A 56,840-nucleotide genomic window follows, 5' to 3' on the forward strand; every position below is an offset into this window, starting at 1 on the left:
GAGCAGATAGGCGATGACAGTAGCGTCATGCACCGGGCCACCCGGAATGCCGTAGTGCTCCATGTCGCCTTTGACGTATTCATTGAGAATATCGCCCACCAGCTTGCTGGCATTGTTGTTGATCGCTGCGATCTGCTTCAGGCGCGCTTCACTGGTGAGGATCTTGTGGGTCACGTCCAGCGGCAGGTAGGTCAGCTTCACGCCGCTTTTCAATACCACTTCCGCAGCCTGCGGGTCGGCGAACAGGTTGAACTCGGCCACCGGGGTGATGTTGCCGCCATTGAAATGCGCCCCGCCCATGATCACCACCTCCTTGATGCCCTGAACGATTTCAGGTTCCTGGATCAGCGCCAGTGCCAGGTTGGTCTGTGGACCGAGCATTGCGATGGTGATGCTGTGAGGCTTGGCGGCTTTCAAGGTGTCGATCAGATAGTTGACCGCATTGCCCTGGGCCAGACCTTTCTTCGGCTCATGTACGGTGACGCCCGACAGGCCTTCCTTGCCATGGATGTTCTCGGCATAGATCGGCGTGCGCATCAGCGGCTTCGGAGCGCCCGCGTAGACCGGCACCTCTTCGCGCCCTGCCCACTCGCGGGCCAGCCGCGCATTACGCGACGTCTTGTCCAGACGCACATTGCCGGCGACGGTGGTCAGCGCACGAATGTTCAGCTCTTGCGGCGATGCCAAGGCAAACAGCAAGGCAACCACGTCATCGGCACCCGGGTCGGTGTCGATGATCAGGTCGATCTTTTCCGCCGCTTGGGCGCTTGTTGCGGTAATCAGGGACAAAAGCAGCAGACTCCGGAGCAGGTGGTGCAATTTCTGAGCATAGCGGTGCATAGCGCACTCCTTGTGCGTGGGACAGCAGAAAAACAACAGCGAGTTAGAACGTAACCCCTGCCACCAGCACGATGTTGCAGTACGGCTGACATTCGCCTGTACGAACAATCGCCCGCGCCTGTCGGCTGAGGACTTTGAATTGGTCATGACTGAGCAGCTCACGCCGACCCAGCGCACCGTCGGCATTCAGCTCATCGAGTGTCGCCAATGCTGAAGGCTTTTTATCCAGGATCTCCTGGGCCAATACATGGCTCTCGACCTGCATTTCGCTGAGCACAACCTTCAATGTGCTGACGAAATCCGGGATACCGTGAGTCAGGGCCAGGTCGATCAGTTCAACGCCAGGTGGCACCGGCAGACCTGCATCGCCTATCACCACGATATCGCCATGGCCCAGGGACGCGATCAGCCGCGACAGCGCGACGTTGAGCAAAGGTGTCTTTTTCATGGTGCTTTAAAGGCCTGTACGTCGGACAAAGTGGGAATCGAGGGTTGCGCGCCAGCACGGGTCACCGACAGCGCCGCGGCGACCTGGCCGAAACGGATCGCTTCCGCTTCGCTTTTGCCGGCCGCCAGTGCGGCGGCAAAACCACCGACGAAGGTGTCGCCAGCCGCCGTGGTATCGACAGCTTTCACCTTCGGCGCAGGGAAATGTTCGAAGCCTTTGCCGTTGGCAAACAGCGAACCTTGAGCACCGAGGGTGATGATGACCTTGCCGGCCCCCATGGCGATCAACCGGGATGCAGCGGTTTCGGCAGATGCCAGAGAATCCACTGGCAACCCACTCAGCGCCGTGGCCTCACTTTCGTTGGGTATCAGGTAATCGATGGACGCGTACCAGTCCGCCGGCAGAGGGCGGCTGGCCGGCGCCGGGTTGAGGATCACGGTCTTGCCCAACTCACGGCCGCGCTTGAGCGCATGACCGACAGTGGCATCCGGGACTTCCAGCTGACAGATGATCACGTCTGCAGCCTGTAAGACTGCATCAAAACGGTCGATCACCGCTGGCGTCAGCGCACCGTTGGCACCGGCAACGATCACGATGGCGTTCTGGCTGTTGTCATCGACCACGATCAACGCTACGCCGCTGGAATCGTCAACGGTGCTGACTGCCTGGCAATCGATCTGCTCGGCCAGCAGCGCCCCGCGCAGTTCTTCGCCGTAGGCATCGCTGCCCACGCAACCGACCATCGACACCTGCGCCCCCAGCCTCGCCGCTGCGACCGCCTGATTCGCGCCCTTGCCACCGGAAACCGTGGCAAACGACTCGCCGATCAGCGTTTCACCACCACGGGGCAGCCGTGGCGCCCGGGTGACCAGGTCCATGTTCAGGCTGCCTATAACCACTACTTTTGCTGGCATACGTCACTACTCATCAATTCTGCTTCAGCGGTATTGGGCGAACACGCCGGCCAGCGGCGCAGTCGACTCCCGCAGGACAATACTGGGCGTCACGATCCGTTGATCGGTGGCCATATCCGGCGTGGCAATTCTTCTTAACAGCACCTCGGCCGCCATCTCGCCGAGTTGCAGGATCGACTGCCCCACGGTGGTCAGCGCCGGGTACACATAGCGGCTCATCTGAATATCGTCGAAGCCGATCACCGAGAGCTCTGTCGGTACACGAATGTTGCGCTCGGCCGCCGCTCGCAGCACACCGATGCCAATCATGTCGTTGCCGGCGAAGATCGCGCTCGGCGGGTTCTTTTCCAGCAGTATCGCGGCAGCGTTGTAACCGCCGGTGCTGGTGAAGTCGCTTTCCAGCATGCGCTCACGGGATACTTCGACACCCGCCTCTTTCAGGGCACGGCAATAACCGGCCAGACGCATCTGCGCCACGCTGGTACTCGCCGGGCCGCCAATGGTGGCGATGTCCCGATGCCCCAATTCCAGAAGGTGGCGGGTCGCCAGATAGGCGCCGTATTCGTGATCGATCCGCACCAAGTCGGCATTCACACCTTCCAGTCCACGGTCGACGATCACCATCGGCGTACGCACGCCTGCAAGGCCCTCCGCCAGCCCCGCGTCACCGCCAGCCGAAGCGACAATTAGCCCGTCGATGCGCTTTTCCAGCAGTACGCGCAGGTAGCTGCGCTGCTTGTCCGGGTTGTCATCGGAGTTACAGAGAATCACGCAGTAGCCATTACGCTCGCAGTAATCCTCGATGCCGCGCGCCAGTTCGGCGAAGTACGGGTTGAGACTGTTGGGCACCAGCAACCCGATGGTCGCCGTGGTTTTGGCCTTGAGGGACCGGGCCACGGCACTGGGCACGTAGTCGAGGGTTTTGATTGCTGCCTCGACTTTGACTCGCACTTCTTCGCTGACCGGCCGGGTCTTGTTCACTACGTGGGAAACCGTGGTGTAGGAAATTCCCGCGAGCGCTGCCACATCCTTGATTGTTGCCATGACTCAGGTCCGCCGGCTTGCGCGCTGACTGCGATAAGTATCAAGCACCACCGCCACTACGATCACTGCGCCGGTGATGATGCGTTTGGTGGGTTCGGTCGCGCCGATCTGCGCGAGACCGGCCGCCAATACGGAAATGATCAGAACCCCGAAGAACGTACTGATGACCGAACCGCGACCGCCCATCAGGCTGGTACCGCCAATCACGACCGCGGCGATCACTTGCAGCTCCAGCCCGGAGCCGGCATTCGGATCCGCCGCTTCCAGACGGGAAATCTGGAACAGCGCTGCGATACCGGCCAGCAGCCCCATCAGACTGAATACCAGGATTTTGTAGGGCTTCGGATTGATCCCTGCCAGACGCACCGCCTCTTCGTTGGTGCCGATGCCGATCAGGTAACGACCGAACACCGTACGCGTCAACACGGCCTGGGCAATGAAGATGATCAGCAAGGCAATGATGAACGACGGCGAGATGCCGAAGGCGATCGGGTTGGATAACCAGGCGAAGGCATCACCGATGTAGGCCGTGCGCGACCCGGTCATCTGATAGGCCACACCGCGGGCCATTTCCAGCACGCCGAGGGACACGATGAACGACGGAATCCGCCACGCCACAGTAATCGAACCCGTGATGGTCCCGGCCAGTGCTGCCGCCGCCATTCCGAGCAGCGCCGCAGGCAGTACGCTCCAGCCCCAACCAAGAATGGCCACGCTGACCGTTGACGCCGCGAGCGCGAGCACCGAGCCCACCGACAGGTCGATGCCGCCGATGATCAACACGAACGTCATGCCGACCGCCAGTACCATCAAGTCCGGAATCTGGTTGGCCAAGGTGCTGAAGGTGTCATAGGACAGGAAATGGCTGCTCAGAACCGAGAACAGCGCGACCATTGCCAGCAAGGCACCGGCCAGTCCCAGATAGGTGCCGAGGCCGTAAAAGTTGCCACTACGTTTGCCGGCAGTCACTGCAGTATTCATGCGAGATCCCTAGGCGCTGCTTCATTGAGCAACGCATCACGTTTTTGGTAGCCGGCGAACGCGGCGGCAAGCAAATCATCCTGGGTCCAGCTGTCACGCTCAAAGGTGTCGATCAGACGTCCCGCCGAGAGCACGCCAATGCGGTCGCAGATCAACATCAGCTCACGCAGGTCGCTGGACACCACCACCAGCGCTTTGCCTTGACGGGTCAGCTCACCAAGCAAGGCATAAATGTCAAACTTGGCGCCGACGTCGATCCCACGCGTTGGCTCGTCGAACAGCATCACCGAGCAATCACGCTCAAGCCACCGGCCGATCACGACTTTCTGCTGGTTCCCGCCGGACAGTTCCGACACAAGTTGCGTCGGGCTGGAACTGCGGATGCGCATGGCGTCGATCTGACGCTGGGCCAGCGCCATCTCGTCACCATTGTTGACGAAGCCACCGCTGGAAATCACCGGCATATTGCCCAAGGCAATATTCGCGCTGATCGATTGGGTCAGCAGCAAGCCTTCGCCCTTGCGGTCTTCCGTGATCAGGGCGATGCCATGACCGACCGCGTCAGCCGGTGAGCGGATACTGACAACCTGTGCTGGCGAACCGAGTGCAACAGTGCCGCTGTCCGCTGTATCAGCACCGAAGATCAAGCGCAGCAACTCGGTGCGCCCTGCCCCGATCAATCCGGAAATCCCGTAGATCTCGCCGGCACGCACTTCGAAGGACACGTCGCGAACCTTGTCGGAGCGGGTCAGCCCTTTGACCGTCAAGGCTGGAGCGCCGATCTTGCGCGGGCCCATGTCGATGTGTTCGCCGAGTTCACGACCGACCATCAGCGTCACCAGTTGCTCACTGTTGTAATTGGCCATCGGCTCGACGCAAACCAGGTTGCCATCGCGCAGTACCGCAATACGCTGGGCGACCCGCGCCAGTTCTTCGAGACGGTGCGAGATATAGATGATCGACACGCCGCGAGCTTGCAGACGAGTAATCTGCTCGAACAGCATCTCGACTTCACGGTTCGTCAACATCGCGGTCGGTTCGTCGAGGATCAGCACGTGGCAATCGCCGATCAGGTTGCGGGCGATCTCCACCATTTGCTGGTGACCGATGCCCAATTCGCCCACCAGGGTGTCCGGATCAATCGCGTCGAGGCCGACCTGGGCCATGGCTTCGATGGCAGCCTTGCGCAATTGCCTGCGACTGATCCAGCCGCCCTTGCTGGGCAGGTTGTCGAGAAACAGGTTTTCCGCCACCGACAGGGTCGGCAACAGATTGAGCTCTTGCATCACCATGCGGATGCCGAGGTCTTCGGCCTGGGTGCGGCTTGCGGGGCGGTAATCCTGCCCCTGGAATTGCATGTGGCCGGTGGTCGGTGTGACCAGCCCGCCGATGATCTTCGACAGCGTGCTTTTTCCCGCGCCGTTTTCGCCGGTCAGCGCCAGCACTTCACCGCGCATCAGCGTCAGGTCGATGCCGGTCAGGACCGGTTGGGCGTAGGTCTTACCGATACCGCTGACAGAGAGGACAGCGTTCGGGGCGGAAACTGACATAAAAACTCTCCATGCGCTCGCCCCGACGGGCGAGCACCGTTGTGTCGCCAGAAGGACTACTTGGTGACCAGCTCTACCGGAGTTTCGATCACGCCATTGGTGCCGCTGTCGACTTTCTCACCTTTGATGATCTTCAGCGCTGTTTCGATGCCGAACACAGCTTGCTTGGCTGCAAACTGGTCAGCGGTGGCCAGAACGCGGCCATCCTTGAGCATCGGCTTGATGGCGTTGATGTTGTCGTAACCGACCACTTGCACTTTGCCGGCCTTGCCCGCTGCACGCACGGCGGATACTGCGCCGACGGCCATGCTGTCGTTGCCGGCCAGCAGGGCTTTGACTTGCGGATATTCGCTGAGGATCGAGGCGGCAACCTTGTTGCCTTTGTCGATTTCCCAGTCACCGGACTGCAAAGAGACGACCTTGATCTGCGCCGCTTCCATTGCATCCTTGAAGCCTGCGGTTCTCTGCTGCGCGTTGGTGGTGGTTGAAACGCCTTCGATGATGCCGACTTCATCTCCGGCCTTCAGTTGCTTGGCCAGGTACTCGCCCACCAGACGCGCGCCTTTGCGGTTATCCGGGCCTACGAACGGTACGGTGATGTTTTTGCTTTTGACCACAGCCGGGTCCAGCTGGTTGTCGATGTTGATCACGGTGATACCGGCATCGATGGCTTTCTTGATCACAGGAACCATGGCCTTGGAGTCAGCCGGCGCGATGACCAGCGCATTGACCTTGGCCAGAATCATTTGCTCGACGATGCGTGTCTGGCCAGCCGTGTCGGTTTCGTCTTTGATGCCGTTGGAGATCAGCTCGAAATCGCCGGAGTGGTCTTTCTGATAGGCCTTGGCGCCGTCTTCCATGGTCAGGAAGAATTCATTGGCCAGGGATTTCATGACCAGCGCGACTTTGGGTTTTTCAGTCTCGGCGAAGGCCGAAGAGACAGGTAACGCGACGGATGCGGCAGCCAGCATAGCGACAGCGAGAAGACGTCCAGCGAATGGCAGCTTCATGGGTTCACTCCGATCTTATGATTATTGTGAGCAACGCTTGCGCTGGCGTAGGCTTCATTGCGCTCACCGATGGATAACCACCGGGAGCACCGCGCAAACGTTTGCGTAGACCGAACTATGCGAACCCTGCCGACATTTGTCAACGACCAGAAAAACCGTTTTGCGGGGGAAACCGCAAATGCCGGCATTCATGTCATACCGTCGTATTGACCACCGATCCTGTGCTGGAGCCCTTGGCCATTTCCTTGTAAAGGCTGTTGGCCGTTTCCAGTATTGCAGCAGTGGTATCGGCCATTTGCCCCTGAATCGCCATCACCACGGTGGCCTTCGCTTCAGGTGTTGGGTAAGACGCCGATTGGGCCGCCGCCAATTGTTGCTGTTGCTGACGCAACTGCTCTTGCAGTTCTTGCAGACGCTTGAGCAAAACCTTTTGCGCCACCGAGGCGTTATCGGCGCCACCCGCTTCAGTCGACGCCTGCGCACTTTTATCCAGGCCCACAGCGCCGGTTCTGACTTGCTTGCTGTCGCTTTCCTTCGTACCCAACGCTTGATTCGCGGCATCGGCCGTCTGATCGCTCAACGCTTGAATCGTAGCGGCGGATTTGTTGCCGCCGATGGTGACGCCTGCGGCGTTTGGGATACCAATGGATAACGACATGTGAACTCCTGAGTAGAAAGATCCTTTAAAGGAACATCGACCGAAGCGCGGGTTTCTTTAGCAGTGATTCGCAATCTTGCAAGGCGATTTGCTCTACAGAGGTCGTAGTACTTTTCGGAGAGCCGAACAGAAACGCTCAACGCGTTCGGAAACCCGGACAACAGACTGTGCAACCATTCTGGCCAATCAAATAAATACCGATACAAATCATCAAGTTAAAAGTTTTTCTCATTCAAAGTACGACTGGTACAGATCCTGCTCATCTCATTCACCCCAAGCGTTCAGATCCGCTTGGGGCGCATCTAGATGAACCTGCATCAGCACCGTCTCACTACTAGAGAGAAAAATAATGACATCTGCTTTCAAGACCTTCGTTCCGGGCGCTTTGGCCCTCTTGCTGCTCCTGCCTACTGCCCTTCAGGCAAAAGAAGTCGAAACCCAACAGAAACTGGCGAACGTGGTGATCCTGGCCACCGGCGGCACCATTGCCGGCGCGGGCGCCAGCGCCGCTAACAGCGCTACCTATCAAGCGGCAAAAGTCGGCATCGAACAATTGATCGCCGGGGTTCCGGAACTCAGCCAGCTGGCAAACGTTCGTGGCGAACAGGTCATGCAGATCGCGTCCGAAAGCATCACCAACGACAACCTGCTGCAACTGGGTCGTCGCGTGGCTGAACTGGCCGACAGCAAAGACGTCGACGGCATCGTTATCACCCACGGCACCGACACCCTGGAAGAAACCGCCTACTTCCTGAACCTGGTGGAAAAAACCGACAAGCCAATTATCGTTGTCGGCTCCATGCGCCCAGGCACCGCGATGTCGGCCGATGGCATGCTGAACCTGTACAACGCAGTGGCCGTGGCCAGCAGCAAAGAGGCACGCGGCAAAGGCGTACTGGTGACCATGAACGATGAAATCCAGTCGGGTCGCGATGTCAGCAAAATGATCAACATCAAGACCGAGGCGTTTAAAAGTGCCTGGGGCCCACTCGGCATGGTGGTCGAAGGTAAATCCTACTGGTTCCGCCTGCCGGCCAAGCGTCACACCATGGACTCGGAATTCGACATCAAAACCATCAAGAGCCTGCCTGACGTCGAAATCGCATATTCCTACGGCAATGTCAGCGATACCGCTTACAAAGCGTTGGCTCAGTCTGGCGCCAAAGCCATCATTCACGCCGGTACCGGCAATGGCTCTGTCTCGTCCCGTGTAGTCCCGTCGCTGCAAGCCCTGCGCAAGGACGGCGTGCAAATCATTCGTTCGTCCCACGTCAACGCCGGCGGTTTCGTACTGCGTAACGCCGAACAACCAGACGACAAGTACGACTGGGTTGTGGCGCATGACCTGAACCCGCAAAAGGCCCGCATCCTGGCCATGGTCGCACTGACCAAGACCAACGACAGCAAAGAGCTGCAACGGATGTTCTGGGAATACTGATTCGCCCTCGCCCGACCGGTTCCGGTCGGGCACTGCTTTCACCACTCGCCAACCAGGCGAGTGGCTCACGCCCCCTTCCGATATTTCGATAAAAAGTTTCCCTTCGTCCTACACCAAACGGAAAAAATTGCTGTCAGAGGATTTTCTTGAATTTTAAGCAGTTGCGAAAATGCTTACAGTTAAATACTGTATGCACGTACAGCTTAATAAGGATAATTCCGTGGCCAATACCTCTGCCTCTCCTGACTCCTATCAACGCATGGGCATGCGCGTTCAGAAAATCATCAATTCCCCCACCGCCCAAAAGGCCAAAGCAGCCTTGATCTTCCGTCTACCGGACGAACCCGTGGATGAGTGGGAACAATTGCTCGAAGAAATCGACGAGAACGACAACGTCACCCTCGCCTATCGCGACGATGGCGGCGTGCAGATTTTTTGGGTTGTGCCGAAGGAAGATTGAGTCAATGAGTGTCCGCTGGTTTGCTTTGCTGTTTTTGTTCATCACCCTCGGCGCCCAGGCTGGCGCCCCACGCACTTTCAACGAAGCCAAGAAAGTTGCCTGGAAGCTCTACGCACCGCAATCCACAGAGTTCTATTGCGGGTGCAAATACACTGGCAACAAGGTCAACCTCGCAGCCTGCGGTTATGTACCGCGTAAAAACGCCAAGCGCGCTTCCCGGATCGAGTGGGAGCACATTGTTCCGGCCTGGCAGATCGGCCATCAGCGTCAGTGCTGGCAAGAAGGTGGACGCAAGAACTGCACGCGTTACGATCCGACCTACCAGAAGGCCGAAGCCGACCTGCACAACCTGGTGCCGAGCATTGGTGAAGTGAATGGCGATCGCAGCAACTTCAGTTTCGGCTGGTTGCCGGTGCAGTCGGGCCAATATGGCTCGTGCCTGACCCAGGTCGACTTCAAGGCGAAGAAGGTCATGCCCCGTCCGTCCATACGCGGCATGATCGCCCGAACATACTTCTACATGAGCAAGCAGTACGGCCTGCGCCTGTCGAAACAGGATCGACAACTGTACGAAGCCTGGAACAAAACCTATCCGGTAGAGACCTGGGAACGTCAGCGCAACCAGAGCGTGGCGTGTGTCATGGGACGCGGCAACGAGTTTGTCGGCCCGGTCGACATGAAAGCCTGCGGTTAAGCGCTCACTGAAAACACAAAGGCCTCGGGTTTGATACCCGAGGCCTTTGTTCGTTTCTACCCGCCCACTTTGTTGTAGCGCCAGTAGCCCATCAGGTTGAGTGACTCCTTGGCAATGCCGCATTCCTTGATCAAGTATTTGCGCAGACTCATCACCGCAACCGTTTCCCCGGCGATCCAGCCGTAGAAGCCATCACGGGCAGACTCGGACGTTTCCCAAAGCATGTCTTCGTCGACATCGACTTCCGCCAGTTCCACCGCTTCGAATGCTTTAGCAGGTGACGGCAGAATGGCCCGACAGACCGCGTCGACCATCAGCGAACCCGCTCCAGTCGCGGTAGCGTGATCTCGAATCAGCCATTCAACTGAAAGCCCGGGCCAGTCAGGAACCGGCAAAGCATCGTCCACACTGTCTACTTCAAAAAACGCCTGGGTTATCGGTGGCACGGCAAGCGCTGCCAGCTCATCCAGAATTCCAAGCGCCGCGGGTAAAGCCGTGGCATCGGCGACCAGTAACAGATGCTTGAGCTGTTGAGGCGGCTTCCATTCGAAACCGCCCGCGTCTTGCGCCGAAAACTGGCGATCAGGTGCGACGATCTGGATCGGCTCCCCCGCTGCTGCATGGATTGCCCAACGGGATGCAGGACCGGTTTCGCCGTGCAACACGAAGTCGATATCCACTTCACCCTGCTCGGCACGCAAATGCCGGATGGTGTAAGTGCGCATCGCCGGGCGCTGGGCAACCGGCATCGCGCGGTAACGTGCGTACCAGCCATCTCCATGAGAGAGCCTGGCAGACGAACCGCCCACAGCCGGAAAGAACAGCTTCACGCGCTGATCCGGTGCCCAGGTCGCCATTTCGGTAACCATCGGACCGGCCAGAGTGACGCGCATCAAATGAGGACTCAGCGCCTTTTTGCGCCGCAGGACTGCGTCGAATATTTTGTAAGGGGTGGCGGAGGCCATGGGGCGGAACTCCTACTGGGAATCAACAGTGACTACGTCTAGAAACGAGTCAACGTGGATCCCCTTTAAGGCGTTCCGTCGAAAGCAGCCTGGAAAAGGACTGCTACTGGGCCACGGGATGTTCGACAACCAGCAATTCGATGTTCTGTTTCTTCGCCCGGGTGAGCGACGCGCGCACTTCTGTCTGTTTGGCCTCGGCCTCGGCTTTCGAACTGAATGGCCCGAGCAGAATCCGGGTCTTTCCATTTTCCTTGACGATATTGGAAACGAAACTGTGCTCAATCAGCCAGCCGCTCAAATCGCTGACCGCCTGAGGTGTTTCGCCTCGAACTTCGAGATCCCATTGTGGCGCGGACACCACCGAAGGTGCAGCCGCTGCTGCCGATTGCGGCTTTTGCGCGTCAACACTCTTGCCCTCACCGCATCCCGCCAGCGCCAGTACCGCAATTACCAAGACCATTTTGCGCACAACGCTTCCCTCAGAATGCTTAAAGCGGCAATTTTAGCATCCATGAATACTTCCCGAGTGCCGCAAAATGGGCTCAAAACAACGAGAATGATGGTTGCGGCCTCTGTATAGTTACGCCTTGGGAATTAATGCAGCATCTGCGCGTCAGAAAGAGGCACCCAAACCGTGAGACTTCGCACTAATCTATACATACCACCGACCTCTGCACTGTCCGAATCAGGTGCCCTACAAAGCAATCAAGGAGAAGACCATGCTGATACTCACCCGCAAAGTCGGTGAAAGCATAAATATTGGTGATGACATTACGATCACCATTCTGGGCGTTAGCGGCCAGCAAGTCAGAATTGGCATCAATGCCCCGAAAGACGTTGCGGTTCATCGCGAAGAAATCTATCAGCGCATTCAGGCTGGCCTCACCGCTCCAGACAAACCGCAGACCCCCTGAATCCTGCTGCAGTCAGTAGCCAGCCCGTTCGTTACAGCGCAATGGCTGGCTAAAGATTCATGCTCGGCATTTTGCTGAGCCCTCGCCTCCTCCCCCCATTACGTGAAGCCGATGCTACCGGCTTCGGCCAGGCCGTGGCTGTCAGACTATTCGCTTTAACCCCGACGAATCACGCCGTTATTGGCCGAAGGTCACACCGCGCGCCATGCCGGTGGCCGCAATCACCATCAACATCAACAACAGCGCTTCGATATGGCTGATGCGTGCAAACAGCCTGGCTCGGCCTTGGTCAATCGAAGCGCCCCTGCCCAAGGCGATCCGCCACTTGATCAAGGTGATCATTGGTGCCACTTCAAGCAGCAGAATGATCACGAACAGCGTCATCTTCAGATGGAACAACGGCTGATGAAGGTAATAGTCGGTGCCTTTTTCGTACCCACCGAAGGCCCGCATCAAACCTGTGATCAACAAAATACCCGCACAGATGCCCCATACGTTATCGGCAACCAGCACGCTGCGAACCTGCGCCGTTCCGGCGGCCAGGCGGCTTAACGCCGTCCCTCGGGTGAGCACCGCCCAGAGGCCCAAGGCAACAGCCAAGAGGTGAATCGCCGCAAGAAACCAGTGAAACAGCATAGGGATGCTCCTGACAGGGGTAAGGAAATTGGCTTGTCAGTAGTAGTCCAAAATCTGGAAATCTGCCTGCCAGACACCCACAGGCTGAGGGCGATTTTTCAAAGCATGCCTGCTCAAGGCGACATGACTGGCGAACAGCCAGCTATCCCCCTATCATGCCGCCCACTGGCCCTTGCGTAAGGAGTCAGAGGATAAACATTCAAAAGGGAATAGACGTGAAAGAGTTCGTAATTGGTGTAAACAACGTAGTTCTGTACGTCGCACTGGCCGTTATCTGGATCGCAGCAGTGGTCATGATCTTCGTTCAGGGCTTCTGGTCCGGGGCAGGCGTTTTCATTACCGGCACCCTGACGTGGTGCATCATCTCCGGCTTCTGGTTTGTACAGTCGGCGACTTATGAAGAACTGAAGAAGTTGAACGCCAGGTAAGATTGGTTTTAGTTGATTGGACCTACCACGCAGGTCCGACGTTGTTGAGATGAACCACGCCAGTAGTGATTCATGCTCTTCATGCAACATTTGTAACGAGGGGGCAATCCCCTCGTTACAGTGCCTGGCGACTACCCAGGCTTGTGGTTATCCAGTACGCGATTGACCGCTAACTCACCCAACATGATCACCTGCTGCGGCACCAGCATCGTCTTGCGCTGCGGGCCTTCCATTAGGCCGGCGATATCACTGGCCATAACGCTGGCGGACGCCAACGATTCGCAGGCAAGGACGGAACACATGAATCGATCAACTCCCACGCTGGTCCTGCTACCTGGAATGGACGGAACAGGTGAATTGTTCGCAGCGTTTGCATCCATCATGGAGCGCGAATTCGATACGCTAATCATCACCTATCCCCCCAATATTCCGCTGAACTACACAGCGCTGGAGTCGCTGGTGCGAGAGTCGCTGCCAACCGACCACCCATTCGTGCTGCTGGGTGAATCCTTCTCGGGGCCGATCGCTATTTCCTTGAGCGCCAGGCAACTGCCCCAGCAAGTGGGACTCGTGCTGTGCAGCACATTCGCACGCAATCCAAGACCGATATTCAGTCACTTGAGTTTTTTGCTAGGCGCACTGCCGTTCAGCCTTGCACCTGTCGGATGGATCAGCAAAGTATTGCTCGGCCGGTTTTCCTCGAGCGCCTTGCGCGAAGCTCTACGCCAGGCCATCACTCAAGTGAGCCCTTCGGTAATGCGCTCACGACTACGATCGGTTCTTACCGTTGACGTATCCGCCAAGCTCGCCCAAGTCAGCGTACCGACTATCTACCTTCGCGCTAAGCATGATTCGGTGGTTCCAGGGACAGCGTCTGCGCTGGTCTCTTCAATGAACCGTGATACACGAATCATTGAAATCGAAGCACCGCACTGTCTGCTTCAGGTTGCGCCTGAAGAGGCGGCCGGATACATCCGAACGTTTTTGAAAACGCTGGAAGGTATTTAAGGCTCTCGGTGCTATAGGCGATCAAACCCATGCCTCTGCCCTGCCTGACAGCAAGCGCTGCATCGATGCCGAGATCCAGATGTGAAGAGCCCAGCGCGATGGCTGGGCTCTGGTTATTTTCTGTTTTCCATCATCTTGTCGGCGAGAGCTTTGGCCCTTTCAATCAACAGGTTCTGCCTGTCTTCATGAGTAGCCCCTCCTACGACCGGCGCCGTCAAATTGCTTTCCGCAATCAACGCAGCGCAGAAGTATTGATCCCAAACAGCTCTGTCCACAGATACCTGCTTGTTCACTTGGTCGGCGATCATATGCGGCTCCTTTTGATGAGGTAGCACCGCTATCTTACGCCTGAATCACTGGCAATCCGTGCCACTGAAGCTAATCGGCAAACCGGGTGATCATTGACCGGCCCGAGGAGAGCCTGTCACCGCCGTCTCTCGCTAGCCGATGGCCAGCGCCTTCAGTCGTCTCTATCGTCACGATCACGATCACGATCACGATCACGACCGTGATTGCGTTCATACCCCTGATCATTGTCACGACGATCATATCTGCGGTCATACCCGCGATCATCGTCATACCCGCGGTCGTATCCACGACGGTAATCATGACCTCGATCACGATCTCGACCGTACCTTTCTCCGTCGTCCCAGTGAGGCCCACAGCCTCCCAACAGGAGAGAGCCCGAAATGGCCATGAACATTATTACTGCACGCTTCATTTGAACGTCCTGAATGCAAAGGTCAGCGATATGACCGTGAGGCTGCTCAATGATTCACAGGTCAGATACAGCAAGCCAAATCCAAAGCCTGAATTAACAACGCGCCCATTCCCCTACGACACCACCCGCATCCCCCCGCCCACCGGCAACCAGCAAGAGGCCCGAGTACTCACGAATACACGCACCTCCACACCGAGGGATCAGCCATGCAAATGCACCGACTGATGCAAGCGCAAGTCGCTGGCAACATAGCCCTGCCCCTCCACGCAATGGCGGCCACTGCCGATTTCTGCGCAATGATCGGCAAGGAGGTTCCAGTAAGAGCACTTCGCTTCAAGGTCGAACGTGTAGTGAGAAGAAAATCATCACTGAAGCACCTTCTTGAGAGGGAGCTTTGGGATGCGATCCGCATGTAAGATCAGATCATGGAAGACACAATGATCAGCGGTAAGTGGCAGGGACACTTTGGACGAGGCTTATCTCCTCGCGAACTGGAGTTCGTTCTTTATATTGCTCAAGGCCTGACGGCAAAAGAAATAGCCCGATTGGCCGGATTGTCACCTGGCACCGTAGCTAAACGACTCACCAATGCAATGTTCAAATTGAAAGTAACCCGGCGCACGGCAATGGTCGCTGAGGCAATCAAGCTCCAAATCATTACGCCAATTAAATCCGCCCAACCTCACTGAGCAGCGTTTCTTACGCTGCTCAGTGCATCGCTGCGGCTCTACGCTGATACACCAAGAGCAGCGCTCACATTGCCCAGTGTGAACGAACCCTTTAATTTGTGAACGCTCTGCAAGAAATCGAAAGCACAAAAAAGGGCCCACCTTTCGGTGAGCCCTTCTAGACCGCCCAGCAGAGCGGATTTTGTTTGGTAGGCGCGATTGGACTCGAACCAACGACCCCCACCATGTCAAGGTGGTGCTCTAACCAACTGAGCTACGTGCCTGCTGTGAGGCGGCATTCTACGGAATTCCGGATGGGTGTCAACACCTTTTTTCGAGCTAACCCTATGAATATGCAAAATATTTAATTTCGCCGCTGCAAAGAAGATTTTGCGGTGGCTGGCGATCGATTTTTATCTCGGGTAGGATCGATGCACTCGTAAAATATATTAAACAGAGGCTGCAGGATGGCGAACACCCCCTACCCGGAATCCTATTACGCCGCGTCGGCCAATGCGGTTCCGCCGCGCCCGGCCTTGCAGGATGACGTAGAGACTGATGTCTGTGTGATCGGTGCCGGTTACACCGGTCTGTCCTCTGCCCTGTTTCTGCTGGAAAACGGTTTCCGGGTAACGGTGCTTGAAGCGGCGAAGGTAGGTTTTGGTGCGTCGGGGCGTAACGGTGGCCAGATCGTTAACAGTTATAGCCGCGACATCGATGTGATCGAGCGCAGTGTCGGTCCCAAGCAGGCTCAGTTGTTGGGGCAGATGGCGTTCGAAGGTGGGCGGATCATTCGTGAGCGGGTTGCCAAATATAATATCCAGTGCGACTTGAAGGACGGTGGCGTATTCGCCGCCATTACCGCCAAGCAGATGGGCCATCTGGAATCCCAGAAGCGTCTATGGGAGCGGTTCGGTCACACGCAGCTTGAATTGATGGATCAGCGTCGCATCCGTGAAGTGGTCGCTTGCGATCAGTACATCGGCGGCATGCTCGACATGAGCGGCGGGCACATTCATCCGCTGAACCTGGTGTTGGGCGAAGCGGCAGCTGTCGAGTCGTTGGGCGGTACCATTTATGAGCAGTCGCCAGCGGTGCGCATCGAGCGCGGCGCGAATCCGGTGGTGCATACGCCTCAGGGCAAGGTCAGGGCCAAGTTCATCATCGTTGCGGGCAATGCGTATCTCGGCAATCTGGTGCCGGAACTGGCCGCCAAATCGATGCCCTGCGGGACTCAGGTGATCACCACTGAACCCTTGGGCGACGCGTTGGCCAAGAGTCTGTTGCCGCAGGATTACTGCGTCGAGGACTGCAATTACCTGCTCGACTACTACCGTTTGACTGGCGACAAGCGCCTGGTTTTCGGCGGTGGTGTGGTGTACGGCGCACGGGATCCGGCGAACATCGAGGCGATTATTCGGCCGAAGATGCTCAAGGCCTTCCCGCAGCTCAAGGACGTGAAGATCGATTACGCCTGGACCGGCAATTTCCTGCTGACCTTGTCGCGACTTCCTCAAGTCGGACGCCTGGGCGACAACATCTACTATTCCCAGGGTTGCAGCGGCCATGGCGTGACGTACACGCACCTGGCAGGCAAGGTGTTGGCCGAAGCGTTGCGTGGCCAGGCTGAGCGTTTCGACGCGTTCGCCGATTTGCCTCACTACCCGTTCCCCGGCGGACAACTGCTACGTACACCGTTTGCTGCACTGGGTGCCTGGTATTACGGATTGCGCGACAAATTCGGCTTCTGACCGAAAGATGCAAAAAAGGGGCAACTGCACAGTTGCCCCTTTTCATTTCAGCTCGGGAAGTCAGCTCTTTCGCTGATTGAGCCTCTGCAAGAATTCGGCCCTGCGCTGCTGGTCCATTTCCTCTTTGGCCAAGAGTTCGGGAAGCAGCTCGGCCGCACGCACGGCATCGAGGATGAAGACGCCGTCATCATCACCAATGGCCAGGTCCCCCGCCTGCACCCGAACCCCGCCCACATTGATCGACTGATTGACTTCCCCATGGGCGCCAATGCCGCGAGTCGTGTACGCACTGACGTCCCGACAAAAGATCGGCAACCCATGGCGACGCAATGCGCTGACATCGGTGACCGCACCCGACACCACCACCCCGGCCAACCCTTTGATCAGCCCGGCCAGGGTGCGCAGTTCACCCCAGCAGCCACACTCCTCGTCACCCACACATTCGATCACCAGCACGTCGCCCGGCTCACTCAGCAACAGCGCTTCACGCAAAATGCTGCCATCAGGTGGAAAGACTTTGACGGTGACGACATTGCCAACCATGCGGATATCGTTGAACAGCGGCTTGATCCCCCGCAGAAAGCCCCGATCGGAAAAATGGCCGATAGTTGACGAAGGGATCGACCGGTAGGCGTTGAGCAACTCCGAGTCGACGAACTGCTGGCGCGGGTTGATCTGATAACTCATCGGCATTTCCCCGGACGCAGCAGTGGGCAGGTCGAACAATATTCAGCGGGCTCAGTAGCCAGGTAGTAGAAGCAGCACGTTCGCCGAAAGCGAATGCTGCGCTGCCCCTCGTCGAGCAGTGTCGGCGGACGACGGAAGTGACTCAGCGGGTTGTAATCGAGGCCGAACAGCGCAGGCTCTGCCTGTGTCAGCAACCACCTGAAGTCCTCTTCATAGCGCTCGCGCACCGACGGTTCGTCGATTTTTGCCATGCGCTTTTCATACAACGAATACACGCGCACGGCGGTGTTCTCCCACAAGATGCGCCGTGAAACGCCACTCACACGGTTGAAGGTTTGCCACAGCGGCTTCAACAGCCCGGCAAACAGTGACTGCACCAGGGTTTCCCGCCAGGCCTCGCGCTCACCTGCCTCGTACGTCAGCGGCGGGGAATGAGCCAGCGGCATCGAAGACGTCCACAGCCCGTCATCGTGGCCGTATTCGATCACCGTGTTGTCCAGCGACAGCAGCAGTCCTTTGTCGTACACCGACATGGCGTACAAACAGGCCCCGGTGGCCAGGAACGACAGGCGCTTACCCAGCAGCGAGGCGGTGATCGCCCGTGACGGTGAGCCAATGACCGGGCTCAATGCGTCCAGCAAACGCTCGCACACATCTTCCTGCAACAGGTCACGCGCCATCAGCGAGCGTAATGGATCACGCTCGGCGCAGTCCTTCAACCGCAACCCACCGCCCAGCACGTTCCACTCTTGCGCGGTGAAGTGACGAGCCAGACTCATTGCGGCAATTCCCGACCAAACGGGATGCACATCGGCGTACCAAAAAACGGGTCAGGAATAATCCTGCAGTTGAGGTCGAACACGGTTTTGACCAGCGCCTGAGTCAAGACGTCCTCAGGCCGGCCCTGGGCAAATGCCGTACGCTCATGCACCGCAACCATATGATCCGCATAACGGCAGGCCAGGTTGAGGTCGTGAAGCACCATGATGATGGTTTTGTTCTCGAGCCGGTTGAGGTCGCGCAGCAGGTCCAGCACTTCAATCTGGTGAGCCAGGTCGAGGAAGGTCGTCGGCTCGTCCAGCAGCACGATGCCAGTGTCCTGGGCCAGGGTCATGGCGATCCACGCACGCTGGCGCTGCCCACCGGACAAAGCATCCACCGGCCGATCCGCCAGCGCTTGCAGACTGGTCTGCGTCAGCGCGCGATTGACCATGGTTTCATCCTCGGCCGACCACTGCTGCATCCAGCTCTGATAAGGGTATCGGCCCAGCGCCACGAGTTGGCGAACGGTAATGCCCTCGGGCGCCGTCGGTGTCTGGGGCAGGATGGCTAACTCACGCGCTACCGCCGCTGTGGATTTTTGCTGGATATCCACACCGTTGAGAATCACCGAGCCTTGCTGCGGTTTCAGCAGTCGGGCAAAGGATTTGAGCAAGGTACTTTTGCCGCAACCGTTACTGCCAATCAGTACCGAGATCTTGCCCTTGGGCAGTTGCATGTCCAGCGCGTCAATAATCACCTGGCGCTGATAACTCAGGGTCAGGCCGCGACTTGCAATCGACGTCATACGTTGAATTCCTTAATGACGCTGTTTAATCAATAAATAGAGAAAAAAGGGCGTGCCCAGCACCGCGACAAAGATCCCGGCCGGTAGATCCAGGGGCAAGAACAGCGTGCGCCCGACCAGGTCCGCCAGCATCACCAGATTTGCGCCAATCAGGGCTGCCATCACGGCCTGCCCAGCGAAACCGGGGGCCACCAGGCGTTTGGCAATATGCGGAGCAATCAGCCCGACAAACGCGATCGCCCCACCCCAGGCAATGGCCGCGCCGGCCAACGCCACACTCACCAGCAACAAACCGGCCCGCAGCCATTGCACGCGTACGCCGATGCCCTGGGCCAGGTTGTCATCCAACTGTTGCACCATCACCTGACGGGCCAGCAGCACCAGCAGCGGACAAATGCCCAACAACCAGCTCGCAAGCGCCAGCGGTTCGGGCCAACTGGCGCCGTATACGCTGCCAGTCAGCCAGACGTAGGCAGACAGGGTGGTGGTCAGCGGACTGAACACCAGAATGAAGGTGGTCGCGGCCGTCAACATCGCTGAGACGCCCACGCCGATCAGCACCAGTCGCAGCGGTGAGGTCCCTTGCTTCCAGGCCAGCAGATAAATGGCCAATGTTGCCAAAGCCGCACCGAGCATCGCCGCCAAGGGCAGAAACTGTTGCCCCAGCGTCGCGGACAAGAACGACAGGTAAAGCACGGCGGCGGCGCTGGCACCGCTGGTGATGCCGAGCAGGTCCGGCGATGCCAGCGGGTTGCGGATGATGCTTTGCAGGATCAGCCCGGACACCGACAACGCAGCGCCCACCAGCGCCGCCAGCACAATGCGTGGAAAACGCAGTTGCTCGACGATCAACGTCAGGCTGGCGTCCTGACTGGAAAACAGGATTCGCATCACCTCGAGTGGCGAGAGGATGACTTTCCCCAGCGACAACGAGCCGAGCATCACCAGCACCGTCAGCACCAGCGCCGCCGCCAACCGCCACCACGTGGAGAAGTTGACCCGCCGGGAATACCCGCCCCAACGCCAAGTCACCACCCTATCCATAACGACCTCCACGCCGGGCCAACATAATGAAAAACGGCGCGCCAAACAGCGCCGTCATCACCCCCACCGGCACCTCCTGAGGCAGGATCACAACCCGCGACAGCGTATCCGCCAACAGCAGGAGAATCGCACCGAGCAGCGCACAACCGGGTAGCAACCAGCGATGATCGATGGACAACCCCTTGCGCACCATGTGCGGCACTAGAAGACCGATGAAACCAATGCTGCCGGCCAACGCCACCGCGCTGCCCGCGAGACAGATCACCAGCACGCTCATCAGCAGCCGGATCAGGCCGGTTCGCTGCCCCAGCCCCGTGGCAATCTCTTCCCCGGCGTTCAGCACATTGACCTGCCCAGCCAGCAACAGAGCCCCCGACAACCCGAGCACTCCGCACAGCAACAATGGCGCAGCGGTCGACAGACTGCGTTCGGTCAGTGAACCGGCCATCCAGAACAGCACCGTGTCCAGTCCATCCTGATTCACTACCAGCAGCGCCTGACTGAAGGCGGAGAACAACGCAGCGATCGCCGCGCCCGCCAGCACGATGCGCAGCGGACTGAGACTGCCTTGTCCCATGTTGCCGATCAGCCACACCAGACAACCCGCCACGGCAGCGCCAATGAACGCCGACCATAACCAGGCATCCGGGGATGACAGCGAGAAGATCGAGGAAAACAGGATGATAAAAAAGGTCGCACCGGCGTTGATCCCGAACAGTCCGGGTGATGCCAATGGATTACGCGTCAGTGCCTGCATCAGGGCGCCCGCGACCGCCAGACTGGCGCCTACGGAAATCGCCATCAGGGTTCGCGACAGGCGCGTGGTGGTCACCAGCACATGACTGATACTCAGCGGGTCGGGATCGACAAACGCCGCGGCAATCTGTGGCAGTGGAATCCAGGCGGCACCGACCGCCAGGCTCAATACGCAGCACAGCAGCAACACAACACCCGCGCTGCACAGCTTGACTCCCGGACTCATGAGGCCACCTGCGCGGCGGCCACGCGGGCTACGTCGTCGAGCATCAGATTCGCCCCCATCATCCCGCCCGACAAACTCCAGGCGATGCCATCGACCTGCCACACCTGACCTTGCTGCGGGGCACGCATCTGCTTCCACAGCGGGTGTTGCACCAGGCTCTCGTAGTTGCGCTGCACCGCCGCGTTCTGCGCGCGCAGGAAGACAAAAAAGATGTCGGCATTCACCACGGCAAGACTTTCCTTGCTAGTGAGTTTGATCGACACCCCGCTCGCCTCCCGGCTGCTGTCACTCCAGTTGAATCCCAGTTCGGTGAGCACGGAGCCCGGAAAACTCGCCGGCAAGTAACTGCGGATGTGGTCTTCGCGGATGTCCAGAATCGACACCGTGGGCGGCCAGCGTCCGGCAAATGTCTGCTGCAGTTGCTGACACAGTTGTGCCACGCGCTGCTGCCATCGGTTCAGAATCTCGTCGGCCCGCTGTTGCTGGTGTAATGCGGCGCCCATCAGCGCCAGGGTCTTCTTGAATTCAAACACTTCCTCCAGCATCAGCACCGGGGCGATCTGCTTGAGTAACGGTGCAATGCGTTCATGGCGAAAGCGCGAGGCAACGATCAAGTCCGGCTTGAGCAGCGCGATGTCCTCAAGACTGGGTTGGGTTTCCAGCCCGACATGGGGTACAGCGCCCAGTGCCGTGCGCAAATAGCGATAGGTCGGTTTTTCGCTCCAGGAATCGACGACGCCACACGGGGTCACGCCCAACACCACGGCGCAGTCGGTGGCGCCCTGAAACAGAGTGATCACCCGCAACGGCGCGGCGCCAGCCTCGGCCCACGCCGGCGCGGAAAACCTGAGGGCGAGCGCCCCCAGGGACAGGCGCAACAGCGTGCGCCTGGAGGGTTCACGTAGCGGTTCAGGCATTACGATCGAGCCTGTGAAACGGGTTGACCACCTGCCCTTTGCCAAACGGCATGCTGCCAGGGCCGCCCGCGCGTTCGATCATCGGGGTGAGCAGCAATTTCTGCGGCCAATGTGGCGCTTCGAACAACTGGTGCTTGATCATGATCCGCGCCTCGGCGTCAAACTCGATGGTATCGATCAGCTCGTTGAGCACTTCGCCCATCGCCTTCCACAATTGGGTGGCCGGCAATGCGTAGACCTCAGCCAGCGTATCGATGATGGCGCGGAGGTTGACCTGAATACCCAGGGTCTGCAACCAGAACAGCAAGTCTTCAGGGCGATCGTGGTACAGCGTGTTGGCATGCCCCTTCTTCAACCGGTAAGCCGGGTCGGCCAGGCCGTTGCGTTCCAGCCACGGCACGAAGATGCGCAACGAATCGTGATCGCGCAACAGCAGGCCCTGGGCGTAACCGGCCTTCCACACCAGCACCGCATTCTGCCCGTGAATTTCACCGAGCATGCCGATGCGGAACATCCGCAGGTTGATATCGAAGAAGCTGTGGCACAGCTCACGGAACAGCGTCATCACCGACGCGGCATTGGCCGGCAGTTGGCGGTAGACCATCCAGTCATCGAAGAAGTGCTGATTGCTGCCCGGCAGCGGTGTGCCCAACGCAGCCATGGGCACCAGTCGGGTGTCCGGGTCTTCGAGCAGCGCGGGCGGATAGCCGCGAACCATGGCCGACAAGTGACGCGGTGCTTCGTCGAACAGCGTGGCGTCCGGCGGCATGAACGCCCACCATTTGGTTTCGTCGCACAGGTGCAGGGACTGCTGCAGCGTTTGATCTTTGCTCAGTGCCTGGCGCAGCAGCGCCTCGCTCAAGCCGCCATTGATCATTTTTACTGCGGGCAGGTAACGCGACGCGCCCAGCGAATAGATCGCCATCGGCAACTTGAGGTAATCGGCACTGTTGAAGCACGGGGTCATCGAGCGCAACGACGAGGTGGCGAAGAAATCACCGTCGGTGAAATCCAGTCGATGGCAATCACCCTTGGCGAACGCGTCGCCGAGTTGCGCCTCCAGCACGTGTTCGAACTGCCACGGGTGCACCGGCAGCGCGATGTGGCTCTGGGCAATGCCCCGCTGCTGCAGCTCTTGTTGCAAGTTGGCCTGCAACAGTGGCGGCAACAGATATTGGGCGGGATAACTCTGCGCCAGGTCCGTCACGCCGTCGCCGCATTGCAGCAACGTGCGATCGACCGCGACCCAATTGAGCGCCACCGGACGGGCGAATTCCGCCTGATACTGCTGATATTCCGCGTCGTCCAAACCCTGCTTGGCTTTGGCCAACGGGTGGTAGGGACGATCACGCAGCGAAGCCCACTGTTCCATGGTCAGGAAAAAGTCTGCGTTGCTCTTTTCCAGCAAGCGTTCGCTGTCAACCCGATGAGCCAGGGACAACTCGGTTTGCCGGACGCTGGTACGCAGCACATCCATAAACAGGGCGAAGCCTTTTTCATTGTCCGGGTAGCGTTCGGTCATCCCTGCCAACACCTGAGTCGTGAAGGCCTCGGGTGACAGCGCGGTCAGCCGGTCATTCTGCCGTGCCCAAACCGGCGTGCCCGGTACTTTTTCCCATTGCTGGGTTATACCGGGACGCAGGGCAATAACGATGCAACCTAGGGGATCGCTGGGCCATTCCCAGATCCGTTGTTCGGCGCTCAACCCGGTAAACGGCTGATCGGCCGATGACGATGGCGCCACCAGATTCAGCGGCTCGGTCCCGAAAAAATGTTCGGCCAGCAAACAATCGACCAGATCCTGCATCACCTTGTCGGCGGCCATTGTGGTGAAGTTCATCCGATTATTTTCCTTCTGCTGAAGTGGCGGCCAATTTGGCCTGGAGGGCACGAAAAGCGATGCCACGCTCGTCACCCAAAACAAAACTTTTAACGCCCCGACTCAACCACCGTTCGTGGTCGCCCGGTTGACGTGGAATCGCGCAATACGGCACGCCCGCGGCACTGGCTGCCTGCCAACTGGCGAGCAGCGCTTGCTGCACCTCGGGCCGGTCGATCTGCCAAGGCATGCCCATCGATTGCGACAAGTCGGCGGCCCCTTCGAGGATCATGTCGAGGCCGGGCACGGCAGCAATTTCCGCCGCGCGTCGCACACCTTCGGCACTCTCGATCATCGCCACGACCATGATTTGCTCGTTGGCCAGCGCGACGTACTCCGCCAGGCTGTGTTTGCCAAAGGCACCGGGGCGACCGGCATTCAGGCTGCGGGTGCCCTGCGGGTGGTATTTGCAGGCCCGAATGCTTTCGGCCAGGGGTTCAGGGCCTTCGATCATCGGCAAGACAATGCCCTGCGCTCCGCCATCAAGCAGGCGCAGCAGGGTTTTCGGGTTGAGGTCGGCCACCCGCACCAGCGGGGTCAGCGCGTAACTCTCGGCGGTGCGGATCATGTTCTCCACGGTTTCGGGGTTGATCAGCACGTGTTCCATATCGATGATCACAAAATCAAAACCCGCCTCGGCAATCAGTTCGATGGCCGCAGGCGACGGAATCGAGCTGATCAGGCCGTAGACCGGCTCACCTGTTCTGAGCTTCTGCTTGAGCAGATTGGTCCTCAGCATGATTGCGGCCGGAACGCGTGCAGCGGATTCGGCACCGATTTGAAACGACGTTCGCCGTCACCCAGCAAGCGACGCTTGGTCAGCTCTTCCACTTCATAGAACGGCGCGAAAACATCGAACGCTGCATAACGCGGACGGTGTTGCGGATGCTCGGACTGGTAAGCGGTGACCACCTCGGCGGTCATCTGCCAGAACAGGGCCTCTTCGAGCTGATAGTGCTGATGCAGGAAGATCGCCATCTCGGCCAGGGCGATGAAAAAGAACGAATCACAGGAAAAATCCCGGACCGCATTCAGGTCGTCGGTGAGGATGAACGAGTTGCGGTTGAGCTTGGCGTGGCTGGCGGGCAGCGGCACCAGGGTCGGGCACAAATCGGGGCGCCCCAGGTGCTGCGGCGAATAACGCACGCCGTCATGGAAGTCTTTCAGGGCAATGCGTTGTGGCCAGCCCTGCTTCACGATCAGGACGATGTTCTGCCCATGGGATTCCATGCCGATGCCTTCGGCGTACAGCATGTGAATGATCGGCGACACCGCAACCTGCAACAGTTGGCGCGTCCAGGCGTGCAGGCCGTATTGAGCGATCCAGGCATCGATGAACGGGGTTTGTGCACCGCTACCGTAGCGGTTATCCACGGAGCTCAAACCATTGAACGGCACCGCTTGCTCATCGTCTTGCAGGTACTGGTGAATGCTCTCGCGCCACAGGGTGCCCATCGTGCCGTAGGCTTGGGACATCCGCGTGGCGGGCAGGTGATCGTAGTCAAAACTGACGCCAACCACTTCGCCGAGAATCACAAAGCCAAGGTCGCGGGCGGTGCTGTCGCTGCCGATCAACTGCTGCAACCAGTCGGTGATGATCGGGCCGTTCATCACTGTATGCCGGGCCAGAATTCGGGTGCTGGAGGTGTTGGTCATGCTCAGCGCGAGCTTGACGTAAGGCCGCTGTTTCTCAGTGACGTTGGCCAGGGTGCGGATCGACTGCTGCGCCTGATAACGGTCATCCGTAGTGCCCAGATAGATCACCTCACCGCTGACCAGTTCTGGGTAGAACACGGGAACGATGACGTTTTCCCACTGCCACGGGTGCACCGGCATCAGCCAGTAATCGCCCATCGACTTGCCTTGATCGGTGAGGCTCTCAGCCAGTTGCTGCCAGCGCTGAAGTCCGAATTCCTCCTGGATAAATCCGTTGTAATCCAGGTGCTGCGAGATGTTCATCGCCCCGCAGGATTTGGCCACGGCCAGCCAGACAATCGCGATGGGCGCGGCAAATTCCGGCCCGTAATTGGCGTTGTCCTTGAGCGAGAAACCGATGCGCGATTTGTAGCAAGGGTGATAGCTGTGGGCGTCCATGAAGTGCTGTTCCAGCGCATCCACATCCAGTTGATACGCTGGCTTGGCCGCTTGATAACCCTGACTGCGCGATTGCAGATCCTTGAGCAGGGTCTGCTCCAGTTCATGGGTGAAGCGTGGCAGGTGCGGGCTGTCCTGTAGTTCGCTCAGCAGCTCCGCCAATGCTTGATGAAGGTGCGGCCGGCTGCGTACGCCCAACGCATTTACACGTTCGAGACTGGCATAGTCGAGGCGGATCAGCTCGAAGCTTTCGCTGAGCAATCCGCTGCAGTGGTACTCCACCGGTTGTTGCTGCGCATCGAAGCCGCTGACGACAAAACGGTACTGGCCGCCATCGAGCGGCGAATGGCGATACGGCAGGACGTTTTCATACAGCAGCGTTTGCAGCAGCTGGCCCACCACGCGCTGTTCCACTTGCTGATAGTGGCGGGGATCGGCCGTCGCCAGCCAGACGCCTGGCGCAGAGTCCGCAGCCTGATGTGTTGCCTGTGAAGAAGTCGCCATAGTCATAACCTTGTCCGTGAAAGAATTAACGGTGTTCGAGGGCTGAGGGCAACGCCTCGGCCGGCTCGTCGGATGCGTGAACGGGAAAACGCCAGGCACAGGGCAATGCCAGCAGGATGAGGATGCCGGTGGCCAAGAAGACCTCGCTGATCGCCCCTGGGGTCGCCACCGAAACAATGCCGCCCGCCGAATCGGCAGTCAGGCGGAATTCCAGCCACAGGGAGGCAATCACGATGGCCAGCGACGACACGAGACGACGGGAAATGTTGTTCATCGCCGCGCCTTGAGTGACCATCGGTTCAGGCAGCGCATCGAGCCCGGCGGTGGTGATGGGGATATAGGACAGGCCCAGCCCTGCGCCGCGGACCATCATCAGAAAAAACACCACACCGATTGAAGCGCCAGCCCCCAGCATGCCCAATCCCAATGTGGCGCCCCCGGTCAGCAGCAGCCCCCAAAGCACTACGCCGCGCGGGCCGTGACGGTCCAGCCACTTGCCGCCGAGATGCCCGAACAGGCTGGCGAACATCGCCGTGCACAGCAGAGACAAACCGGTCCAGATAGCGCTGTAGCCCATCACCACTTGCACCAGCAGCGGCAGCAGTACCAGGCATTCGAACATGCCGACCGACTGCACCACGGCGATGATCACGCTCAAGCGATAACCGCGCAGGGCAAAGATGCGCAGGTTGAGCAGCGGCGAAGTCCGGTTCAGTTCCAGTCGCACGAACGCCACCAGGCACAGGATGGCCGCCAGCAGCATGCCGAGGTTGAGCGGATCAGTGAGGGCTTCGGCATGGCGCAGACGGCCAACGGCGATCATCAGCAGACCGATGCCCGTCGCGATCAACAGGTAACCCGCCAGGTCGAAAGGTTTGCGTTCCGATGCTTCAGAAGCCGGCAGCACACCAACACCCAGGATCAGCGCCAGCAGGCCAATCGGCACATTCATCAGGAACAGCGAGCGCCAACTGAACCACTCCAGCATCAGGCTCCCGCACAAGGGCCCCAATGCCGGCGCCAGCATGACCGCCGCGCCCCATAGGCCGGTAACCCTGCCCCGCTCGCCCTTGGCGTACACCGAAAAAATGATCGCCAGCGACAGCGGAATCATCAGCCCGCTGGCGATGCCTTGCACCACGCGCGCGGTAATCACCAGCGCGATGGAGTTGGCCAGCGCCCCCAGCAATGAACCGCAGACAAACAACGCCACGCCCCACAAATAGAGGGATTTGCGTCCCACCCGCTGGCTGAGAAAACTGGTGAGCGGCATGGTCATGCCCATGCTCACCATGAACGCCGCCACAATCCAGGTGGCCAACAGCGGACCGATCTGAAAGGCCTCCATGAACGCCGGCAACGCCGGATTCAGCGAGCTGTTGTTCAGGCTGACCGTCAGCGTACCCAACAACACATTGACCACCACCAACCAGCGCGGGACGGCAAACGTCAATCCCACGGTGCGACTCCGGCTTCTTGCACAAACACCTGCGGCGGTCGCGGATGACAGAGGAAATCGGCGTGGGAGATGTTGTAGCCATAGGCACCGGCCAGCGGCAGCACCAGCATGTCGCCGACTTCGACACCAGTCAGCGGGTAATCGCGGCTCAGCACATCCTTGGGCGTGCAGAGCTGCCCGACCACGGTCCAGTCCTGTTGCAACGCGCCGGGTGTTGCTTGATGTCTGGGCAGATGAATGACCGGGTGATCATGTCCCTGGGCAACCGGCAAACGGAACTGATGGGTACCGCCGCGACAGACCAGGAAGTGCTTGCCGTGACTGGTTTTCGTGTCCAGCACTTCAATGGCGTAGTAGCCGCAGAAGGCGCTGATGAAACGACCGGGTTCAAAACGCACGACGGGCGCATCGGCACACGCTGCAAGGCTTTGCCCCAAATGCGTACACAAGCGCTGCCAATCGAATTGCTGCGGCCCGAGGTAATTGACACCGATGCCACCGCCCACATTGAGGTGGGTGATCGCCGCAGGATCGGCCGACAACGCCTTCCATTGCGGCCAGCGCTGCAGGTACAGATCGAGCAATTGTTCATGGCGTTCCACCAGCGACTGATGAGACATCGCATGCACATGGAAGCCCTTGAGCCGCAGGTGGCTGGCGTTATCGACCCAGCTGACCGCCTGAGCCAGTTCCGACTCATCGATCCCGAACGGTGTGGCCGTGCCGGCCATCGCCAGTTTGCTGGAGAGCGGCGACGGCAGTTCGGGGTTGATTCGCAACAAGACGTCTTGCACGTGCCCCGCTTCCAGGGCCAGCCGTTGCAGGCGGACGATTTCATTCAGGCTTTCGATGTGAATCGCTTCGACCTGATGTTGCAGCGCCGAACGCAAATCAGAGTCCAGTTTACCGGGGCCGGAGAAGATGAACGGCTTGCGCGTCGGGCAGGCCTGGAGACGATCGATCTCGCCGCCGGAGGAAATCTCGAACCCGTGTACCAACGGCGCCACAGCGGCGAGGATTTGCGGTTCGCTGTTGGCTTTGATCGCGTAGTAAAGCTCCACGCCTTTGGGGAGTGCCGCCATCACCTGCGTCACGTGCTGTTTCAGCGCGTCCAGGTCATAGATGAACAGCGCCAGCGGGTCTTCGTGTTGTGTACGGGCTTCATCGATGGCGGCCAATACCGCTGCGGGCAGCTTATCCATGCTTGGCCTCCTTGCCCCACGGGGACACCAGGCTGACGTAGCTGGCCTGGCGATCGGCCTTGGCCGCGAGGCGGACCTTAAGGTTGGTTTTGCAGGCAATCGGCTGACCGGCGATCAGTGCGTCCAACTCCGGCGCAGCGCGGGTCAATTCGGCGCGGATACTGACCAGTTGCTGCTCCACCCGTTGCCACATCAGCGGCGCCAAATGCGGACGTTCCCAACTCAGGGCCAGTACCGCCTCGGACAAGTTGTTGACGAACAGGCAATAGACAATGCGGTTCCAGCCTTGCTGGCGGGAATAGAGCAGCGACTCACGCACCCGTGGATGAACGTCTGCGTCGATCCGGGAAGCACCCAGTTCGTCGGTCAGTTTGACCCCTTCGAAATCCCGCAGCAGCAAACGTTGTGGACGACCGTTGTCATGCACCAGCACGCTGTTCTGTAGATGCGGTTCCATCACGATGCCGTGGTTGAAGAACAGCGCCAACACCGGCCGTAGCAACAGCGCTTGATAGTCGTCGAACCAGCTCAACAGCTGTTGATCGTCGATGTCATTGCCGTTGAACCGGCACAGGAACTCATGCACCAACGGCGGCAAATGCAGACCACGAGCGAACAACGTACCGGCCATGATGCTGCAGTCGGTGCCGGTTTCGAGGCAGAAGTTCTCCCGCAGGATTGCCCCGGTCTGTTCGCGGAACCAGTGGTTATCCGCTTCGCTGGCCTGTTGCGGCGCCCAGCTCAGATTGCCCGGTTCGGCCACCACCGAGAGCCCGCCAAGGGTTTCGGGCCGGGTCAGTTGGAGATTACGAAAGACTCGGTCGATCATCAGCGCGCTTTCCAATTCGTACCAGGCATTTTTCCTGACACAGTTGGTGATGCGCACGTTCAGCGAGCCCTTGATGAAGAACTCATGGCCCTCGATGTACCAGGTGCGGATGGACGCCGTGGGGTTGGCCATCAGCCCTGTGGCGCCAAGGTCGACGATGGCCGCGGATTTCAACAAACGCTGAACCCGACCATCCTGCATGAACAGCTGGGCCTGAACCGGATGCATGCAGATAACCGCGTGCCCTGGCCGCGCCTGCGCTTGATCGGCAAAACCGGCCAGCACTTGGGCTTTGCTCAAGCCGTTGGCCCCGACGTTCAATCCTTCCAGCGGCACCTCGAACAGGTGCAACGGCGTGCGGGCCTGGAATTCCGGGGCATAGGTTTCCTGGGCCAGATGAGCAGGCCACAGGCGCGCCTTGGGTGCCGGGTGATTCGGATGACCGAACCACAAGCCCTGCTCGCTGGCGAGGTAACCGCTGAGCGGTGCCGGGTGCTGACCGTCCATGTTGTGGCCGACGATGGCCGCGGTCAGCAACTGGCTTTGCAACACCTGATCCAGCAACTCGTCGTTGCTGGCGCGGGTCATGTGTTCGCACGCCGCGAGCAACTGCTCGACGAACTCGGCAAACCTCAGGCACGACCAGTCGCCCTCGCCACGCCGGGCATAAACGTCCGACAGGTAACGGTGACTGCCCAGACCATCACGGCGGTCCACCATCACAAAAAACTGCTGCTGGTTGGGCAGGTTGATGGTCAGGGGAATGCCTTTCCATTCAAGGCCCTCGAGGTAGCTGCCCGGGGCGATACCTTGCATCTGCGTCGGCCAAATGTAACTGAGGCAGTTTTCCGGCAAGGCGAACTCTTTGATCAAACAATTAAGCAACGCGCGCGTCGTCGCCAACTCACTGACCATATTCGATAAAACACTGCGATCTGGATGATTCATGGGTGCTCCACAGTAGCCCGCGAGGCCACTGGACACGTTATATGGCGAAAAAATTAGTTGCTGATCGAGCTGTTTAACAGCCGACGAAACTCCACGTAACGACATCACTTCACTGAACCTTTTAAAACAATCAGACGACCATCAAAGTTATTTGCAGCAACGTCATCAAACTGCAATTCGGCGCACTGCTAACGTAACTTTGATTGATTCATTCAAGGGCGCAACTGCAATAACGCTGCTGCCATCGCGTTATCAAAACGCTGGATAACTTGCTGGCATTGTTCATCGTCGATAATCAATGGCGGCAACAAGCGGATGACATTGCCCTTACGCCCGCCGCGTTCAAGCAACAGGCCTTGTTTGAAGCACTGTTGCTGGATGGCCACGGCCAGCGCCGGGTCCATCGGGAAATGTCCGTGGCGATCCGCCGGCTGGCGCTCGTCGACGATCTCGATGCCCAGCATCAGGCCGCGACCGCGCACTTGGCCAAGGGCCGGATAATGCGCCTGCAACTCGACCAGCCGGTCCTTGAGCCACTGGCCCTGGCACTCGGCCTGGGCGGCGAGGTTTTGCTGTTGCAGCACCTGCAACGTGGCCAGCCCGGCGGCCATGGCCATCTGGTTGCCGCGGAAAGTCCCGGCGTGATTGCCTGGTTCCCAGGCATCGAATTCACGACGGATGCCCAGCACCGCCATGGGCAAACCGCCACCGACCGCTTTGGACATGACGATCAGGTCCGGCTCGATGTCGGCGTGTTCGAAGGCAAACATCTTGCCGGTGCGGCCGAAACCGGTCTGCACTTCGTCGAGGATCAGCAGGATGCCGTGCTTGCGCGTCACCTCGCGAATCGCCCGCAGCCAGCTCGCCGGGGCACAGTTGACCCCGCCCTCACCCTGCACCGCTTCAAGGATCACCGCCGCCGGCAGTGACACGCCGCTTTCGACGTCTTCGATGAACTGGGTGAAATAGTGGGTCAAGGCCTCTACCCCGGCCTCACCGCCAATGCCCAGCGGGCAACGGTATTCGTGGGGGTACGGCATGAACTGCACCCCGGGCATCAGGCTGGCGATGGCATTTTTCGGCGCGGTGTTGCCGGTCAGGGCCAAGGCGCCGTGGGTCATGCCATGGTAGGCCCCGGAGAAACTGATGATGTTGTTGCGCCCGGTGTAGGTCTTGGCCAGCTTCAGCGCCGCTTCCACTGCATCCGCCCCGGACGGCCCGCAAAATTGCAGGCAGTAATCACGGCCCTGGTTCGGCAACAGGCTGAGCAAGGTTTCGCTGAAAGCGTCCTTGACCGCGGTGGTCAGGTCCAGGGTATGCATCGGCAGGCCTGAAGCGAGGAAGCTGTCGAGGCTGGCCATGACGGCCGGATGATTGTGCCCCAAGGCCAAAGTACCTGCGCCAGCCAGACAGTCGAGGTAAGTATTGCCCTCGACATCGGTAACCCAGAGCCCGTGCGCCTTGGCGATGGCCAGCGGCAACTTGCGTGGATAACTGCGTACATTAGATTCGAACTTGCTTTGTCGAGCCAAATAGTCGGCATTGGTTTTTTGCAATGGATTAGAGTGCAATACGCCATCATTCAACATCGCTTCACCCTCGTTAAATTCGATATGCAACTTATTCTCATTAACAAGTTGTTGCAACTAATTCTTACAACCCATTTGGAAATTTACATATAGCGATTTGAACTACTTTAAAAACCATCAGACACGCAAAAGACCAAGTTAATAAACCTGGTATGAACTCCGGAAGTGCCATGATCTAGCCATGATCTTTTAATGCGATTGACAACTTCGGTATAGGCTACCGACAGATAGCGACTTATACGCAAGTGTCTTGAATGTTCATTAACTGATGGGGTGCATATGTCCTTCCTCTATACGAATCAGGTCACGGCCCAACGATGGCGCCCCGGTCCCTGGGGCGCATGACACGGGTGAATCAGAAGTCGACAGTCGCCGAAAGGAGATAAGTGCGCGGGGTCGACAGCGTCAAGCCAGGCTCACTGTCATCCGAGGCCCCGGCCGAACTCCAGTAGCGCTTGTCCGCCACGTTCTCGACATTGGCACGCACAGTGACGTTCGTTTCGTCGACCTTGAACGCATAGCGTGCGCCCACGTCGAAACGCTCCCAGGAGTCGATTTCCTTGTTGTTGGACTGGTCCAGGTACTGCGAGCTGGAATAGATGCCGCGGCTGGTCAGGGTCAGGCCCTGTACGGTCGGCACATCCCACTCGGCGCCCAGGTTGACGTTGTATTTTGGCGTGGCCGGTGCCCGGTTGCCGTCGAAGGTGCCATTGGTGGTGTTGCTCAACTCGCTATCGATGTACATGACACCGCCGAGCAGACGGAAACCATCGAGCGGTTCACCGAACACACTCAGTTCCACACCGGTGTTCTCACGCTTGCCGTTCGGGCCGAAGACGCGTGTCGTGGCGTTGGTCTCGTAGGCTGGCTGCTTGATCCGGAACACGGCGGCGGTGACGGCGAACGCACCGGCGTCATACTTGGCACCGACCTCGACCTGGCGGCTGATGAACGGCGGGAAGATCTCGTCTTCGTTCACCGAGGTCGACGGCGCGATCTTGCCCTGGCTCAGGCCTTCCATGTAGTTGGCATACAGCGACAGCTTGTCGGTGGCCTTGAACAGGATGCCGCCTGACGGCGAAACCTTTTCCTCGTCGTAGCCGGTGTCGCCTCTGACGTTATCGGTCCAGTCGTCAACCTTCACGCGCTGCCAGCGGGCGCCGAGGGTCAGCAGCAACCGGTCATCGAAGAAACCCAGGGTGTCGGACAACGCCACACCGGTGGAGCGGTTCTCGGTATAGACCTTCGAATCCTGTCGCGTGGGTCTGACAGGCGTTGGTGTTGTCACGGGGTTGTAGAGGTTGCTGTTGGCCGCAGCATAACGGGCGCCGCCGTTTTCAAAGTCCATGTAGTAATAGTTGGCGGCCAGGTTGACTTCATGGCTCACCGGGCCGGTATGGAACCAGTTGCGCACCCCCGCCGTGCCCGTCCGGACATTTTCGTCACGGGTGAAGTCACGGGGTAGAACGCTGAAATTGCCAGCGTCGTTGGTGACCGAAACGGCATGACGGAGAAAGTCATGGTTACTTTTGCGCGCGCCCACACCGCCGTACAGCATGACGGAATCGTTGACATCGTATTCAGCGTTCACCGTGCCGAACGTGTCGTTGGTACTCGCCTTGCTCCAGGGCTGCGCATAGTTGCGGCGCACATCGCTGGCATGCGGAACCTGCGCGTTAGGGCCAACCTGTACGCGTTCCTGCGGTGCGTCGGTATCACGTTCGGTGCGCCCGATGTCCGTCGAGAGTCGCAGGCGTTCACCGCGAAAATCCAGGCCCAGCACGGCCATCTCGCGATCGACATTCTGGTGATCCCATTCGGTGTCGCCGGACTGCTTCACGCCGTTGAAACGAAGGCCAAACTTATTGTCTTCACCGAAGCGCCGGCCGACATCCACGGCACCGCCGACCTGACTGTCGGACGCGTAGCTGCCGGTGAACGAAGTGATGGGCTTGTCGGTAGCGCGCTTGGGCACCACGTTGATCCCGCCACCCACGCTGCCACGCGGCGAGATGCCGTTGATGAGCTGGCTCGGGCCTTTGAGGACGTCGACGCGGTCGGCCATCTCCATGTCGATCGTATAGGTCGGCAGGACGCCGTAGAGACCGTTGTAGGAAACATCACTGTTGAACAGGCTCAGCCCTCGAATGGTGAACTGCTCATAGCGCCCACCCGCTGGGTTGGTGGCGCGAACCGAGGGATCGTTGGCGATCAGGTCGCCCAAGGTACGCGCCTGCTGGTTTTTGACCACCTCACTGGTGTAGGTGGTCATGCTGAACGGCGTTTCCATAAAGTCTTTCGAGCCCAGCAAGCCTTGCGAACCGCGACGCGCGACTTGGCCGCCGGCATACGGATCACCGTCCACCGGGTCAATGGCACCGAGAATCGAGGTGGCGCCCAGTTGCAGGCTACCGCCTTCTGGCGCCGGGGTCAGGATGTACGCCTCTTCGCCTACCGGCTGCAGTTGCAGACCGGAACCCTGCAACAGTCGGGCAAAGCCCTCCTCCACCGCGTACTCGCCGGAAAGTCCAGGGCTGGTGCGACTGCCCACCAGTGCCGGGTCCACCGACAGATTGACCCCGGCCAGCCCGGCGAAACGGGTCAGCGCTGCACTGAGGCTTCCTGCTGGCACCTGATAACTGCGTCGAGGCGCGTCTTCGGCCCAACCGGCAGTGATGAACAACGGGCAGGCACTCAGACTTAGCAACAGACTCAAGTGCAACAACGGGCGCAGTCTGGAAGAACCCAGACGCGTACTGCAGGGCATCACTACGGGCATTGAGAATCTCTCTGATTTCGTTTCACTTGCCTTGAATGACAAGCGACGCGAAAAAAGGGGACACACCTCAAACACTATTTTTGCGCGGCAGTAACGTGACCCAGTAGCGGGTTCGCCTATGCACCTCCAGCGGCAGGCTGGCCGCCAGCAACGTCAGGATGCGATCGGTGTCTTCCAGACGGAAACTGCCGGTGACGCGCAGGGATTCGAGTTCCGGCTCCCAGCGCAACAACCCCGGACGATAGGTGCTGAGTTCGCGCAGAAAATCGCCCAGGGGCTGGTTCTGTGCCATCAACACGCCGTCGCGCCAGCCTGGGGCAAGCACATCGAAAGGTTCGACGCGCCCGGCACCCATCGCCTGAAGGCTGACTTGCTGGCCTGCGCGCAATGAAAAGACCGGTCCGCGCAAAGGCTGCAACTGCACCGCGCCTTTAAGCACTGACACCTTGCACCCCATCTGCCCCTGACGAACGCACACTTCGCTCTGACTGACGACCACTTGCCCGAAGTGCGTCTGGATCGTCAGTGGCGATGTGCCGGGCACATTCAGCGCTATTTCGCCTTCCACGAGTCTCAGCCGGCGGTTCTTCAGGTCGATATCGACGGCACTCGCGGTGTTCAATTGCAGCGAACTGCCATCGGCCAACTGGACTTTTTTGCCCTCCCCGGTCGCGGTTCGCAGATCAGCGCGCCAGACATCCAGAGGTAGCTGCCGACTGATCAGCCAGGCGGTCGGCACCAGCGCCACCGCCCCGACGGCGCGCTTGAGCACCGTGCGCCGACTCGTCTGCGGCCGATCCAGGCTGGCCATGGCCAGTGCCGACGGCAGGTCGGCAAAGCGTTGGCGCAAGAGCTGGGCTTTCTGCCAGGCCTGTTCGTGGCTGGGATGGCTGTCGCGCCAGTGCTGCAGATTGGCACGATCGCGATCATTGGCGGCGCCTGATTCCATGAGTGCCAGCCATTGAGCTGCAGCCCGCACGACTTGCCGGGCTTCGGCCGAAGGTGTCGAACCGATCACAGTTCCACCAGCAGGCAATGTTCATAGGCTTGCGCCATGTAGCGCTTGATCGTGCGCTCCGAGACATGCAGGCGCTCAGCAATCTCGTGATAACCCAAGCCCTCCAACTGGCTCCAGAGAAACGCCCGTCGCACCGCGGTCGGCAATCCATCGAGCAATTCGTCCAGAGCTTGCAGGGTTTCCAGCAGCAACCAACGTTGCTCGGGGGATGGCACGCACTCCTCGGGCAGCAGCGCCAAGGCGTCGAGGTAGGCCTGCTCCAGGCTGCGGCGCTTATAGAAGTTGCTCAGCAGTCGCTTGCCGACCGTCGCCAGATAGGCGCGGGGTTCTTGCAGGTCAGCGATGTGCTGGGAGCTGGCGAGTAAACGCACGAACGTATCCTGGCTCAAGTCCGCCGCATCATGGCCATTGCTCATGCGTCGCCTCAACCAGCTTTCGAGCCAGCCACGATGGTCGCGGTACAGGTCGTGGAAGGTTTGCGCCGCCGGCATCGCTGCATCACTCATCTAAAGGAACCCTGCGCGAAGAAATATTTTAAATGCGACTCATTCTAATTAGTGTTGATACTTCAAACCAAGCGCTTTATGCGTTTCGCCCCCAGGAAAAATTTGAATACGCGAATGAAAGACAGGTGTTTCTGCCACGCAGCCACCGGTTAGTCGGGGCTGAGCGTTATTGAGGGAAATCGTCGAAGAAAGTAAGAATTCGATGCACGGTCACACTTGGCCGGCAGGCGAACCCCTGTGGTTGCGGGGACAAGGAGAAAAGCCAAATCGCAGACACAAAAAACCCCGGTCTTTCGACCAGGGTCTTTGCTATCGACTCGAAGTAGACACTGGCTTTACCAGCAGCTTTCTTCGTAGCTCCAAGGCGTTCAGTGGGCCTTGAGGCAGATATGGCGCAGCGGACGGGACTCGAACCCGCGACCCCCGGCGTGACAGGCCGGTATTCTAACCGACTGAACTACCGCTGCGTATCGCTTTGGACTTGCGTCCAAGTAACTCGTCTGACTGGAAGCTTCGAGGCTTTCAATCTCGAATCAGAATAAATTCTGACTCGGTAAATATGGCGCAGCGGACGGGACTCGAACCCGCGACCCCCGGCGTGACAGGCCGGTATTCTAACCGACTGAACTACCGCTGCGCGTCGGTGGAGGCTTTTAAAAGCTTCCATCTTGCTTTCGCAAGACTCTCGGAAGTGGTGGGTGATGACGGGATCGAACCGCCGACATTCTGCTTGTAAGGCAGACGCTCTCCCAGCTGAGCTAATCACCCGTTTGCATCTCCGAGGCCGCGAAATTTACGCAGGTACCGATGCTAAGTCAATACCCCGCTTGAAGTTTTTCTGAAAAAGACAAAATCATGTCATTTCCCGCAGCGCTGCCAATGGCCACCTGCAACCTCAAACCGCTGCTGTCGCGGCCCCTGCTCGAATTACTCGCTGTAAATCATCTTCTTGGTCATGCCGCCATCGACCACGAACTCCTGGCCCGTGACAAAACCGGCATTCTTCGATAACAGCCAGGCGACCATCGCCGCCACGTCCTCGACCGTCCCTACCCTGCCCGCCGGATGCTGGGCATGATCGGCATCGGTTAGCGGTTCGGCGCGGCGCGCGGATGGATCTCGCGCATCGATCCAACCCGGACTGACAGCATTGACGCGGATTTCCGGCCCGAGGCTGATGGCCAAGGCATGAGTCAGGGCCAACAGGCCGCCCTTGCTCGCCGCGTAAGCCTCAGTGTCGGGTTCCGACTGCCCGGCGCGGGTCGAGGCCAGATTGACGATTGCACCGCTGTGAGCGCGCAGGTACGGCGCACAGTGCTTGGCCAGCAGCATCGGCCCACTGAGATTCACTGCCAGCACCCGATTCCAGTACGCCAGATCAAGGCTTTCAAGAGTGATGTTGTGCGGATCGGCAACCGCCGCGTTGCACACCAGCGCATCCAGACGCCCGAACTGCCCCAGCACCTCGGCGACGCCCAACGCCACTTGGCCTTCGTTCGAGACGTCCATGGCGATGAACCAGGCGTTGTCGCCGAGCACCTTCGCCACTTTCGAACCGCGCACCCGATCAAGATCAGTCAGCACCACCTGCCAGCCTTCGCTGATCAGCCAGGCCGAGATCCCCAGACCAATGCCCCGCGCAGCTCCCGTGACCAGTGCAACGCGGCCATTGGTGCCAGTGCTTGGCGTGGACAACTCGATCACAAGGCAGCCAACCCGCGCGCCAGATCGGCTTGCAGGTCGGCCACGTCTTCCAGACCGACCGCGATGCGGATCAGGCTGTCACGAATGCCCGCGGCTACACGTTCTTGCGGCGCCAGACGGCCGTGAGAGGTGGTGCTTGGGTGCGTAATGGTGGTTTTGCTGTCACCGAGGTTGGCGGTAATGGAAATCAGACGGGTCGCATCGATAAAGCGCCAGGCGCCCTCTTTGCCGCCCTTGACCTCGAAACTCACGACCGCACCAAAGCCTTTCTGCTGACGCAGGGCCAACTCGTGCTGCGGATGGCTTTTGAGACCGGCGTAATGGACTTTCTCGATACCGTCCTGCTGCTCCAGCCATTCGGCCAGTTGCTGGGCATTGGCACAGTGAGCCTTCATACGCAGGCTCAAGGTTTCCAGGCCCTTGAGGAAGATCCAGGCATTGAACGGGCTCAGGGTCGGCCCGGCAGTCCGCAGGAAACCGACGACTTCTTTCATCTGCTCGCTACGACCCGCCACAACACCACCCATGCAACGGCCCTGGCCGTCGATGAACTTGGTCGCCGAGTGCACGACGATGTCCGCGCCCATCTTCAGCGGCTGCTGCAACGCCGGGGTGCAGAAGCAATTGTCGACCACCAGCATCGCGCCTTTGGCGTGAGCGACTTTCGACAGCTCGGCGATGTCCACCAGCTCCGCCAGCGGATTGGACGGCGATTCGACGAAGAGCAGTTTGGTATTGGCCTTGATCGCCGCATCCCAGCCGGACAAGTCCGCCAGAGGCACGTAATCGACTTCAATGCCGAAGCGCTTGAAGTACTTCTCGAACAGACTGATGGTCGAACCGAATACGCTGCGCGACACCAGGACATGATCGCCGGCGCTGCAGAGGCTCATCACCACCGCCATGATCGCGGCCATGCCGGTCGCCGTGGCCACGGCTTGCTCGGCGCTTTCCAGCGCGGCAATGCGCTCTTCGAACGCGCGCACGGTCGGGTTGGTGTAGCGCGAGTAAACGTTGCCCGGCACTTCACCGGCAAAGCGTGCCGCCGCATCAGCAGCGGTACGGAATACGTAGCTGGAAGTGAAGAACATCGGATCACCGTGTTCGCCTTCCGGCGTGCGGTGCTGACCGGCGCGTACGGCCAGGGTGTCGAACGCTACGCCTTCGAGGTCGCTGTCCAGCCGACCGGCATCCCAATCCTGACTCATGCTGTCACTCCTTGCCTTGCTCTTTTAGTAGATACAAAACCGGCCCCTCAGGGCCGGTAGTTACTCAGTTGTTATACAGATCAATGATCGCACTGACTGCCTGCGTCTTGACCTTGGAGGCATCGTTACGTGCCTGCTCGATCTTGTTCAGATAAGCCTCGTCGACGTCGCCGGTGACGTACTGGCCGTCGAACACCGCGCAATCGAACTTCTCGATCTTGATCTTGCCGCCACCGACCGCTTCGATCAAGTCAGGCAAGTCCTGATAGATCAACCAGTCGGCGCCGATCAGATCAGCCACGTCCTGGGTCGAACGGTTGTGCGCGATCAACTCGTGAGCGCTCGGCATGTCGATGCCGTAGACGTTCGGGTAGCGAACGGCCGGTGCTGCGGAGCAGAAGTAGACGTTTTTGGCGCCAGCTTCGCGGGCCATCTGGATGATCTGCTTGCAAGTGGTGCCGCGAACGATGGAATCGTCCACCAGCATCACGTTCTTGCCGCGGAACTCCAGCTCGATGGCGTTGAGCTTCTGGCGTACGGATTTTTTCCGTGCAGCCTGGCCCGGCATGATGAAGGTCCGGCCGATATAGCGGTTCTTCACGAAGCCTTCGCGGAACTTGACGCCCAAGTGGTTCGCCAACTCCAGGGCCGCGGTACGGCTGGTATCCGGAATCGGGATGACCACGTCGATGTCGTGATCCGGACGCTCGCGCAGAATCTTCTCGGCGAGTTTCTCACCCATGCGCAGGCGTGCTTTATAGACCGACACGCCGTCGATGATCGAATCCGGACGCGCCAGGTACACGTGTTCGAAGATGCACGGGGTCAGGGACGGGTTGGTCGCACACTGGCGGGTGTGCAGCTTGCCGTCTTCAGTGATGTAGACCGCTTCGCCCGGTGCCAGGTCGCGAATCAGGGTGAAACCGAGCACGTCCAGGGACACGCTTTCGGAGGCGATCATGTACTCGACGCCTTCGTCGGTATGACGCTGACCGAAAACGATCGGGCGGATGCCGTGCGGGTCGCGGAAACCGACGATGCCGTAACCGGTCACCATCGCAACAACCGCGTAACCACCGACGCAACGGTTGTGCACGTCAGTAACGGCCGCGAACACGTCTTCTTCAGTTGGCTGCAACTTGCCGCGCTGGGCCAGTTCGTGAGCAAACACGTTGAGCAGCACTTCCGAATCGGAATTGGTGTTGACGTGGCGCAGGTCAGATTCGTAAATCTCCTTGGCCAGCTGTTCAACGTTGGTCAGGTTACCGTTGTGCGCCAGGGTGATGCCGTAAGGCGAGTTGACGTAAAACGGTTGGGCTTCGGCCGAAGTCGAACTGCCCGCGGTCGGGTAACGCACATGGCCAATACCCATGTGGCCGACCAGGCGCTGCATGTGACGTTGATGAAACACGTCACGTACCAGGCCATTGTCCTTGCGCAGGAATAACCGGCCATCATGGCTGGTCACGATACCGGCAGCGTCCTGGCCGCGGTGCTGGAGGACGGTTAGCGCGTCATACAGCGCCTGATTGACGTTCGACTTACCGACGATACCGACGATGCCACACATGCGACGCAACCCCTACTTAATGGATCTGAACTGAACACAACTCACTGAGGCGTTTTGGCCATCGGCAAGAGGTGCTCCTTGAACGGTATCTCAGCGGGTACGCTGATACCGCTGGCAAGCCACTGACTGCTCCACCCGAGAATCAGGTTTTTAGACCAGTCTGCAACCAATAGAAATTTTGGCACGAGCTGTGACTCTTTCCACCACCCGTCCTGCTGTACCGGCCCCAGGCTCAACAGCCCGACCGCCACGACCACCAGCAACACGCCACGCGCGGCGCCGAAGGCCATGCCGAGGAATCGATCGGTCCCGGATAGCCCGGTGACGCGAACCAATTCGCCGATAAGATAATTGATCATCGCGCCTACGATTAACGTGGCGACAAACATGATGGCACAGCCCGTGATCACACGGGCCGACGGCGTTTGGATGTATCCGGCGAGGTACTCGGACAATGAACCACCGAACATCCAGGCGACGACTCCTGCGATGATCCAGGTCACCAGCGATAGTGCTTCTTTGACGAAGCCGCGGCTCAGACTGATCAATGCGGAGATGGCGACGATTGCAACGATCGCCCAATCAACCCAGGTAAATGGCACAGTGCAGCCTACAGACGGATAAGGCGGCGCATTTTAGCAGAGCGCATGGCTATCGGTAAGCTGCGATTGTCAGTGCATTTCAAATCGGGGTGATAGTTTTAGCCTCTATCGAAACTGCACTCGCCCCTGTAGCAGCTGGCGAAGCCTGCGTCCGGCTGCGCAGCAGCCGTAAAATCAGGCAATTCGGTCTATCCGGCACACCGTGCAAGCAGGGTTTACGCCTGCTTCGCAGCCGGACGCAGCCTCGCGGGCTCGGCAGCTGCTACATAGAGCAGATTGACGTTCGTTAGCCACGCTCAGGCTGGAAACGCACAACAAAACCCTTGAGGTTCTGCTGGCGGCTCAACAAGTCACGCAGACGATCAGCTTCTGCCCGCTCGATCAGCGGTCCGACAAACACCCGATTCTTGCCGTCGGCAGTACGAATGTAGGCGTTGTAGCCCTGGCTACGCAGGGATTTCTGCAGGCTTTCTGCACTTGCACGGCTCGACAGACTGGCCAGTTGCACCGACCAGCTGACCGACAGGCCATTGGCATCGACGCGGCTTTGAGTCGTGTCCGGCTTGCCTGGTGCAGCCGTGATGGGCTGGCTAGGTGCAACCGTTGGCTTGTTGACTGGAGCAGGTGCCGGCGCCGGCGCCGGCGCGGCCGATTTGGCGGCAGGCGCAGGCGCCACCGGCACACTCGGGGCAATCGCTGTCGACGGCGCTTCTTGCTGAGCGATTTCATCATCACTCGGCACGGGTTCCTGAGGCAACGCTTGCGGCTCAGGCACCACCACCGGCTCGACCTGAACTTGCGGCACCGCAGGCGCTTGCGGCGCAGCCGGGGCTTCAACCGTCACTTGACGCTGTTCATCCTGACGGGAAAACAGCATCGGCAGGAAAATCACCGCCAGCGCCACCAGAACCAGGGCGCCAACCATGCGCTGTTTGTATGCCTTATCCAGCAATGCCATTTGCCGCTTCCTCCGTGGAGCGCCGGGCCAGCCATTCAAGGGCCTCGGCAACACAATAAAATGATCCGAACAACAGAATCTCGTCGTCGCTCGTCGCCAGCGCGCACTGCCCTTCCAGGGCGGCGGCCACGCTGTCATAGGACGTTACCGAGGCGCCAAGGTTCTGCAACGCCGCGTGCAAATCGGCAACCGGGCGTGCTCGCGGTGAATCCAGCGGCGCGACAGCCCATTGCTGGACACTAGCATTCAATTCACCGACAACACCATCCAGATCCTTGTCCGCCAGCAATCCGAACACCGCGAGACGCTTGCCGGCCGGTGGACGGCTGGCCAGACGGCGAGCCAGATACTCTGCCGCATGGGGGTTATGCCCCACGTCCAGCAACAGGTTCAGGCGCTTGCCCTGCCAGTCGAACTGACGGCGATCGAGACGACCAACCACCCGCGTCGCTGTCAGCGCTTCAATAATCTGCGCATCCACCCAAGGCAACCCGAGCAACAGGTAAGCCTGCAACGCCAGCGCGGCGTTTTCCATCGGCAGATCGAGCAACGGCAGATCATGCAGCTCGACCACTCGCCCTTGAGCGTCAAGACCGCGCCATTGCCAGTTGTGATCGGTTATGCCGAGGTCGAAATCACGCCCACGCAGGAAAAACGGGCAATTGAGCTCGCGCGCTTTATCCAGCAGAGGTTGTGGAGGATTCAGGTCGCCACACAGCGCAGGCGCGCCCTGGCGGAAGATGCCGGCCTTTTCGAACGCCACGGATTCACGGGTATCACCCAGATAATCCGCGTGATCGACACCGATGCTGGTGACCAGCGCCATATCGGCATCTACTACGTTGACCGTGTCCAGACGCCCACCCAGCCCGACTTCCAGCACCACCGCATCGAGACTGGCGTGTTGAAACAGCCAGAACGCCGCGAGGGTGCCCATTTCGAAGTACGTCAGGGAAGTGTCGCCACGGCCCGCCTCGACCGCTGCAAAGGCTTCGCACAGCTCGGCGTCAGTGGCTTCGACGCCATTGACCTGCACCCGCTCGTTGTAACGCAGCAGGTGCGGAGAATTGTAGACACCGACGTTCAGGCCCTGCGCCCGCAGCAACGAAGCCACGAATGCGCAGGTAGAACCTTTGCCGTTGGTGCCGGTGACCGTGATCACCCGAGGCGCCGGTTTGCCCAGTCCCATGCGGGACGCTACCTGTTGCGAGCGCTCCAGGCCCATGTCGATGGCCGAAGGGTGCAACTGCTCAAGGTAGGCGAGCCACTCGCCAAGGGTACGTTCGATCATATGTTGGCGGGTACCGGTGGAACCACGATTGGTTCGATTGGCGCGGCGACGAATTTCGGCGTCGGCAGGCCCATCATTTGTGCCAGCAGATTGCCCAGACGCGGACGCAGTTCCTGACGGTGAATGATCATGTCGATCGCACCGTGTTCCAGCAGGAATTCGCTGCGCTGGAAGCCTTCCGGCAGTTTTTCACGCACGGTTTGTTCAATAACGCGCGGACCAGCGAAGCCGATCAGGGCTTTCGGCTCACCGACGATCACGTCGCCAAGCATCGCCAGACTGGCAGAAACACCACCGTAGACCGGGTCGGTCAGCACGGAGATGAACGGAATGCCTTCTTCACGCAGACGCGCCAGCACCGCAGAGGTCTTGGCCATTTGCATCAGGGAGATCAGGGCTTCCTGCATCCGCGCACCGCCGGAAGCGGCGAAGCAGATCATCGGGCAACGGTTTTCCAGCGCGTAGTTGGCAGCGCGAACAAAACGCTCACCAACGATGGCGCCCATCGAACCACCCATAAAGGAGAATTCGAAGGCCGAAACCACCACCGGCATGCCCAACAGGGAGCCGCTCATGGAGATCAGTGCGTCTTTTTCGCCGGTCTGCTTCTGCGCAGCGGTCAGGCGATCCTTGTACTTCTTGCCGTCGCGAAACTTCAGACGGTCAACCGGCTCCAGGTCCGCGCCCAGTTCGGCACGGCCTTCAGCGTCGAGGAAGATGTCGATGCGGGCGCGTGCGCCGATACGCATGTGGTGGTTGCACTTGGGGCAAACATCCAGGGTCTTTTCCAGCTCCGGACGATACAGCACAGCCTCGCAAGATGGGCATTTGTGCCACAGACCTTCAGGCACCGAGCTCTTCTTGACCTCGGAACGCATGATCGAAGGGATCAGTTTGTCTACTAACCAGTTGCTCATGCTTTCTTTCTCCAGTACCGGCGGCCCGAACGCTCTGGTTCGCAGCCCCGCGTATGCCCTTGAGCTAAATTCATGTGTGTGGCGATGATCGATGGGTTGCCGGATCAGCTAAACGTGACCTGCGTACACCCCAAAAACCCTCAGCCATGCCTGTGGACGGCGGCAGTGTGCCAGCCGTCACATCAACGTAGGAGCTGACGAATGAAACGAGGCTGCGATCTTTTGATTTGGCTCTTCGCAGCCTCGTTTCACTCGACAGCTCCTACAACCGCTTTAATGAATGCCTGAATCTTTGCGTGATCCTTGATGCCCTTGCTCGCCTCTACCCCACCGCTGACGTCCACGGCATAAGGCCGAACCCTTGTAATCGCCTCGGCGACGTTGTCCGGCGTCAAGCCACCCGCCAGGATGATCGGTTTGCTCAAGCCTTGCGGTATCAGTGACCAGTCAAACGCTTCACCGGTTCCGCCGGGTACGCCTTCAACGTAGGCGTCGAGCAGGATACCGCTGGCACTTGGAAACGCATCGCATGCCGCCGCGATATCGTCACCGGCCTTGACCCGCAGCGCCTTGATGTACGGACGGTGCCAGCCTTCACACTCGGCCGCGGTTTCGTCGCCATGGAACTGCAACAGATCCAGCGGCACGGCGTCGAGGATTTCCCCCAACTCGCAGCGGCTGGCGTTGACGAACAACCCTACGGTGGTCACGAACGGCGGCAACGCCTTGATGATCGAGCGCGCCTGCTGAAACGTCACGGCCCGCGGGCTTTTGGCGTAGAACACAAATCCGATCGCATCAGCCCCGGCCTCAACCGCCGCCAACGCATCTTCTATGCGGGTAATCCCACAAATCTTGCTGCGAACGGCCGACATGTCGATAGAACCCCAAGGTAAATCCGAGAAAGTCCCGGATGGTAACAAAAGCGTTCGAGGGCGTCAGCCGTCAAGTTCAGAGAAGCCAGTGAGGAAGTGAGGCCCGATGTAACGCTCGGGCAATTCGAACTCGTCGCGGTACTCGACCTGCACCAGGTACAGGCCGTACGGATGCGCCGTCACCCCGCCGGACCTGCGAATACGGCTCTCCAGAACCTCTTTCATCCACTCCACCGGGCGCTCGCCGGCACCGATGGTCATCAGCACGCCAGCAATGTTGCGCACCATGTGGTGCAGGAAGGCGCTGGCGCGGATGTCCAGCACGATCATCTTGCCGTGGCGCGTGACGCGCAGGTGATGCAGCTCCTTGATCGGCGACTTGGCCTGACACTGACCAGCACGGAAAGCGCTGAAATCGTGAGTGCCGACCAGGTACTGCGCCGCCTCTGCCATGCGTTCGACGTCCAGTGGACGGTGGTTCCAGGTGATTTCTTCGTTCAGGTGCGCCGGGCGGATCTGATCGTTGTAGATCACGTAGCGATAGCGCCGGGCAATCGCCTTGAACCGCGCATGAAAATGCGCCGGCATGACCTTGGCCCAGCTGACACTGACGTCGTGAGGCAAATTGATATTGGCGCCCATGACCCAGGCTTTCATCGAACGCTCGACCTGAGTATCGAAATGCACCACCTGACCGCACGCATGCACACCGGCATCCGTACGCCCGGCGCAGAGCAGCGACACCGGTGAGTCGGCGACTTTGGACAAGGCCTTTTCGAGGGTTTCCTGCACCGTGAGCACGCCGGAAGCCTGGCGCTGCCAGCCGCGATAGCGCGAACCTTTGTATTCAACGCCCAACGCGATCCGGAAAAAGCCGTCGGCCACCATTTCGGCGGCCGGATTATCTATATTTGCCAAGGAGTGACAGCCTGCTGATGTACGCAAAGGCGGGCATTATAAGGCCGCTGGACGGGGACGCCAGTACAACAGGCGGTACTGCGTTGAATGTGATTGCCTCATCGCGAGCAAGCTCGCTCCCACATTGGACCGGTGTTGCTCAAACTATTTGTGTTCGACGCCAATCCCTGTGGGAGCGAGCTTGCTCGCGATAGCGGCCCGACAGCCCCCATCACATCCCGATAGAAACAAAAACGGCAGCCTCAATGGGCTGCCGTTTTGTTTACGCCTTACCGATCAATCAAGCCAGACGCGAAAGCATTTCCTTGGCTTCGCTCTTCTGACCTGCATCACCCTCGGTCACCACCTCGTTGAGGATGTCCCGGGCGCCGTCGGCGTCGCCCATGTCGATGTAGGCCTGGGCCAGATCGAGTTTGGTAGCGACTTCGTCGGTGCCGGAAAGGAAATCGAATTCCGGCTCGTCAGCTGCGGAGGCCATGGCGTCTTCCGCCGTGAAGCTCGGCTCGCCAAGGCTCTGGGACAGACGATCCAGTTCGGCGTTAACGTCATCCAGTTCGGCGGCAAACGCATCCGGAGCGTCTGGCGCGTCCATTTCGTCAGCCAGCGACAGGTCGAAATCGGCTGGCAGCTCCAGATCGTCCAGCGCAACCTCGGGAACAGCCGGCGCTTCAGCGGCAGGTAAATCCAGGTCCTTGACGCCGTCATCCAGGCTCAACAGGAAGTCGTCTTCGGCCAGGGTGGCCGGCGAGGCATCCCCACCAAGATCCATATCCAGGTCGAAGTCCGACAGGTCATCGAGGTTTTCCTTGATGTCGGTCTGCTGCTGCAACACCGATTCGAAGCTCAGGTCGTCGTCCAGCGGGAACTCGTCCAGCTCAGTCGCAGACACTGGCTCTGCTTCTGGTTCTGGTACTGGTGCAACCACTGCCGGAGAGGCGGTTTCCAGATCATCCAGGCTCAAATCGAAGGCACTGTCGAGGTCATCGGACTCTGCCTCTGGTTTTGGTTCTGGTGCAACCACCGCCGGAGAGGCAGATTCCAGATCATCCAGGCTCAAATCGAAGGCATTGTCGAAGTCATCGGGCGCTGCCGGTGCCGGTGCCGGCGCTTCAGGCTCGTCCTGCAGCAGATCCTTGACGTATTGCGCGTCCAGTTCGGCAGCGATCGCAGCGGCTGCGATACCACCGGCTGCCGCAATGACCATGGCCGGGAAGCGGCTCTTGAGTTTTTCGACCTGAGCAAAGTTGTCACCATTGGCCACCAGTTGGCGTTCCTGGGCAACGAATGCATTGCGGTCGCCTTGCTGACCGTAGACTTCCATCAGCTTGAGGCGCAAGTCACTGCGTTGTGGCTCTTGCTTGATCCCGTCTTCCAGCAAGGCCGCCGCCTGATTCAGACGACCGGCAGTGATGTGCGACTGCGCCTTGGTCAATACGTCGTCATCGCGCTCGCCAGCAGGCGATACCAGTGGCGCGGCGATCGGCGGCGTTACCACAACCGGAGCAATTACCGGGGCTGGTGCAGGCGGTGGGGTTGGCGCGGTAGCGAGCTTCACGCTCGGCGGCGGCACTTCCAGGTCATCGAAGATGCCTTTTGGCAGGTCGAGTTCAGCGGAGAACGCCTGCTCCTCGGCCAAGTCACGGGCCATGCGCAAATGCTTCTCGGCTTCTTGCTGGGCTTTGCGGCGACGCGCCAGCAACAGCAGCAAGAACAGCGCCACCACGGCACCGCCACCTGCCAGACCCAGCAGCCACGGATTGGTCAGCAGTTCTTTGAATTGCTGATCGTCGGATGCTGCTGGCGTCGGCTCGACAGGCTGCTCGACCGGAGCCGGCGTGGCCTCAGGCGCAGCAGCCTCTGGTGCAGGTGTTGCCGGAGCCGCTTCCGTAGGCGCTGCCGCAGGATTGGCCGCCAGTTCGGCTGACATTGCCGGAGCGGTCGCACCTGGTGCAGGCGCATCCGCCGCGCCTTCAGCCTGCAACTTGGCCAGTTGATTGTTCTTCAGTTCGATCAGGCGTTGCAGCTTTTCCAGCTGACTTTGCAGATCGGTCATGCGGCTTTTCAGTTCGGCGTTGTCACGACGAGTCGTGTCGAGGCTTTCCTGAGTCACGGCCAGCTTGTTGCTCAAATTCTTGGCATCACCCCCGGCGCCTTTGCCACCGGCCTTGCCGGACTCGGCAGAGACCAGGCTCAGCTTGTCTGTCGCCGCTTGCGACGAAGGGCCTTCGCCGCGAGCGCGTTTGGTGGCATCGAGCTGCTGCTGTCCAGCCCCGGACTTCGCCACATAGCGACGACCCTGACGCCACGCGGTGTTCTGCGCGGAGACTTCAGCAATGGCTTTCGGTTGCGGCAGGCTGGCGCTCTGTGCCTGATCCGGCATACGCAGGACCTGACCGGCTTTCAACCGGTTGATGTTGCCGTCGATAAAGGCATCCGGGTTCAACGCCTGGATGGCCAGCATGGTTTGCTGGACCGAGCCGCCAGTGCGCGCCTTCGCAGCGATTTCCCACAGGGTATCGCGCGGCGCGGTGGTGTATTGGGTTGGATTGGCGGCACCGGTCACCGGTGCGGTGACGGTTTGCGTCGGTGCAGGCTGCGCAGCCGCATCAGCGGTTTGCGGCGAGAATTTGGACGGATCGAGCAGCACGCTGTAATCGCGCAGCAGGCGACCGTTGGGCCACATCACCTGAACCAGGAATTTCACCATGGGTTCGGAGAGGGGTTTGCTGGATGTCACACGCAGGATGCTTTTGCCGCTGGCGTTGAGCACCGGGGTAAAGGTCAGGTCATTGAGAAACGCCTGGCGGTCGATACCGGCCTTGGCGAAATCTTCGGGCGAAGCCAGGCTCGGTACCAATTCGGCAGCGGTGAGGTCCTTGACGTCGAGCAACTCGATTTCCGCCACCAAGGGCTGGTTCAGCGTCGACTTCAGGGTCAATTCCCCGAGCCCGAGGGCATGCGCCATACCGGAGGACAGCGCCGAGGCGGCCGCTATTGCTAACACCAGTTTGCGAACTTGAACCATAGCCTCATCCTTTGTTTGAACATTCCTCGGCCAGCGAGAAGGTGTTGATAGTCGCTGCCGTAAGGCATTGCGCGCGGCGGCGAAGAGTCGTCGCGCGCGATCATTTCATTCATGCCACGCAAAACCCCGGAGGGAGCCTGCCTTCAGCAGTCCGGCCAAGCATAGCGCCCGGCTGGATTCATTCGACAATTTGTTGCCAAGTATCTTTTACAGGAGGTCTTTTATCAACAATTCAGCCACCTGCACAGCATTGAGCGCTGCGCCTTTGCGTACGTTATCTGACGTCAGCCACAAATTTAGTTCCGACAGGTCGTCGATCCCGCTGCGAACCCGACCAACGTAGACCACGTCCTGCCCTACCGCATCGCCTACCGGTGTCGGGTAATCTCCGGCTTCCACCAGCTCGATACCGGGCGCGTCTTCCAGGGCGGCGTTGACTTTTGCCAGGTCGATGTCGCTCGACGACTGCAAGGTCACGTTAAAGCTATCGCCAAAAAACACCGGGGCTTGAATGCAAGTGACGGAAATCTTTAATAAAGGTAGCGCCATGACCTGACGCAGCTCGCGTACCAGGCGTTTTTCCAGCAGCGTATGACCCTGCTCATCAGGCTTGCCCACTTGCGCCAGCAGGTTGAAGGCCATCTGCCGATCGAAGAAGGTCGGCTCCAGCGGACGCACGTTGAGCAACTCGGCCGTTTGCCGTGCCAGCTCGGTGACGGCTTCGCGACCCTGGGCGGAGACGGCCAGACTGGCGGTCAAATTGATGCGTTGCAGGTCGAGCAAACCGAGCAACGGCGCCAGCACTACCGCCAGTGTGGTGGCCGAAGGGCTTGGACTGCTGACCTGGAACGGCTTTTTCAAACCGGCCAGCACCTGCGCGTTGGCTTCAGGCACAACTTGTGGCGCCTGATCAGCCGGCAAGGCGCCGGACAGGTCGATCAGCGAGCAACCGGCGGCCGTGGCTCGCGAAGCGAAACTCAGGGTTACCGCCGGGCCGGCCGCGAAGAACACCAGCTGGACTTTACTGAAGTCGAACTCATCGACTTCCCGTACCCGCACGTTCTTGCCGCGAAACGGCACCGAATGACCGGCCGATTCGCTGCTGGCGAGCAGGTGCAGATTGCCGACAGGGAAGTCGCGCTCTTCGAGAATCTGCACGAGCGTTTCGCCGACAGTACCGGTGGCGCCGATCACGGCGATATCAAAGGACTGGCTCATGGTTCTACCTCTGGCGAAACGGGGGGAGCGGCACTTTACCGGGTGGTTGGCAGTTCGGCAATTTAGAGCAAAAGATCGCAGCCTTCGGCAGCTCCTACATTGGCCGCGTGCAAACCCGATCCTGTAGGAGCTGCCGAAGGCTGCGATCTTTTGCAGGCGACGAACATACCAAAAGAAAAAACCCGCACCTCTTTCAAGGCGCGGGTTCTTTTATTACTTCAACCGATCAACGCTCAAGCAGGATCCGCAGCATGCGACGCAGCGGTTCGGCCGCGCCCCACAGCAGTTGGTCGCCGACGGTGAACGCGCCAACGTACTGCGTGCCCATGTTCAGCTTGCGCAGACGGCCAACCGGTACGTTCAGGGTGCCGGTGACTTTCGTCGGGCTCAGTTCCTGAATGCTGGCTTCGCGGCTGTTCGGCACCAGTTTGACCCAAGGGTTGTGCTGGCTGATCAGCCCTTCGATGTCGGCGATCGGCACGTCTTTGTTCAGCTTGATGGTCAGCGCCTGGCTGTGGCAGCGCATGGCGCCGATGCGCACGCAGATGCCATCGACCGGGATCGGGCTCTTGAAGCGACCGAGGATCTTGTTGGTCTCGGCCTGGGCTTTCCACTCTTCGCGGCTCTGACCGTTCGGCAGTTCCTTGTCGATCCACGGGATCAGGCTGCCGGCCAGCGGTACGCCGAAGTTTTCGGTCGGGTACGCGTCGCTGCGCATGGCCTCGGCCACACGGCGGTCGATGTCGAGGATCGCGCTGGCCGGGTCGGCCAGTTGATCGGCGACAGCCGCGTGGGTCGCGCCCATTTGCTTGATCAGTTCACGCATGTTCTGCGCGCCGGCACCGGAGGCCGCCTGATAGGTCATGGCGCTCATCCACTCGACCAGACCGGCTTCGAACAGACCGCCCAGGCCCATCAACATCAGGCTGACGGTGCAGTTGCCGCCGATGTAGTTCTTGGTGCCCGCGTCGAGCTGCTGGTCGATGACCTTGCGGTTCACCGGGTCCAGCACGATCACTGCGTCATCCTGCATGCGCAGGCTGGAAGCGGCGTCGATCCAGTAACCCTGCCAGCCGGCTTCGCGCAGCTTCGGGAAGACTTCGCTGGTGTAGTCGCCACCCTGGCAGGTCAGAATCACGTCAAGGGTTTTCAGCTCTTCAATGCTGTAAGCGTCCTTGAGCGGAGCAATGTCCTTGCCCACGGACGGGCCTTGGCCACCGACATTGGAAGTGGTGAAAAACACCGGCTCAATAAGATCGAAATCCTGCTCTTCCAGCATCCGCTGCATGAGCACGGAACCGACCATACCGCGCCAACCGATCAGACCTACACGTTTCATCGCAACTACACCTTCTTTAAAAAGTGGGCCGCTGCTTTCAAAGTGAAAGTTGCAGCGGGCCCGAGAGATTACAGATTCCGCAGCGCGGCGACTACTGCGTCGCCCATTTCCTGCGTACCGACTTTAGTGCAACCGGTCGACCAAATGTCGCCAGTACGCAGGCCTTGGTCCAATACCAGACTGACGGCCTTATCGATCGCATCGGCCGCATCCTGCAGATTGAAGCTGTAACGCAGCATCATCGACACCGACAAAATGGTCGCCAACGGGTTGGCAATGCCCTTGCCAGCGATGTCCGGCGCCGAACCGTGGCACGGCTCGTACATGCCTTTGTTGTTGGTATCCAGCGACGCCGACGGCAGCATGCCGATGGAACCGGTAAGCATCGACGCCTGGTCGGAAAGAATGTCGCCGAACAGGTTGTCAGTAACGATCACGTCGAATTGCTTCGGTGCACGCACCAGCTGCATGGCGGCGTTGTCGACGTACATGTGGCTCAGTTCGACTTCAGGGTAATCCTTGGCCACTTGCTCGACGATTTCACGCCACAGCTGGCTGGAGGCCAGCACGTTGGCCTTGTCCACCGAGCACAGTTTCTTGCCGCGCACCATGGCCATGTCGAAACCGACACGGGCGATGCGACGGATTTCGCTTTCGCTGTACGGCAGGGTGTCGTAAGCCTGACGCTCGCCGTTTTCCAGGGTGCGAACGCCACGTGGAGCGCCGAAGTAGATACCGCCGGTCAGTTCACGGACGATCAGGATGTCCAGGCCAGCAACGATTTCAGGCTTCAGGCTCGAAGCCTCGGCCAATTGCGGGTACAGGATCGCCGGACGCAGGTTGCCGAACAGGCCCAGTTGCGCACGAATTTTCAGCAGGCCGCGCTCAGGGCGGATGTCACGCTCGATGGTGTCCCATTTCGGGCCGCCCACAGCGCCCAGCAGTACAGCGTCGGCTGCGCGGGCACGCTCGAGGGTTTCGTCAGCCAGCGGCACGCCGTGCTTGTCGATGGCGGCGCCACCGATCACGTCATGGCTCAGCTCGAAGCCCAGGCTGTACTTGTCGTTTGCCAGCTCCAGCACCTTGACCGCTTCGGCCATGATTTCCGGGCCAATACCGTCACCTGGGAGAATCAGAATCTGCTTGCTCATGCTTTCCTCATGTCATCAGTCGGTGCGCCCGTGGGCACGCCCGGAAAAAGTCTATCGTTCAGCCATCAGCACCAGCACATCGGTACTGAATGAACCATCGGCCTCAATCTCAAAATATTCGCGCACTTCATTACCCATCGACTGCTGCAACTCGAGGATTGCCGCGCGCATCACCACTGGCGTGCGCATGCGCTCGACCCAGGAGGTGTACTCCAGACGCAGCCGTTGACGGGTGGTGCTACGGGTATGCAACCCCGCTTCGCTGACCTGACGCAACCACTCGCCGGCGGAATAATCGCGCACATGGCTGGTGTCGCGCAGCACTTCGACGCTTTGCAGGTAAGTGTCGAACAACGGACTGCCCGGTGACAACACGTCGACGAACGCCGCCACGCCACCCGGCTTCAGCACCCGGCGAACTTCTCGCAGGGCCAGACCGAGATCGCTCCAATGGTGCGCCGAATAACGGCTGAAGACGAAATCGAACTCACCATCAGCGAACGGCAGACGCTCGGCGGCGCCCAGCACGGTGGACACGTTGGTCAGACCGCGATCGACGGCGGCACCGGCCACCACGTCGAGCATCTGCTGCGACAAATCGTAGGCCACCACTTCTTTCACCAGCGAGGCCACGTGAAAACTCACGTGACCGGCGCCGCAGCCCAGGTCCAGCACGCGGGCATCGCCCTGCCCTGCCAGTTCAGCCTGTAGCAACGCAAATTCGGTGCCCTGAGCGTGTACGGCGCTGCTCAGATAGGCCGAGGCCTGTTCACCGAATTGCTTTTGTACTACCTGACTGTGGGCGGTGCTGGTCATCGTAATGTCCTGATATTTGTGTTGTCTGGGCTGCCGCCATCGCGAGCAAGCTCGCTCCCACAGGGGTTTTGTGTACGCCGCAAATCCACTGTGGGAGCGAGCTTGCTCGCGATGAGGCCGGCACTACCTACCGAAAATCAAACGTCGCGAAACAACCACGGCTGGCTCGCACGGTGTTTGGCTTCAAACGCCGCAATCGCTTCGTGGTCCTGCAGGGTCAGGCCGATGTCGTCCAGGCCGTTGACCAGGCAATGCTTGCGGAACTCGTCAAGTTCAAAGCTGTAGACCTTGCCATCAGGCCGGGTCACGGTCTGGGCTACCAGGTCGACCTTCAACTCGTAGCCAGGATTCGCCTCGACTTGCTGGAACAGCTCATCCACTTCAGCGTCGCTCAAGATGATCGGCAGCAAGCCGTTCTTGAAGCTGTTGTTGTAGAAGATGTCGGCGTAGCTCGGCGCGATGATGCTGCGAAAACCGTACTCTTCCAGCGCCCACGGCGCGTGTTCACGGCTGGAGCCGCAACCGAAGTTCTCGCGGGCCAGCAGCACGCTGGCGCCTTGATAACGCTCGGCGTTGAGCACGAAATCCTTGTTCAACGGACGCTTGGAGTTGTCCTGGTAGGCATAGCCCACGTCCAGGTAACGCCATTCGTCGAACAGGTTCGGACCAAAACCGGTGCGCTTGATCGACTTCAAGAACTGCTTCGGAATGATCTGGTCGGTGTCGACGTTGGCACGGTCCAAGGGGGCGACCAAACCGGTGTGTTGGGTAAAAGCTCTCATGTGCGGTTCCTCAGATCAGTTCGCGAACGTCGATGAAACGACCGTGGACGGCAGCCGCCGCGGCCATGGCCGGGCTGACCAGGTGCGTACGGCCACCGGCGCCCTGACGCCCTTCGAAGTTGCGGTTGGAGGTCGAGGCGCAATGCTCGCCAGACTCCAAACGGTCCGGGTTCATCGCCAGGCACATCGAGCAACCCGGTTCACGCCACTCGAAACCGGCTTCGAGGAAAATCTTGTCCAGGCCTTCGGCCTCGGCTTGCGCCTTCACCAGGCCCGAGCCCGGCACCACGATGGCTTGCTTGATGGTCGAAGCGACTTTACGGCCCTTGGCGATCACCGCCGCAGCGCGCAAGTCTTCGATCCGCGAGTTGGTGCAGGAACCAATGAACACGCGGTCCAGTTGAATGTCGGTGATCGCCTGATTGGCGCTCAAACCCATGTATTTCAAGGCGCGCTCGATGGAACCGCGTTTGACCAGGTCCATTTCCTTCGCCGGGTCCGGCACGTTCTGATCAACCGCGAGGACCATCTCGGGCGAAGTGCCCCAGCTGACTTGCGGCTTGATCTGAGTGGCGTCGAGCTCGACGACGGTGTCGAACACCGCATCGGCGTCGGAAACCAGGTCTTTCCAGGCTTCGACCGCCATGTCCCATTCCGCGCCTTTCGGGGCAAATGGACGACCCTTGACGTAGGCCACGGTTTTTTCGTCGGCAGCCACCAGGCCAACACGAGCGCCGGCTTCAATGGACATGTTGCAGATGGTCATGCGGCCTTCGACGGACAAATCGCGAATGGCGCTGCCGGCGAACTCAATGGCGTGGCCGTTACCGCCGGCGGTGCCGATTTTGCCAATCACCGCGAGCACGATGTCCTTGGCTGTCACGCCGAACGGCAATTTGCCTTCGACCGACACCAGCATGTTTTTCATTTTCTTGGCGACCAGGCACTGCGTGGCGAACACGTGCTCGACCTCGGAAGTCCCGATGCCGTGGGCCAATGCGCCAAACGCGCCGTGGGTCGAGGTGTGCGAGTCGCCGCAGACCACGGTCATGCCCGGCAAGGTGGCACCCTGCTCCGGACCGATCACGTGAACGATGCCCTGACGCACGTCATTCATTTTGAATTCAGTGATGCCATATTCGTCGCAGTAGTCATCGAGAGTCTGAACCTGCAAACGCGAGACCTGGTCGGTAATCGCTTCGATGCCGCCCTTGCGATCAGGAGTGGTCGGTACGTTGTGGTCCGGGGTGGCGATGATCGAGTCGACGCGCCAAGGCTTGCGCCCGGCCAGACGCAGGCCTTCGAAAGCTTGGGGCGAAGTCACTTCATGGATG

The 56,840-nt window shown here is 59.5% G+C and carries 54 protein-coding genes, 4 tRNA genes and 1 pseudogene (2 of these 59 running past the window's edge); 9 read left to right on the forward strand and 50 right to left on the reverse strand.

Going from position 1 to position 56,840, the window contains the following annotated elements:
* The 8 genes from ACA079_RS21540 to ACA079_RS21575 form a co-directional block, all read right to left on the reverse strand.
* Nucleotides 1-840: the 5' portion of a nucleoside hydrolase gene (locus tag ACA079_RS21540; RefSeq protein ID WP_095128565.1), read on the reverse strand. Its footprint begins 189 nt before the window's first position; only the first 840 of its 1,029 coding nucleotides appear in the window; it begins with the start codon at nt 838-840; its stop codon lies off the left edge, out of view.
* A gap of 43 nt (nt 841-883) precedes the next feature.
* On the reverse strand, nt 884-1,288 hold the full coding sequence (gene rbsD, locus ACA079_RS21545) for a D-ribose pyranase (protein ID WP_415770064.1): 405 nt from the start codon (nt 1,286-1,288) through the stop codon (nt 884-886).
* Nucleotides 1,285-2,202, reverse strand: a complete 918-nt coding sequence (gene rbsK / locus ACA079_RS21550; protein WP_497700877.1) for a ribokinase — start codon at nt 2,200-2,202, stop codon at nt 1,285-1,287. Before rbsK ends, rbsD begins: the two co-directional genes overlap by 4 nt.
* A 24-nt stretch (nt 2,203-2,226) precedes the next feature.
* Nucleotides 2,227-3,246, reverse strand: coding sequence for a LacI family DNA-binding transcriptional regulator (locus tag ACA079_RS21555; protein ID WP_497700878.1), 1,020 nt, complete (start codon nt 3,244-3,246; stop codon nt 2,227-2,229).
* A 3-nt stretch (nt 3,247-3,249) separates the two neighbouring features.
* Nucleotides 3,250-4,227: an ABC transporter permease gene (locus ACA079_RS21560; protein WP_008145645.1), complete on the reverse strand. Its 978-nt coding sequence runs from the start codon at nt 4,225-4,227 to the stop codon at nt 3,250-3,252.
* The gene (locus ACA079_RS21565) at nt 4,224-5,777 is read right to left on the reverse strand and encodes a sugar ABC transporter ATP-binding protein (RefSeq protein ID WP_461997690.1); all 1,554 of its coding nucleotides are present in this window, start codon (nt 5,775-5,777) and stop codon (nt 4,224-4,226) included. The genes ACA079_RS21560 and ACA079_RS21565 overlap by 4 nt, the downstream gene beginning before the upstream one ends.
* A 56-nt stretch (nt 5,778-5,833) precedes the next feature.
* Nucleotides 5,834-6,787 (reverse strand): sugar ABC transporter substrate-binding protein, encoded by a 954-nt coding sequence (locus tag ACA079_RS21570; RefSeq protein ID WP_497700879.1) that lies wholly within the window; start codon nt 6,785-6,787, stop codon nt 5,834-5,836.
* 193 nt (nt 6,788-6,980) lie between these two features.
* Complete coding sequence (locus ACA079_RS21575; RefSeq protein ID WP_497700880.1) at nt 6,981-7,445, reverse strand: hypothetical protein; 465 nt, start codon at nt 7,443-7,445, stop codon at nt 6,981-6,983.
* 349 nt (nt 7,446-7,794) lie between these two features.
* Here ACA079_RS21575 and ACA079_RS21580 point away from each other — a divergent pair, with 349 nt between their 5' ends.
* The 3 genes from ACA079_RS21580 to ACA079_RS21590 all read left to right on the forward strand — a co-directional run bounded on the left by ACA079_RS21580 (nt 7,795) and on the right by ACA079_RS21590 (nt 10,037).
* Nucleotides 7,795-8,883: an asparaginase gene (locus ACA079_RS21580; protein WP_046047713.1), complete on the forward strand. Its 1,089-nt coding sequence runs from the start codon at nt 7,795-7,797 to the stop codon at nt 8,881-8,883.
* Between the two features lie 169 nt (nt 8,884-9,052).
* Nucleotides 9,053-9,343, forward strand: coding sequence for a DUF1654 domain-containing protein (locus ACA079_RS21585; RefSeq protein ID WP_497700881.1), 291 nt, complete (start codon nt 9,053-9,055; stop codon nt 9,341-9,343).
* A 4-nt stretch (nt 9,344-9,347) separates the two neighbouring features.
* A complete protein-coding gene (locus ACA079_RS21590) occupies nt 9,348-10,037 on the forward strand; it encodes an endonuclease (protein WP_033061817.1) in 690 nt (229 codons plus the stop codon).
* Nucleotides 10,038-10,093: 56 nt separating this feature from the next.
* Here ACA079_RS21590 and ACA079_RS21595 read toward each other — a convergent pair whose 3' ends face one another.
* Together ACA079_RS21595 and ACA079_RS21600 are read right to left on the reverse strand one after the other, a co-directional pair.
* Nucleotides 10,094-11,002 (reverse strand): siderophore-interacting protein, encoded by a 909-nt coding sequence (locus tag ACA079_RS21595; protein ID WP_497700882.1) that lies wholly within the window; start codon nt 11,000-11,002, stop codon nt 10,094-10,096.
* Between the two features lie 103 nt (nt 11,003-11,105).
* Nucleotides 11,106-11,471 carry an SPOR domain-containing protein gene (locus ACA079_RS21600; protein ID WP_497700883.1) on the reverse strand — a complete coding sequence of 122 codons (366 nt, stop codon included), beginning with the start codon at nt 11,469-11,471 and terminating at the stop codon, nt 11,106-11,108.
* 250 nt (nt 11,472-11,721) lie between these two features.
* On the opposite strand from ACA079_RS21600, the gene csrA reads away from it, so the two are divergent.
* Nucleotides 11,722-11,916, forward strand: a complete 195-nt coding sequence (csrA, locus tag ACA079_RS21605) for a carbon storage regulator CsrA (protein ID WP_007938114.1) — start codon at nt 11,722-11,724, stop codon at nt 11,914-11,916.
* Nucleotides 11,917-12,093: 177 nt separating this feature from the next.
* Here the strand turns inward: csrA and ACA079_RS21610 are convergent, their stop codons facing one another.
* Nucleotides 12,094-12,552 carry a DUF2214 family protein gene (locus ACA079_RS21610; protein WP_497700884.1) on the reverse strand — a complete coding sequence of 153 codons (459 nt, stop codon included), beginning with the start codon at nt 12,550-12,552 and terminating at the stop codon, nt 12,094-12,096.
* Between the two features lie 215 nt (nt 12,553-12,767).
* Here ACA079_RS21610 and ACA079_RS21615 point away from each other — a divergent pair, with 215 nt between their 5' ends.
* On the forward strand, nt 12,768-12,980 hold the full coding sequence (locus ACA079_RS21615; RefSeq protein ID WP_033061943.1) for a hypothetical protein: 213 nt from the start codon (nt 12,768-12,770) through the stop codon (nt 12,978-12,980).
* Between the two features lie 131 nt (nt 12,981-13,111).
* On the opposite strand, the gene ACA079_RS21620 is transcribed toward ACA079_RS21615, so the two are convergent.
* Complete coding sequence (locus ACA079_RS21620) at nt 13,112-13,390, reverse strand: DUF6124 family protein (protein WP_497700885.1); 279 nt, start codon at nt 13,388-13,390, stop codon at nt 13,112-13,114.
* Here ACA079_RS21620 and ACA079_RS21625 point away from each other — a divergent pair.
* Nucleotides 13,281-13,988, forward strand: a complete 708-nt coding sequence (locus tag ACA079_RS21625; protein WP_497700886.1) for an alpha/beta fold hydrolase — start codon at nt 13,281-13,283, stop codon at nt 13,986-13,988. The genes ACA079_RS21620 and ACA079_RS21625 overlap by 110 nt on opposite strands.
* Before the next feature lie 113 nt (nt 13,989-14,101).
* Here ACA079_RS21625 and ACA079_RS21630 read toward each other — a convergent pair whose 3' ends face one another.
* Together ACA079_RS21630 and ACA079_RS21635 are read right to left on the reverse strand one after the other, a co-directional pair.
* On the reverse strand, nt 14,102-14,296 hold the full coding sequence (locus ACA079_RS21630) for a hypothetical protein (RefSeq protein WP_497700887.1): 195 nt from the start codon (nt 14,294-14,296) through the stop codon (nt 14,102-14,104).
* A 152-nt stretch (nt 14,297-14,448) separates the two neighbouring features.
* Nucleotides 14,449-14,709, reverse strand: coding sequence for a hypothetical protein (locus tag ACA079_RS21635; RefSeq protein WP_415764823.1), 261 nt, complete (start codon nt 14,707-14,709; stop codon nt 14,449-14,451).
* Nucleotides 14,710-14,915: 206 nt separating this feature from the next.
* Here ACA079_RS21635 and ACA079_RS21640 point away from each other — a divergent pair, with 206 nt between their 5' ends.
* Nucleotides 14,916-15,125 (forward strand): hypothetical protein, encoded by a 210-nt coding sequence (locus tag ACA079_RS21640; RefSeq protein ID WP_497700888.1) that lies wholly within the window; start codon nt 14,916-14,918, stop codon nt 15,123-15,125.
* Nucleotides 15,126-15,134: 9 nt separating this feature from the next.
* Nucleotides 15,135-15,377: pseudogene (locus ACA079_RS21645) on the forward strand (response regulator transcription factor); the annotation flags it as partial.
* 207 nt (nt 15,378-15,584) lie between these two features.
* On the opposite strand, the gene ACA079_RS21650 reads toward ACA079_RS21645, so the two are convergent.
* A tRNA-Val gene (locus tag ACA079_RS21650) sits at nt 15,585-15,661 on the reverse strand.
* 183 nt (nt 15,662-15,844) lie between these two features.
* Here ACA079_RS21650 and ACA079_RS21655 point away from each other — a divergent pair.
* On the forward strand, nt 15,845-17,128 hold the full coding sequence (locus ACA079_RS21655) for an NAD(P)/FAD-dependent oxidoreductase (RefSeq protein WP_497700889.1): 1,284 nt from the start codon (nt 15,845-15,847) through the stop codon (nt 17,126-17,128).
* Nucleotides 17,129-17,188: 60 nt separating this feature from the next.
* Here the strand turns inward: ACA079_RS21655 and ACA079_RS21660 are convergent, their stop codons facing one another.
* The 35 genes from ACA079_RS21660 to leuC form a co-directional block, all read right to left on the reverse strand.
* Nucleotides 17,189-17,815, reverse strand: coding sequence for an RraA family protein (locus tag ACA079_RS21660; RefSeq protein ID WP_497700890.1), 627 nt, complete (start codon nt 17,813-17,815; stop codon nt 17,189-17,191).
* Complete coding sequence (locus tag ACA079_RS21665) at nt 17,812-18,594, reverse strand: IucA/IucC family C-terminal-domain containing protein (RefSeq protein ID WP_497700891.1); 783 nt, start codon at nt 18,592-18,594, stop codon at nt 17,812-17,814. The genes ACA079_RS21660 and ACA079_RS21665 overlap by 4 nt, the downstream gene beginning before the upstream one ends.
* A complete protein-coding gene (locus tag ACA079_RS21670; protein WP_123365512.1) occupies nt 18,591-19,382 on the reverse strand; it encodes an ABC transporter ATP-binding protein in 792 nt (263 codons plus the stop codon). Before ACA079_RS21670 ends, ACA079_RS21665 begins: the two co-directional genes overlap by 4 nt.
* Nucleotides 19,383-19,394: 12 nt before the next feature.
* The gene (locus tag ACA079_RS21675; protein WP_497700892.1) at nt 19,395-20,426 is read right to left on the reverse strand and encodes a FecCD family ABC transporter permease; all 1,032 of its coding nucleotides are present in this window, start codon (nt 20,424-20,426) and stop codon (nt 19,395-19,397) included.
* On the reverse strand, nt 20,419-21,408 hold the full coding sequence (locus tag ACA079_RS21680; protein ID WP_497700893.1) for a FecCD family ABC transporter permease: 990 nt from the start codon (nt 21,406-21,408) through the stop codon (nt 20,419-20,421). Before ACA079_RS21680 ends, ACA079_RS21675 begins: the two co-directional genes overlap by 8 nt.
* Nucleotides 21,405-22,325, reverse strand: coding sequence for an ABC transporter substrate-binding protein (locus ACA079_RS21685; RefSeq protein WP_497700894.1), 921 nt, complete (start codon nt 22,323-22,325; stop codon nt 21,405-21,407). The genes ACA079_RS21680 and ACA079_RS21685 overlap by 4 nt, the downstream gene beginning before the upstream one ends.
* The gene (locus ACA079_RS21690) at nt 22,318-24,165 is read right to left on the reverse strand and encodes an IucA/IucC family protein (protein ID WP_497700895.1); all 1,848 of its coding nucleotides are present in this window, start codon (nt 24,163-24,165) and stop codon (nt 22,318-22,320) included. The genes ACA079_RS21685 and ACA079_RS21690 overlap by 8 nt, the downstream gene beginning before the upstream one ends.
* 4 nt (nt 24,166-24,169) lie before the next feature.
* A complete protein-coding gene (locus tag ACA079_RS21695; protein WP_497700896.1) occupies nt 24,170-24,943 on the reverse strand; it encodes an HpcH/HpaI aldolase family protein in 774 nt (257 codons plus the stop codon).
* Nucleotides 24,937-26,802, reverse strand: coding sequence for an IucA/IucC family protein (locus tag ACA079_RS21700; protein ID WP_497700897.1), 1,866 nt, complete (start codon nt 26,800-26,802; stop codon nt 24,937-24,939). Before ACA079_RS21700 ends, ACA079_RS21695 begins: the two co-directional genes overlap by 7 nt.
* Before the next feature lie 25 nt (nt 26,803-26,827).
* Nucleotides 26,828-28,255, reverse strand: coding sequence for a DHA2 family efflux MFS transporter permease subunit (locus ACA079_RS21705; protein WP_497704357.1), 1,428 nt, complete (start codon nt 28,253-28,255; stop codon nt 26,828-26,830).
* Nucleotides 28,252-29,463, reverse strand: a complete 1,212-nt coding sequence (locus ACA079_RS21710; protein ID WP_497700898.1) for a type III PLP-dependent enzyme — start codon at nt 29,461-29,463, stop codon at nt 28,252-28,254. The genes ACA079_RS21705 and ACA079_RS21710 overlap by 4 nt, the downstream gene beginning before the upstream one ends.
* Complete coding sequence (locus ACA079_RS21715; protein WP_497700899.1) at nt 29,456-31,240, reverse strand: IucA/IucC family protein; 1,785 nt, start codon at nt 31,238-31,240, stop codon at nt 29,456-29,458. The genes ACA079_RS21710 and ACA079_RS21715 overlap by 8 nt, the downstream gene beginning before the upstream one ends.
* A 212-nt stretch (nt 31,241-31,452) precedes the next feature.
* Nucleotides 31,453-32,829, reverse strand: coding sequence for a diaminobutyrate--2-oxoglutarate transaminase (locus tag ACA079_RS21720; RefSeq protein ID WP_497704358.1), 1,377 nt, complete (start codon nt 32,827-32,829; stop codon nt 31,453-31,455).
* A 355-nt stretch (nt 32,830-33,184) separates the two neighbouring features.
* A complete protein-coding gene (locus tag ACA079_RS21725) occupies nt 33,185-35,608 on the reverse strand; it encodes a TonB-dependent siderophore receptor (protein ID WP_497700900.1) in 2,424 nt (807 codons plus the stop codon).
* A 67-nt stretch (nt 35,609-35,675) separates the two neighbouring features.
* On the reverse strand, nt 35,676-36,626 hold the full coding sequence (locus tag ACA079_RS21730; protein ID WP_497700901.1) for a FecR domain-containing protein: 951 nt from the start codon (nt 36,624-36,626) through the stop codon (nt 35,676-35,678).
* Nucleotides 36,623-37,132: a sigma-70 family RNA polymerase sigma factor gene (locus ACA079_RS21735; RefSeq protein WP_497700902.1), complete on the reverse strand. Its 510-nt coding sequence runs from the start codon at nt 37,130-37,132 to the stop codon at nt 36,623-36,625. The genes ACA079_RS21730 and ACA079_RS21735 overlap by 4 nt, the downstream gene beginning before the upstream one ends.
* 390 nt (nt 37,133-37,522) lie before the next feature.
* Nucleotides 37,523-37,599: transfer RNA gene (locus ACA079_RS21740), tRNA-Asp, on the reverse strand.
* A gap of 93 nt (nt 37,600-37,692) precedes the next feature.
* A tRNA-Asp gene (locus ACA079_RS21745) sits at nt 37,693-37,769 on the reverse strand.
* 55 nt (nt 37,770-37,824) lie between these two features.
* Nucleotides 37,825-37,900: transfer RNA gene (locus ACA079_RS21750), tRNA-Val, on the reverse strand.
* Nucleotides 37,901-38,059: 159 nt separating this feature from the next.
* The gene (locus ACA079_RS21755; RefSeq protein ID WP_415770108.1) at nt 38,060-38,836 is read right to left on the reverse strand and encodes an SDR family oxidoreductase; all 777 of its coding nucleotides are present in this window, start codon (nt 38,834-38,836) and stop codon (nt 38,060-38,062) included.
* On the reverse strand, nt 38,833-40,044 hold the full coding sequence (locus ACA079_RS21760) for an O-succinylhomoserine sulfhydrylase (protein ID WP_497700903.1): 1,212 nt from the start codon (nt 40,042-40,044) through the stop codon (nt 38,833-38,835). The genes ACA079_RS21755 and ACA079_RS21760 overlap by 4 nt, the downstream gene beginning before the upstream one ends.
* A 64-nt stretch (nt 40,045-40,108) precedes the next feature.
* A complete protein-coding gene (gene purF, locus ACA079_RS21765; RefSeq protein WP_007905939.1) occupies nt 40,109-41,614 on the reverse strand; it encodes an amidophosphoribosyltransferase in 1,506 nt (501 codons plus the stop codon).
* 41 nt (nt 41,615-41,655) lie between these two features.
* Entirely contained in the window at nt 41,656-42,216 is a 561-nt protein-coding gene (locus tag ACA079_RS21770) for a CvpA family protein (protein WP_008145596.1), read from the reverse strand.
* A 286-nt stretch (nt 42,217-42,502) separates the two neighbouring features.
* On the reverse strand, nt 42,503-43,174 hold the full coding sequence (locus ACA079_RS21775; protein ID WP_497700904.1) for an SPOR domain-containing protein: 672 nt from the start codon (nt 43,172-43,174) through the stop codon (nt 42,503-42,505).
* Entirely contained in the window at nt 43,158-44,465 is a 1,308-nt protein-coding gene (folC, locus tag ACA079_RS21780) for a bifunctional tetrahydrofolate synthase/dihydrofolate synthase (RefSeq protein WP_497700905.1), read from the reverse strand. Before folC ends, ACA079_RS21775 begins: the two co-directional genes overlap by 17 nt.
* Nucleotides 44,462-45,382, reverse strand: a complete 921-nt coding sequence (gene accD, locus ACA079_RS21785; protein WP_033061847.1) for an acetyl-CoA carboxylase, carboxyltransferase subunit beta — start codon at nt 45,380-45,382, stop codon at nt 44,462-44,464. Before accD ends, folC begins: the two co-directional genes overlap by 4 nt.
* 248 nt (nt 45,383-45,630) lie before the next feature.
* Nucleotides 45,631-46,257, reverse strand: a complete 627-nt coding sequence (locus ACA079_RS21790; protein WP_497700906.1) for a phosphoribosylanthranilate isomerase — start codon at nt 46,255-46,257, stop codon at nt 45,631-45,633.
* A gap of 63 nt (nt 46,258-46,320) precedes the next feature.
* On the reverse strand, nt 46,321-47,145 hold the full coding sequence (truA, locus tag ACA079_RS21795) for a tRNA pseudouridine(38-40) synthase TruA (RefSeq protein ID WP_046047735.1): 825 nt from the start codon (nt 47,143-47,145) through the stop codon (nt 46,321-46,323).
* Between the two features lie 310 nt (nt 47,146-47,455).
* Nucleotides 47,456-50,200, reverse strand: coding sequence for a motility hub landmark protein FimV (locus ACA079_RS21800; RefSeq protein ID WP_497700907.1), 2,745 nt, complete (start codon nt 50,198-50,200; stop codon nt 47,456-47,458).
* Between the two features lie 207 nt (nt 50,201-50,407).
* The gene (locus tag ACA079_RS21805) at nt 50,408-51,418 is read right to left on the reverse strand and encodes an aspartate-semialdehyde dehydrogenase (RefSeq protein ID WP_033061851.1); all 1,011 of its coding nucleotides are present in this window, start codon (nt 51,416-51,418) and stop codon (nt 50,408-50,410) included.
* Nucleotides 51,419-51,644: 226 nt separating this feature from the next.
* On the reverse strand, nt 51,645-52,757 hold the full coding sequence (gene asd / locus ACA079_RS21810) for an aspartate-semialdehyde dehydrogenase (protein WP_064676830.1): 1,113 nt from the start codon (nt 52,755-52,757) through the stop codon (nt 51,645-51,647).
* A gap of 68 nt (nt 52,758-52,825) precedes the next feature.
* A complete protein-coding gene (leuB, locus tag ACA079_RS21815; protein ID WP_497700908.1) occupies nt 52,826-53,908 on the reverse strand; it encodes a 3-isopropylmalate dehydrogenase in 1,083 nt (360 codons plus the stop codon).
* Between the two features lie 51 nt (nt 53,909-53,959).
* Entirely contained in the window at nt 53,960-54,724 is a 765-nt protein-coding gene (locus tag ACA079_RS21820; protein ID WP_497700909.1) for a class I SAM-dependent methyltransferase, read from the reverse strand.
* A 137-nt stretch (nt 54,725-54,861) separates the two neighbouring features.
* Entirely contained in the window at nt 54,862-55,506 is a 645-nt protein-coding gene (leuD, locus tag ACA079_RS21825) for a 3-isopropylmalate dehydratase small subunit (RefSeq protein ID WP_497700910.1), read from the reverse strand.
* Between the two features lie 10 nt (nt 55,507-55,516).
* Nucleotides 55,517-56,840 carry the 3' portion of a 3-isopropylmalate dehydratase large subunit gene (gene leuC / locus ACA079_RS21830; RefSeq protein WP_008151269.1) on the reverse strand. The gene runs 95 nt beyond the window's last position, so only the last 1,324 of its 1,419 coding nucleotides appear in the window; its start codon lies off the right edge, out of view — the gene reads right to left on this strand; it ends in the stop codon at nt 55,517-55,519.

It is taken from the genome of Pseudomonas sp. LBUM1645, assembly GCF_059716185.1.

Excerpts from the sequence above, each read along its gene's own strand:
- rbsD (WP_415770064.1), bottom strand. The coding sequence starts at position 1,288 with ATGAAAAAGACACCTTTGCTCAACGTCGCGCTGTCGCGGCTGATCGCG.
- rbsK (WP_497700877.1), bottom strand. The coding sequence starts at position 2,202 with ATGCCAGCAAAAGTAGTGGTTATAGGCAGCCTGAACATGGACCTGGTC.
- ACA079_RS21555 (WP_497700878.1), bottom strand. The coding sequence starts at position 3,246 with ATGGCAACAATCAAGGATGTGGCAGCGCTCGCGGGAATTTCCTACACC.
- ACA079_RS21560 (WP_008145645.1), bottom strand. The coding sequence starts at position 4,227 with ATGAATACTGCAGTGACTGCCGGCAAACGTAGTGGCAACTTTTACGGC.
- ACA079_RS21565 (WP_461997690.1), bottom strand. The coding sequence starts at position 5,777 with ATGTCAGTTTCCGCCCCGAACGCTGTCCTCTCTGTCAGCGGTATCGGT.
- ACA079_RS21570 (WP_497700879.1), bottom strand. The coding sequence starts at position 6,787 with ATGAAGCTGCCATTCGCTGGACGTCTTCTCGCTGTCGCTATGCTGGCT.
- ACA079_RS21575 (WP_497700880.1), bottom strand. The coding sequence starts at position 7,445 with ATGTCGTTATCCATTGGTATCCCAAACGCCGCAGGCGTCACCATCGGC.
- ACA079_RS21580 (WP_046047713.1), top strand. The coding sequence starts at position 7,795 with ATGACATCTGCTTTCAAGACCTTCGTTCCGGGCGCTTTGGCCCTCTTG.
- ACA079_RS21585 (WP_497700881.1), top strand. The coding sequence starts at position 9,053 with ATGCTTACAGTTAAATACTGTATGCACGTACAGCTTAATAAGGATAAT.
- ACA079_RS21590 (WP_033061817.1), top strand. The coding sequence starts at position 9,348 with ATGAGTGTCCGCTGGTTTGCTTTGCTGTTTTTGTTCATCACCCTCGGC.
- ACA079_RS21595 (WP_497700882.1), bottom strand. The coding sequence starts at position 11,002 with ATGGCCTCCGCCACCCCTTACAAAATATTCGACGCAGTCCTGCGGCGC.
- csrA (WP_007938114.1), top strand. The coding sequence starts at position 11,722 with ATGCTGATACTCACCCGCAAAGTCGGTGAAAGCATAAATATTGGTGAT.
- ACA079_RS21610 (WP_497700884.1), bottom strand. The coding sequence starts at position 12,552 with ATGCTGTTTCACTGGTTTCTTGCGGCGATTCACCTCTTGGCTGTTGCC.
- ACA079_RS21625 (WP_497700886.1), top strand. The coding sequence starts at position 13,281 with ATGAATCGATCAACTCCCACGCTGGTCCTGCTACCTGGAATGGACGGA.
- ACA079_RS21620 (WP_497700885.1), bottom strand. The coding sequence starts at position 13,390 with ATGATTAGCGTATCGAATTCGCGCTCCATGATGGATGCAAACGCTGCG.
- ACA079_RS21630 (WP_497700887.1), bottom strand. The coding sequence starts at position 14,296 with ATGATCGCCGACCAAGTGAACAAGCAGGTATCTGTGGACAGAGCTGTT.
- ACA079_RS21635 (WP_415764823.1), bottom strand. The coding sequence starts at position 14,709 with ATGAAGCGTGCAGTAATAATGTTCATGGCCATTTCGGGCTCTCTCCTG.
- ACA079_RS21640 (WP_497700888.1), top strand. The coding sequence starts at position 14,916 with ATGCAAATGCACCGACTGATGCAAGCGCAAGTCGCTGGCAACATAGCC.
- ACA079_RS21655 (WP_497700889.1), top strand. The coding sequence starts at position 15,845 with ATGGCGAACACCCCCTACCCGGAATCCTATTACGCCGCGTCGGCCAAT.
- ACA079_RS21660 (WP_497700890.1), bottom strand. The coding sequence starts at position 17,815 with ATGAGTTATCAGATCAACCCGCGCCAGCAGTTCGTCGACTCGGAGTTG.
- ACA079_RS21665 (WP_497700891.1), bottom strand. The coding sequence starts at position 18,594 with ATGAGTCTGGCTCGTCACTTCACCGCGCAAGAGTGGAACGTGCTGGGC.
- ACA079_RS21670 (WP_123365512.1), bottom strand. The coding sequence starts at position 19,382 with ATGACGTCGATTGCAAGTCGCGGCCTGACCCTGAGTTATCAGCGCCAG.
- ACA079_RS21675 (WP_497700892.1), bottom strand. The coding sequence starts at position 20,426 with ATGGATAGGGTGGTGACTTGGCGTTGGGGCGGGTATTCCCGGCGGGTC.
- ACA079_RS21680 (WP_497700893.1), bottom strand. The coding sequence starts at position 21,408 with ATGAGTCCGGGAGTCAAGCTGTGCAGCGCGGGTGTTGTGTTGCTGCTG.
- ACA079_RS21685 (WP_497700894.1), bottom strand. The coding sequence starts at position 22,325 with ATGCCTGAACCGCTACGTGAACCCTCCAGGCGCACGCTGTTGCGCCTG.
- ACA079_RS21690 (WP_497700895.1), bottom strand. The coding sequence starts at position 24,165 with ATGAACTTCACCACAATGGCCGCCGACAAGGTGATGCAGGATCTGGTC.
- ACA079_RS21695 (WP_497700896.1), bottom strand. The coding sequence starts at position 24,943 with ATGCTGAGGACCAATCTGCTCAAGCAGAAGCTCAGAACAGGTGAGCCG.
- ACA079_RS21700 (WP_497700897.1), bottom strand. The coding sequence starts at position 26,802 with ATGGCGACTTCTTCACAGGCAACACATCAGGCTGCGGACTCTGCGCCA.
- ACA079_RS21710 (WP_497700898.1), bottom strand. The coding sequence starts at position 29,463 with ATGGATAAGCTGCCCGCAGCGGTATTGGCCGCCATCGATGAAGCCCGT.
- ACA079_RS21715 (WP_497700899.1), bottom strand. The coding sequence starts at position 31,240 with ATGAATCATCCAGATCGCAGTGTTTTATCGAATATGGTCAGTGAGTTG.
- ACA079_RS21720 (WP_497704358.1), bottom strand. The coding sequence starts at position 32,829 with ATGTTGAATGATGGCGTATTGCACTCTAATCCATTGCAAAAAACCAAT.
- ACA079_RS21725 (WP_497700900.1), bottom strand. The coding sequence starts at position 35,608 with ATGCCCGTAGTGATGCCCTGCAGTACGCGTCTGGGTTCTTCCAGACTG.
- ACA079_RS21735 (WP_497700902.1), bottom strand. The coding sequence starts at position 37,132 with ATGAGTGATGCAGCGATGCCGGCGGCGCAAACCTTCCACGACCTGTAC.
- ACA079_RS21760 (WP_497700903.1), bottom strand. The coding sequence starts at position 40,044 with ATGAGTCAGGATTGGGATGCCGGTCGGCTGGACAGCGACCTCGAAGGC.
- purF (WP_007905939.1), bottom strand. The coding sequence starts at position 41,614 with ATGTGTGGCATCGTCGGTATCGTCGGTAAGTCGAACGTCAATCAGGCG.
- ACA079_RS21775 (WP_497700904.1), bottom strand. The coding sequence starts at position 43,174 with ATGGCATTGCTGGATAAGGCATACAAACAGCGCATGGTTGGCGCCCTG.
- folC (WP_497700905.1), bottom strand. The coding sequence starts at position 44,465 with ATGATCGAACGTACCCTTGGCGAGTGGCTCGCCTACCTTGAGCAGTTG.
- accD (WP_033061847.1), bottom strand. The coding sequence starts at position 45,382 with ATGAGCAACTGGTTAGTAGACAAACTGATCCCTTCGATCATGCGTTCC.
- ACA079_RS21790 (WP_497700906.1), bottom strand. The coding sequence starts at position 46,257 with ATGTCGGCCGTTCGCAGCAAGATTTGTGGGATTACCCGCATAGAAGAT.
- truA (WP_046047735.1), bottom strand. The coding sequence starts at position 47,145 with ATGGTGGCCGACGGCTTTTTCCGGATCGCGTTGGGCGTTGAATACAAA.
- ACA079_RS21800 (WP_497700907.1), bottom strand. The coding sequence starts at position 50,200 with ATGGTTCAAGTTCGCAAACTGGTGTTAGCAATAGCGGCCGCCTCGGCG.
- ACA079_RS21805 (WP_033061851.1), bottom strand. The coding sequence starts at position 51,418 with ATGAGCCAGTCCTTTGATATCGCCGTGATCGGCGCCACCGGTACTGTC.
- asd (WP_064676830.1), bottom strand. The coding sequence starts at position 52,757 with ATGAAACGTGTAGGTCTGATCGGTTGGCGCGGTATGGTCGGTTCCGTG.
- leuB (WP_497700908.1), bottom strand. The coding sequence starts at position 53,908 with ATGAGCAAGCAGATTCTGATTCTCCCAGGTGACGGTATTGGCCCGGAA.
- ACA079_RS21820 (WP_497700909.1), bottom strand. The coding sequence starts at position 54,724 with ATGACCAGCACCGCCCACAGTCAGGTAGTACAAAAGCAATTCGGTGAA.
- leuD (WP_497700910.1), bottom strand. The coding sequence starts at position 55,506 with ATGAGAGCTTTTACCCAACACACCGGTTTGGTCGCCCCCTTGGACCGT.